Source organism: Campylobacter sp. BCW_6871 (assembly GCF_001762325.1).
GTDB lineage: Bacteria > Campylobacterota > Campylobacteria > Campylobacterales > Campylobacteraceae > Campylobacter_D > Campylobacter_D jejuni.
Genome location: NZ_MJWQ01000066.1, coordinates 75,236 through 132,906 on the forward strand (window position 1 = coordinate 75,236; position 57,671 = coordinate 132,906).

A 57,671-nucleotide genomic window follows, 5' to 3' on the forward strand; every position below is an offset into this window, starting at 1 on the left:
AAGACTAAGAAATATTGAATATGAGAAGCACGATAAGTTAGCTTTTAGACAAAGCTTAGGTTACAAATCTCAATTAGCACAGCAAAAGCAAAAATATGAGAATGAGATTAAAGCTTTAAAGTATGATTTAGAACAAAGTAAAAACAATTTTAAAGATAAATTAAATTGTATATTGGCTAAAAATGGCTTATATGCCTTTGATTTTAAAACTTTTAAAAATTATGCCTTAAAGCTAGAAAAAATGTTAAAAGATTTAAAAGATGATGAAAACAAAGAGAATAAACTACTTTTAAGAATGCAAAATGATTTCTTAGAATGTTTAGAACTTTATAAAAGTATAAATATTTGAAGTCTTCACCCTGCTTTTTTTGAAGACTTTTTAGTGTTTTAAGGACAAACTAAGCAGGGTTTCTTTAAAATATCATTAACTATATTAAAAGATTAGTTCTTATCTAGCTCTTTATCGCTACGATAAGGACTACTAAAAGCATTAAGATTATAATAACTTCGTTCATCTTAACCTCCTTTCAAACTTTTTACAAAGTCTTCAAAGAGATATCCTTAAAACCATAAAATTATACATAAAAAATACTTAAAAATTTAATTTCATTTCAAAACACACTATATTTGAAATAGTCATTTTTGGAAAAATCCTTAAAACTAAACTAAGGAGAATTCAAAAATGGCTTTACCTTCAATGGGACATACCCCACCCGCAACAGAAAATGTTAAGTTAAAACAATCAATATATGAAACGATTATTAAAATTGGAGCTACTGAAACACCAATTCTAAATAAAATAGGCACTTCAAAGGTTACAAATCCTTTAACTCATAGTTGGATTACTGATACTTTTGAAGAACCAAAAAAGAATGCAAATTTAGAGTTAAGTAAATTTGTAGGTGAGACAAAAAACACAGCTCAAAAAACTACAAATGCTACTCAAATATTCATTACCGAAGCCATGGTATCAAAAGCTTTATTAAAAGCAAATCAATATGGTGGCAATGAAATGGAGTATCAAATCGGCAAAAAAACCAAAGAACATAAAATGGATATGGAATATGCTTTATTTGGTCTAGACAGAGATAGTGATGTAAAAAAATCAGTTTTCAAAGATTATGTTCAAGCGCAAGAAGCAACAAGTGGAGAAATGGCTGGACTTTTTCATTATATCGCTAAAGGAAAAGATAGCTTTGCTGATGGAAAGCGTGGAAATGTATTAGCTTTTGATGAAACAGGAGATTGGAGTGGAACTGCAACAGAACTAACAGAAGATAAACTCAATCAAATTTTGCAAACCATTTGGAATAGCGGAGTTACGCCTAAAGATGTCTTTTTAGGAGCTGACTTAAAAGGAGCTATTAACAAATTTGCTACAAGAATTTTAGGCAATGAAACAAAACTAGTAGGACAAGTAGTGAGCCTTGAAACAGATTTTGGAACGGTAAATTTCCATATGCATAGATTATTAAGCCCTAAATATGGTTTGGGTGATGTTTTAATTGCTGGGGATTTTCAATATATGAAACATGGGCTTTATATTCCTACTATGATTGAAGATGTTCCAACTGATATTACTGCAAAAGCAAAAAGATTTTATACGCAAAGCACTTTAGAAGTAAGAAATGCTGATGCTTTTGCTATAGGAGTGGGATTAACTAGCGGAAATAATGCAAAGGCTAAAGCGGTTTTAAAAGCAGCAAAAGGTGTGTAATGCTTTGTATTATGGCTAAAAAACTCGTTATCGCTAAAGTTAAAAATTCTTACAAAATGATAGAAGATGATGAAGTTTTAAAAGCCTATTTTATGGAAGCATTTTATTATATTTTATCAAAATGTGTTCCTAGCGTTCTTTTAAAAAATGTAGAACAAGGCGAAAAAGTTTTTAGGCAAGTTAGAAATAATCATTTTTTGATTATTCCTGATGAGCCTGATTTTGATAATGAAAAAGAACATTTAATGATAGATGAAACACTTAGTTTTGCTGTGATTAATTATGTTTGTTATTTGATTACAAGATGCGAAGAAAAAGACTTTCTGGCATTATGCGACAAGATAATTTATGAGTATATAGCTAATGATGGCAAGGAGCTTGATGATGAAAGAACATGGTTGTAATTGTAATTTCACAAAAAAATTTAATAGAGCTTTGAGTTATAAAGACTATGTGCAAAGTATAAATAGTGCTGATTTTATAGCTTATTTAGATGATAAAAAATGGCTTTTAGCCATGGATGATCTGCTTTTCTTTTGTGAAAAGAGAATTAAAGACAGTGATTATTACGAAGGTTAAAAATGGGAACAAGTTTAAACGAATTAAAAACAGGTAGAGAAAAACTTGAAATCATAAATCAAGTTTTAGCTAGAATAAACAGCATTTCAGAAGCAATAGACAATACAAGACTTGATGAAGTTGTAGGCTTAAAACAAGCTTGCGAATCTTTAAAAAATGAATGTTTAAAATTTAAAAATGATATTGTAGATAAAAATGATGATATTTTAAGCAAATATGATGATATTAATAAAAAATATTCAAATATAAGTGAAAAATACAACAATGTAAATGCAAAATTTGATTATATTAAAGAAGCGTATGAAGATTTTTCTTTAAATAAACAAGAAATACAAAACATTAAAGATTTTTTAGAAAATAATACAGAAGAGTTTGAGAATTTAAAAAAAGATATACAGAAATATGAAGAAATAAAATTTAATTTAGATAATTATATTAATGAAATTAAACAAAATAAAGATTTTGTAAAAGAATATTTTGATTTGAACACAAAAATTAAAGATGAAATTTTAAGTGAACTTAATCATGCTTTAGAAATTGTAGATAGCTTACATTTAAATGTTGATGAATTAAAAGAAATAAAACCTGAATTAATAAGTATTAAAAAAGAAGTAAAAGATTTAGCAAATGAAGCAAAATTAGTAGTAAGTGAAGCAAGCGAAATTATAAAAAATAAAATTAACACTATATTCTTTGAAAACCAAAGATTAAATCAAGAAATGATAGATAGTGTTAAAAAGCTAGAAGAAATTAAATTTGATATTGGAGTTAAATATAAAGAAATAGCTAGTGCATATGAACTACTTTTAGAAAGCAAGCAAAATATAGAAGATTTAAGAGAAGTTATAGCTTTATATAAAGAATTTGAAAATGATATAACATCTTATTCCCAAATTATAAAAGATTTTAAAAGTAAAATAGAAAATTTAGAACGAGATTTAAAATCACAGTCTGAAAGTATCTACTCTTCTTTAAATGATAAACAAAATGAAATATTAAAAAATTTAAATGAAGTAAAAAATGAAGCTTTAGTTAAATTTGATGAACTTACAGCAAAATGTGAAGGGTATAAAATACATTTTGAGCAAAGTTATGATAGGTTTAATCAAAGAGCTTTGATAGCTAATGAAGATTTAGGTAGGTTAGCTGAAGTTGCTAAAAAAGAACTAGGTAATGATAAGTTAATTTATGAAACAGAATTAAAAGTTTTAGCTGAAGAAACAATAAAACAAATGGAAGAAATGCTCAAAGGTTTAAGTGATGAAAGAAATGAAGTCACAGAGGTTTTTGAAACTCAAAAGAAAGAATTTACTACTCTTGTAGATACTTCTAAAGTTATGATTGACAACTTAAATCATATTTTTAATGCGAATTATCAAGCAAAGAAAAATGAGTTTAGTATTATTTTTAATGAAAAATTGCATAGTTTAAACGAGAATAAGCAAGATTTTTTAAATGAGCTTGTGAGCGCAAAAGAAAACGGACTCAATAAAATAAATGAAACAAAAGATCAAAGCCTTAATGAAATAATCCAAACAAAAGAACAAGGACTTAATGAGCTTGAAACTAAAAAAGGTGAGTGCATAGATGAGATTGACAATCAAGCAAGAATCTATGATATAAGTGGTGTTAAGGCTAATGTTGAATATCTTCTTTCTTTGCTTAATGAGAAAGATGATGGTAAAGATGATGGAATTAAAGATGAAATTGCAAATATAGAGCAAGGTATAAAAGATAAAGAACAAGAGCTTGAAGAGATAAAAAAGCAAATTGAAGAAGCTTTAAACAATAATGATGAATTAAAGCAAAAAAATGAGGAATTAAAGGAAATTAAAAATCAAATCGATGAGGCTTTAAGTCAAGAACCACCTGCTGATACAAGCGAACTTGAAGAGAGAAAAGAAGAACTTGAAAATCAAATTGCTGAGCTTGAAAAAGAGATTGCTGGTGAATTAATTAACAAAAAAGAGGAAATTGAAAAAGAACTTGAAGAAGCTAATCAAAACTTAGAGGACAAAAACAATGAGTTAGAGCAAAATGAAAAAGATAAAAAGCTAATTACACAAAAAGTATTAGATATAACTATTAAAACTTTAGAAGCGCTTATAGATACAAAAGTAAGTTTAAATGGTGATGAAGAGATAAATGGAAATAAAACTTTTGCTAATCCTATTTTAGTAAAAGTAGATCCAACTAATGATAACCATTTAACAAATAAAATCTATGTAGATACCGCTTTAAATACAAAAGCAAATTTAAATGGAGATAATATATTTAATGGCACAAATACTTTTAATCAGGCATTAACTTCTCCAACCAATCCAACAAATGATAATCACTTAACTAGAAAATGGTATGTAGATTATGGTGGTGGAATTAAAAATCTTGGCACAACTGGCAGTATAAATCTAGATTTAAGACAAGCTCAACATTTTATTTTAACAGCAAATGCAGGAACAAGCATAGGAATAGCTAATTTTGGAGGAGTAGGAAAAAGCGGAACAATAACCATAAATAATTGTCAAAATGTAGTAGCTTTTAATGCCCCTTTTAAATTTAGAATAGCTCAAAGTGGATTTAGTGGCACTGAAACTTTTGCTTATTTTTGCATAGCTTCGAATAATGTAAGATTAGTAAGGACTTAAAATGAATTGTCTCCTTCTTTCTAATAATGGTATAGCACTAAATTTACCTCCATCTTTAGGAGGCTCGGTTGCAAATTATAATTATATGTTAAAGCTAGACATGATTTATAAACAAGCAGTGGTATTGCCATCAAATATTAATAATAAAGAAGTGGTTATGTTAGGCGAAGTTTGGACGACTGGAAATATGTCTAATAAAACTTCTGCAAATACTTTGCATATCACATGGAACAATTTTAACTCTAGTGTAGAATTGCATGCTTTAAGTAAATATTACACTGCCAATGCAAAAATCAAAGTAGAGAAAAAATTCAATTTTGGAAATATAAACAACTTACAAATAATGCTAAGTTCTTGGCAAAGCGGTAGTTCAAATGCAAGTGCTGGTTGGAACTTAAATGATGGGAATAGATTAAACCCAAGAGCAAATTTAACATTATACTGGAATTAAGAAAGGGTAAATATGTTTTATGATTTAAAAAATAAAAGTTTAAAATATGATGATATTTTTTTAAAAGATGTAAAAATACAAAACGAAGAAGGTGAAATTGATGCACAAGATACTTATTTTTTAAGTGCTTGCGATGATAAGCTTTTAAAAGAGCTTGGTTTTGCTAAAGTTAAAGAAGAAGAAATCCCAAGTTTTAATGAAAAAATTGAAGAACTTCGCCAAATTCAAACTTATGATGAAGAAAATAATCTTTATATTATTTCTTATGAGATTAAATAAAAAGCATTAGAAGAGTTAAAAGAATTAAAATTAGAAGAACTAAAAGCTATAAAAGAAGAAAAGCTTTTGTTTATGCCTTTTAAAAATACTATATTTCAAATTGATACGGAAGCAAAAATTAATATTAGCGGAAAAGTTAGCGAGATAATGTTAGCAAATCTCAATAATACTCCTTTGGAAAATATTGCTTGGATTGATAAAGATAATAAAATCATTACATTTAACAAAGAAGAATTTTTAGAATTTGGGGTTGGTATCGCTAAATATACTGAAAGTATTATTTTTAAAAATGATGAACTAAGAAATAAAGTGAAAAATGCTACATCTTTAGAAGAATTAAATTTAATTGCATGGGAGAGTAAAGAATGAATAACTTAGAAAACAACACTAATGTTATTTTATTTGCAGGCAGTGCTATATTAGCTTTTTTTTATCAATTTTTAGCGTATTTTAAAATAGAAACAGCTCAAGTTATTGTTTTGCTCATTGTTTTTAGCTTTTCAGGTATAGCCTCTATGATTAAAACTTTAGCTCTAAGAAAAAATTTTAGAAATTTTTTAATCACAGATATTTTAAGTAAAACTTTAATGTTTTTTGTGCCTTTTATCTTAGCTATTATGGCTAAGCAAATCAGTGTTTTTTACTATCTTGTGGATTATTCTTTTAGCTTTTTAACCATAGGTGAGTTTTTAGCATTTTTAATCAGTGTCCAAAGCATTAGGAAAAAAGAAGATATTAAAGAAATGGACTTTTATAATCTTTTTATAGAAAAATTTAAAAATATAGCAAACAAATATTTAAAATTAGAAGGCGATAAAAATGAAAAATGAATTAAAAAGGGTTTGTGTAAAACCTTATGATAAAGATAGATTTGAAGTGATACAAGATTATGAGTTTATTTTGCCAAATTACAAAGGCATTGTACCACAAGGTTTTAAAACTGATGGAGCGAGTATTCCACGCCTTTTTTGGTCTTTGTTTCCACCTTTTAAAAGTGAGTATTTTAGCGCTTGTGTTGTCCATGACTATTTGTGTATAAATGCAAAATCAAGAGATGATTATAGGCTAGCTGATCTTGTTTTAAAAGAAGCAATGCAAGCTTAAGAAATAAATAAATTTAAGATTTTTGTTTTTTATTACTCTTGTAATTTATTTCATCAGATCAAATGTTTAATAAAGGGGATAAGATGAGTTTAGAACAGGTTATAAATACTCAAAATGAAAGTTTAAATCAAATTATAAGTAGTTTACAAGAATTAGTTTTAAGTTATAAAAATGGTAATTTGAGTTTAGAAGATGTTAAAAAATTAATTAACGAAACTATTGAAAATATATTAAATGATTACATAAAAGAAAGCGAGCTAAAAGAAAAACTAGAAGCCTTGCTAGAAGAGCTTGGCATCAATGCAAATATCAATGAAGAGAGTTTAAAAGAAGTTGTATTAAAAGTTGTTTTAGAAAATCAAGAAAGTTTAAAAGGTGATAAGGGTGAAAACGGGTTAAGTGCTTATGAGATTTGGAAAAAGCAAGTTGGAAATGAAAATAAAAGTGAAGATGAGTTTTTAGCCTCATTAAAGGGTGAAAAAGGAGATAAAGGTGACAAGGGAGACAAAGGCAAGGATGTAAACTCTGATTTAAAAGAATTACAAATTATTAATGGTAAAAAACTCAAAGTAGAGTTTAAAACCATTCAAGCAAGTTCTGCCTATCCTTTAAAAACCTTAGCTCTTTCAAGACTTGGAATTAAGTTAGTTGGAGATGATGATTATTTAAAAATTAATAGCTTAGAATTTTTAGATAACTCTAATAATAATCTTTTATTAGCAAATATAGAAAATGAAACTTTAAATAAAGCAGCAAATGAACATGCTAGTACTTTACCTGCTGAGTTTAGTTTAGAGAGTGCTAATACTGAGAGTTTAAGTTCTTTTGCAAAAGTAAAAATTACCTCAAATGGGGCTTATCAATATGGAAATCGCTATACTCCATACTATGCTTTTAGAGAGTATGATGAAAAAAATATTAGTGTGTTTTTAGCTAATGATGGATTAGAGAATCCTTTTTATACTATAGAATGTGAACTTTCAAAACCTATAAAAGAATTTAAATTCACCCCATGGGGAAAAGGAGTGGGTGGATCTTTCTTTAGTGAAAATCTAAATATTAAAATTTATATAGATGATGTGCTAATTAAAGAAATTAACTCTTTAAATCCAAATGGTAAAGAAATAGATACAGATCTTACTATAAGTTTTAACATTCAAGAAAATAAACTTATCTATGATGAGTTTAGAGACAATTTAGAACAAAGATTTAGACAAATAGAAAATAAGCTTATAGCATTAGGAAATTAAACAAAGGATTATAATGAAAATAAAAATTATTAGAAGATACATAGCTAATACTTGTGTTATTGGTAAATTTAAGGTTTTAAATGATGATGATAATATTCTTTTTGAATGCTTTTCTTTAGAGGAAGACAAAGAAGGTTTAGAGAGTGGTAAAGATTTAAGAATACCTGAAGGAAATTATAATTTAAAAAGACATCCGGGAAGTCGGTTTGAAGCGACTTTAAGAAAGATTACAGGGAACGATAAGGACACTATGTTAAATGTTTATAATGATTTAGTGCCTTATGAAAGACACATTTTAATACACTGGGGAAACACTGACAAAGATACTGAAGGTTGTATTTTGCTAGGACTTACCAAAGATAACAATAACGAAAGCATAGGACAAAGCAGACAAGCTTGCAAAGAATTTTATGATTTGGTGTATGGTAAAAATCTTGAAGACATTAAATTAGAAATAACAAATGAGTTAGCATAGAAAGGAGATAAAAGTTTAAGTAGGTTAAAGTTTACACCCCGCTTTTGCGGGGCAAGGCTAATAAGCCTTGACTATAATTACACAAAGTAGTATAATTATAATTATAAACTTCTGGTATGACATTTATATCACCACCTTTCGCGGGTGGAATTTAGCCATAGGGGGTCAGACCTACGGCTAACCCTTAGGGGTATTATACAAAAACCTTACTTAAACTTCTAAAACAAAATATGATAAATCTTTTATTTGGAAATGCAAAGCTTTATATCGCCTTAGCTTTAATGGCAATCTTAGCAGGATATTTTTATCTAAGACTTGATAGCACAAAGGCAAAATTAGAAAAAAGTCAAAATGATTTAGCCTTAGCTTTAGAGATTAATAAAAACAACGAAGCAAGGCTAAAAGAACTTACGCAAATTCATAAAGCAGAATTAAAAGCAATCAATGAAGCAAACAATCAAAAAAACGAAGTTAAAGAAAGGATAGAATATGTTAAAGAATACATTTATAAAAGCAATGAAAATAATATTACCAAGCTTTTTAACGATGTCGTTGATAGGTTGTGGGATGCAAACTCAACAAGTAGTAACCAAAATAGAAATTCAAAAAGTAAGAATTCCGCAAGAGTTATTAACACTAAGCCCCCTTGAAAAGCCAATAGCAAAAAATGAACTAGATATTTTAAATGCTTATTCTATGCTTTTTTACAAATACAAACAGTGTGAAATTCAGATAAGCAAAATAAAGGAGCTAAATAATGAGTAATACAAATGTTGATTACAACAAAAGACTTGAAGCATTTAAAGAAATTTATCCGCAAATTTTAGAAATGAGTTTAGCAGAAAAATCTCCATTTGGAGAATTTAAAAAGCTTTTAGAACAATTTGGAAACGATAATGTTATAAGAAATGACCAACAATTTCAAAGCTTGGCACAAGCGTTGGTAAGTGTTGGACAAACCATAGTGGCTCAAAGTCAAAATACAGCTTTATCCATGATTTTACAAGGCGATGAAAACGAGCTTAACGCTGAAAAAGCTTTACTTTTAAGAGCTCAAACAGAAACAGAAAAAGCAAAACCTGCATTAATAGCTAAACAAACTTCACAGATAGATGATAATTTAAGAATAGAAGCTGCAAAAGTTACACAGAGTGTTCAATTTGGATATTGTACCGGTGGTCTTGATATACCACAAGAAATTATGAAGCTTGTTAAAGAAAAGATAGAAAATATAGAAAAGTCTTCATAATGCTTATAGATGAAAAAAGGCTTATGAGAAATTATACTCTTAAGCCTGCTTATCCATCAAACATAGGAGAATTGGATACACAAGAAGTATATAAACAATGGTTTACCTATGCTATGATAGGGGTAAATAAATATGTTGAGCTTTTACATAAACAACTTGTAAGAAAAGGTAGAAGTCAAATTCAAAATATAAACCATCCGCTATTTAAAAATTCGTATATAGTGAAAAAATATAACATTAAAAGTTCTAGCACTGCACCTTATAATAAGGAAAACTATAATGATTTAGGACTTAACCAATTTTTCGTAGGGCAAGATCCATACAAACCTTATCAAGGAGATCCTAGTAGTGAAAATGGAATATATCATGATATTTGCGAAATAAGAACTAATTATAATTTAGGGGGTATGCAGTATTATTATGGTTTTCCAAATAATTTAGCTCTTTTATTTGAAAAAGAAAAAGCTTGGAAATATAATGGAAAAGGATTTTTTTATATTGATGAAAAAATAAATTTCAAAGATATATTAAATAAGGCATTGGAAAATATAAATTATGACATGCTTATAAATGATATAGAAGTGGTTATTTTTTCTCAAACCATCCAAAAAAATAATGAATGGATATATCCTAGTATTGATGATATTAAAATACCAGAAATTAAAGTAGAAAATGTTGAATTTAAACCAACTTTTGGAAAACCTTATAAAAAATTATGCATTGATGTTGAAAAATTTTATAATGATTTTAAAGAATTAAATAAAAATATATTTAGAATCGAAAAAGTAGAAATAACCTATAATGTATATGAGAAAGCACAAAAAACTAGAGAGAGTGATCCGAGTAAAATATATTATACTTTAACAAGCAAAAAGATATCTTTTTTTGAAGTATTTAACTCAATAAAAGAAAATTATAAATGCAAATATGCAACTCCTTTATGTTTTTATAATAGTTTTAATTTAGTTTGTTATGAAGAACCTTATATAGCTTATTCATATCCAAGTAATAAAAGCTTTGGAAAAAAAGATACAAGTGTTACGTCAAGCGTATATCCACTATATAGAAAAAGTTCAAATTTGCCTTATGGGCGTAGAGATAGATGGTTTGCATTATGGGATAGTTTTTATTATCTTTATGTATACGAAAAATCAAGCAAAGGAATTTTAAGCTTTTTAGTACCTATTGTTACTATTATTTTGGCTGTAGCTACTTGGTGGATTGGCGGACAAGGTGCATGGCTAGGAACATTGATAGGGGTTAGCGAAGGTGTAGCTGCGGGCATCACACTAGGAATTAGCTTAGGTTTAGCCGTGGGTTCACTTACTGGAAATAAATTATTTTCAATTCTTAATGCTGTTTGGGGTTTGGTTAATTTTTTAGGTGCTTGGGGTGCTAATAATTGGAATTTAGCTGCAGATTTTACAAAAAATACAGCACAAGTAGCACAAGAAATGACAACTTTTGAATCAACTTTAAATATTATTGGAAATTTACTAAGTGGAGCTAGTAAGATTTTTGATGTTGTTCAAAGCATTACAGCAGATACTCCTGGTATGATAAATGAGCAAAGCGATGATTCTGATAATGAAGGTGGAAATGGAAGTGAAGTTGAAGAATTAGCAAAAGATGCAATTAATCCAACTTTATGGTATAATTTTGAAACTGCAGATATATTAAATGAAAAAATAGAAAAGAAAGAAAAACCTATTTTTATATTTTAATTTTTGTAGCCATTTTGTAGCCAAATTAAATTTTAAATATTTAAAATTTATATTTTATGGTATTTTATAGTTATTGTTAGGTGTTCGCCGTGGACACTATTTTATGAGGTGTTATTATGATAAAAATTGCTTTTTTTATAACTTTTGTAATTTCTTTTTTGGTAGCACAAAGCCCAGTAAATTTTAAAGAAGATAATAATATAACAAAAGAACAAAATATATTTAAAGAACAACCTCCAAAACGCATTAAAATTCCAACTCATTAAAATATGGTTACGCTAGCGCAATTATCACAAGGATATCGTTACAATAGTGATTCTTTAATTTTAGCCGATTTTATTTTAAAACAAGGAATTAAAGGCGCTGTTTTTGATGTAGGTGCAGGCTGTGGTATCATAGGTATTTTACTTAAAAAAAATATTGCAAATTTAAGTTTATCTTTGATTGATATTCAAAAAGAAAATATAAAATTGATTGAAAAAAATTTAAAATCCAACCAAATACAAGGCGATATTTTTCATGATGATTTCAATCAATTTCAAAGCATAAAAAAATTTGACTCCATAGTTTGCAATCCTCCATTTTATAGACAAGGAGCTTACAAGAGTGAAGATCAGCATAAAGCTATAAGTAAATTTCAAGAATTTTTACCCTTGCATAGCTTTTTAACTAAAGCAAATTCTATGCTTAAGTCAAATGGTGCTTTGTATTTTTGCTATGAAGCTTTAGCTTTAGATGAAATTTGTTTTATTTTAAAAGATATGAAAATGAAAATAACAAAGCTTTGCTTTGTACATACACATCCAAACAAAAAAGCAAGACTTGTTTTGATACAGGTAAAAAAAGGTTCAAAATCTCCTTGTGAGATTTTACCTCCTTTTTTTGTATATGAAAATGAAATTTTAAGCAAACAAATGCAAGAAATTCACTTAAAATTTAGGTTAAAAAGTTATGATATTTGATAAAAATTTTTCTTATGCTTTTGATGAAAATGCTTGTGAGAAATGTGGTGGAAAGTGTTGTACTGGAGAAAGTGGTAATATTTTTGTAAACAAGGAAGAATTAGAAGCATTAAGAAAGCATTTAAATTTAGAAAGCAAAGAATTTGCTGAAAAATACTTGAGAAAAGTGGGTTTTAAAATGAGTTTTAAGGAAGTCGAATTTGAAGATGGCTTTGCTTGCATTTTTTTTGATACCCAAAAAAGAAATTGCAGTATCTATGATTTTCGTCCAAAACAATGCAGAACTTTTCCATTTTGGGAATATTTTAAAACACATCAAAAGGAATTAGAAAAAGAATGTATAGGTATTTGTTATTTGTCTTAGCAGCCTTTTTTTTGGCAGCTTGTGGAAGTTCAAAAATCAATGTTGTTTATCCTGATTATACAAAATATAAAAGCAATGATTTTGATTTAAGGGTTATGAAGGCTTATAATTATGAGTATTATAAACAATACAAAAAAGCCAGAGATGAATTTTTAAGTCTTTATCAAGATTACAATAATACTCATTTTTTAGAAAATGCATTTTTACTTACTTTAGCAAACAGTCTTGACAGGCAAGCAGAGTTAAATAATCTAGCAAAGCCTTATTTAAATCAAAATGACAATCTTAAGCGACTTAGTGCTCTTTATGCTTTAAATTCAAATGATATCAATAATGCTCAAAAACTTATGAAAGAGCTTTTAACAAAAAAAGATAGCGATCCTAGAAATTTAGAGCTTTATGGTGATATTTTGGTTAAAAAAAATGATTTAAAAAATGCCACAAAGTACTATAGATCTGCTTATAATCAAGTGCAAAACGAAGAAATTTTATTTAAACTCATAGGAATTTATGCGATTTTAAATGATACTTTAAATATTAAAAATGTTTTAGAATTTTCAAGAAAAACTAATGGTTGCACTCTCAAAACTTGCGTTTTGCTTGCTAAAATTTATTTTGATGAAAAAAATATCGAAGCTTTAAAAAGTATATATAAAGAGCTTTATCAACTTACCAAAAATAAAAGTTTTGCATTGGCTTTGGTTGAGCTTTTAAATTCTCAAAGCAAAACAGAAGAAGCTTTAAAAATTTCTTTGCAGTATGATTTAGATGATGATATTAAACTCGCTTTGTATCAGAATTTAAAACGCTTTGATGATGCTAAAAAAATGAGTTTAGCTCTTTATCACAAAACAAAAAATAAAGAATATCTTCTACGAGCGGCAGTTTTTGAATTTGAAGCTGCAAATGAAGCTAAAAAAATCACTCCAAAAGTTATTGATTCTGTAAAAGAAAAATTCGAACAGGCTATCGATAAAAATAGCAATGCTTTGTATTTAAACTACTATGGATATTTGCTCATAGATTACGATTTAGATGTTAAAAAAGGCATAGAGCTTGTGAAACTTGCCTTAGAAAAAGATCCACAGAATTTGTATTATTTAGATTCTTTAGCTTGGGGGTATTATAAACTAGGCGATTGTAAGCAAGCATGGGAAATTTTAAAACAAACATTAGATGATAAAGAATTTGCAAATTCTGATGAGAGCAAAGCTCATATAAAAGCGATAAAGGCGTGTATAAAACCATGATATTGGATAAAATTTTTGAAAAAACAAAAGAAGATTTAAAAGAACGCAAACTAAAACTTCCTTATGATATGTTAGGGCGTTCTTTAGCTTCAAATCCTTTCTTTCCAAAAGATGTGATTAAGGCTTTAAAAAGAGTAGAAAAAGAAGTTAAAATCATAGCAGAAGTAAAAAAAGCAAGTCCCAGCAAGGGAGTCATTAGAAAAGACTTTGATCCTTTAAGTATTGCTTTAAATTATGAGAATAACAAAGCTGCGGCGATTTCTGTTTTGACTGAGCCACATTTTTTTAAAGGTTCTTTAGAATACTTAAGTCTTATACGCCGTTATACGCAAATTCCTTTACTTAGAAAAGATTTTATCTTTGATGAGTATCAAATTTTAGAAGCTTTGGTTTACGGGGCGGATTTTGTATTATTAATCGCTAAAATGCTAAGCATGAAAGAGCTTAAAAAACTGCTTGAGTTTGCAAGACATTTAGGTCTTGAGGCTTTGGTTGAAATTCATGATAAAGAGGATTTGAGTAAGGCAATTTTTGCTGGAGCGGATATCATTGGTATCAATCATCGTAATTTAGAGGATTTTACTATGGATATGAGTTTGTGTGAAAAACTTATCCCACAGATCCCAAATTCAAAAATCATCATCGCAGAAAGTGGTTTAGAAAATAAAAAATTTTTAGATCATTTACAAAATTTAGGCGTTGACGCTTTTTTAATCGGCGAATATTTTATGCGTGAGGAAGATGAAGGAAAGGCTTTAAAAGCTTTGCTTTAAGGAGGGAAAATGCAATATTTGTATGCACCATGGCGGAGTGAGTATTTTGAAAAAGAAAAAACTGTTTGTCCATTTTGTGATTGTGCCAATAAGATCAAAAGTGATGAAGAATTAGGTGTGATTTTTAGAGCAAAGCATTGTTTTGGAGTGATGAACCGCTATCCTTATTCTGCGGGGCATTTTATGGTGATTCCTTATGTACATGAAGAGCATATAGAAAATTTAAGCGATGAAATTTGGCAAGAAATGAGCCATTTTGTGCGTTTGGGGGTAAAAATTTTAAAAGAGCAAATCCATGCAAATGGGGTCAATATCGGTATGAATTTAAGCAAAGATGCAGGAGCTGGCATAGCTTTTCATTGTCATTATCATCTAGTGCCACGCTGGGCAGGAGATACAAATTTTATCACAACCATAGGAGAAACTAGGGTTTGTGGCACTAATATCGAGCAAGTTTATCAAAAACTTGTTTTGGCTTTTAAAAATGCTTAGTGAAGTTGAATTTACAGAATTTCAAAAAGAAAATTTCTCTCTTTTAATCGATGCAAGAAGTCCTAGAGAATTTTTGCATTCTCATTTGATAGGAGCTTTAAATTTTTATGCACTCAATGATGAAGAATATCAAGAAATAGGAACGATTTATAAGAAAAATCAAGCTTTAGCCAAGGCTAGAGGTGCGAGTTATATTTGTCAAAATACCGCTAAACATATATTAGAAATCACTCAAAATTTTCGCATAGGAGAAAAGGTGGGGATTTATTGTTCTCGTGGGGGTTTGCGTTCAAAATCTATCGCAGTGATTTTAAGTGAGCTTGGTTTTAGAGTGGTGCGTTTAAAAGGTGGCTTTAAAGCTTATAGAACTTTTGTAACGCGTTATTTTGAAAATGAAATAAATTTTGATTTTTTTGCTCTTTGCGGCAATACAGGCTGTGGAAAAACAGAGCTTTTAGAACAACTCCCACAAGCTATAAATTTAGAAAAAATGGCAAATCATTTAGGCTCATCTTTTGGTGATATTTTAGGAAAACAACCTACGCAAAAAGCTTTTGAAGCAGAACTTTTTCACAATATGCAAAATTTAGAAAATTTTGCTTTCATAGAAAGTGAAAGTCGCAAAATAGGGGATATCATCTTACCTTTGAAATTTTATGAAAAAATGCAAAAGGCTTTTAAAATTTATTGTTTTTGTTCTTTGGAAAATCGCCTTAAAAGAATACAAAAAATTTATCAAGAAAAAATGACTCCTTTAAAATTTCAACAATGTGTGCAAAAAATCAGCCCTTATATCAGCTTAAATTTACGCCAAGAATTGCTTCAAAGTTATGAGAAAAAAGAATGGCAAAAGCTTATTATTATACTTTTGGAATATTATGATAAAACTTATAAAAAACCAGACAAGATTGATTTTGAGTTAAATACCGATGATATTTTAAAAGCTCAAGAAGAGCTTTTAGATCATTTTAAAGCGCAATTACTTTTTTAATATTAGATAATTTTATTAAATAATCAAATTTTTTCTTCATCATCTTACAATAATCCTTTTTTATCTTTGTTGTTTTTTAGCTTGGCCCAAATTTGTATTTTAATGCTAGTAAATTTGAATCATAGAGAAGTAAAATATTTTTTAAATCATTTTAAATATAATTATCTTGTAATTATATTTTGTAAGAAAGGGTAGGTAAGCGAATGCGGTAAATTCAAGTTTTATTGTATTGTGTACTCTGCTAGTTTTGCTTATGACTCCAGCTTTGGCAATGTTTTATTTGGGTATGGTAAGAAGTAAAAATACACTCAATACCATAATGAATTGCTTTATTGTTTTTAGTGTCATTACTTTACAATGGGTAGTGCTTGAGTGGCTCATCCATAAAAACCAACTATTTTAGGTGGACTTAGCGGGCTTGTAGTTGCGGTTATGTAGATTTTATGCTTCTCTTGTTATAGGGGCTTTGTCTTCTGTATTTTGTTATTTTGGTTTGAGTTTTATTAAATACAAACTCAAATAGGATTGATTCTTTAGATACTTTTTCTTTACACGGAATCGGAGGTGTTTGGGGAGGAATTGCTACAGGGCTTTTTGCAAGTGCTAAAGTAAATCCTAATGTGATTGCTTAAAATGCACTTGGCGAGATTTTATATCAGTGGAAGTTTAGAGCTTTTAAAAGAGCAAATTCTTGCTATTATGATTTGTATGTTTTTTCAGCTCTCATAAGCTTTATTATTTTTTAAGATCATTTCTTACTTTGCAGACTTAAGAGTGAAAGAAGAAGTAAAACAAAAAGGCTTAGATGTGAGTTTGCGCGGAGAAAAAGCTTATACTTTGGCTTAGTCAGCTAAATTTTTACCAAAAAGTCCTTGTTAATCTTTAAAAAAATGATAGACAAGGGTCTCAAATTCATTCTTGGTTAAGATCAGATAAATACTTTAAAATAAATTCCATAAATTCATCACTATCATTAGAGCAACTTATCAAATCATAATCACATTTTGCTAAATGTTTATACTCCATACCTAGTTCAAAAATCGTTTCAGAACAATCTATACAAAAAGAAATAGGATAAATCAAAGCTTTATCGTTTAAATTTGCCAAAATATCGCTTGTATTTGGTTCAAGCCATTTTACAGGGCCTAGTTTGGACTGATAAGCTAAAATAAATTCATCAAAATGATCTTTTAATTTTTCTTTTAAAATTTCTACATGATTATTTACATGCTTTTCGTATAAATCGCCCTTATCAATAATGCTTTGTGGTAAAGAATGCGCTGAAAAAATCAAAATTTTGGCATCAAATTTATTTTTTTTAGCCAAAATGTGCGAAATTATCATCTCATTATAAAGTTCATTTTTGTAAAAAATATCTATAGTTTTTACTTTTGCTTGAATTTTTTGCTTTGAAATTTCATTTTGCAGAACTTCTAAAGATGAAGTTACTGTGGTACAAGAATGGTGCGGATAAAGTGGAAAAAGAATGATTTCATCATTTTCATTTAAAGTGTATTTTTGCAAAATTTCTGTGGCAAAAGGAGGCACATAAAGATTTACAAAATCAAATTTAAATTCATCTTGTTTTAAATTAAGCTTGTTACATAGGCTTTGAGTAAGTTCGTTTAAAGGAGATTTTCCGCCCATTTTTTTATAGTTTTCTTGCATAGCTTTAACGCGAGCCTTTGTTATAATCCACGCTACAAATTTTCTTAAAAATCGATTTTTGATTCCTAAAATATAAGGATCATTAAACATATTTTTTAAAAAAACTTCACAATCTTGTAAATTTGTAGCTCCGCCCATATTTAAAAATAAAACTAATTTCACGCAAACCTTTCTAAAATTTCTTGAACTTTGTAAGCATCGCTTGTGCTAGCTAGATGATTGGGTTGATTATCGATAAGTTTTAACAAAGCTTCGTGTTCTGAAAAAAGTGGACTTTGTTGAGTAAGTTCTATAAAATTTCCATCTTTTAATAAGGAAAAATCATTTAAATTGGCTTCATAAAAATGATTTTTAGTAATAAGATGAATTTTTCTTAGTTTTTGTGTGCTATTCCAACTTTGATGTATACTAGCAATACATTTTTCAAGCTCACATAGAATAATGCTTTCACTTTCTCTTGTTTGATCTTGGGTATATTTTTTAAGCAAATTGGTTTTTGTTATTTCTTGCTTACTTAAAAAACAAAGCAAATCAAGATCATGTACAGCCAAATCTTGTAAAATCCCTACATCGCTGATTCTTTGCGGGTAGGGTGAAAATCTTTGTATGTTAATGCTGATAATTTCTTCATTTTCAAGCTCTTTTTTTAGGGCTAAAACCGCAGGATTAAATCTTTCACAAAAACCTACGCCTACTTTTATGCTGTATTCTTTAGCTAAATTTGAAATTTCGTCTATTTCTTTTAAATTTAGAGCTAAAGGCTTTTCGATTAAAACGCATTTGCATTGTTTAAAAACTTTTTTTGCTATTGCTAAATGTGAATTTGTAGGTGTTGCTATGATGATAATATCATTATTTTGATTTAAAAATTTATTCAAATCATTATAAAAAATATCATCAAAAATATTTAGATTTGGATTTTTGCAAAGATCAAAAAGTGCATTAAGCTTAAAATGAGAATTTTTGCTAAGTTCATTTAAGTGGTTTTGCCCCATTTTTCCAAGGCCTATGATACCTATTTTCATGGAATTAATCTTTAAAAATACAAATAACTTGCTCTTGTTCTTCTTCACTTAAAAAAGGTGAAAAAGGCAAAGATAAGATGTGTTTGCTTGCATATTCTGAATTTTTAAGTTCTAAATTTGAAAACTCACTAAAGCAAGGTTGTTTATGCAAAGGGGTTGGATAGTGTATAGCATAAGGTATATTAGCTTTTTCAAATTTTTGCAATACACTAGATCTATCTTCAACTAAAACACTGTATTGTGCATAAGCGCTAAAAGCATTTGGATCAATTTGCGGAATTTGGCAGTTTTTTAAATTTGCATTGTAAATTTGTGCTAATTTTTGTCTTTTGTCTAATTCTTTTTCTAGGTATTTTAACTTAACATTTAAAATCGCCGCTTGCAAGGTGTCAAGGCGTCCATTTATACCTATAAATTCATGTTTATAACGCTGAGTTTGTCCGTGATTGAGTAAAATTCTTATTTTTTTAGCAATTTCATCATCATGGCAAAAAATAGCCCCACCATCGCCATAAGCTCCCAAAGGTTTCGAAGGAAAAAAGCTCGTACATGAAATTTTAGCTATAGAGCAGGATTTTTCTCCTTTGAAACTTGCGCCAAAACTTTGTGCACCATCTTCGATCAAAGTGATATTTTTATCTTTTAAAATTTCTTCCAAAGCCCTTAAATCACTCATTTGTCCAAACATACTTACTGCTATAACAGCTTTAGTTTTTGGAGTTATTGCTTTTTGTACTGCTTCAAAATCAAGATTGTAATTTGATAAATTTATATCTACAAAAACAGGTTTTGCGCCTACTAAGACCACAACTTCAGCTGTTGCTATAAAAGTAAAACTAGGTACTATAACTTCATCATCTTTGCCAATATCTAAGGCTCTTAAGGCAAGATATAAAGCGCTGGTTCCGCTTGAACAACCTATAGCGTGTTTAACACCTAAAAAATGAGCTAAATTTTGCTCAAATTCGTTAAGTTTTGCACCGCCTATGAAAGAAGATCTCGATAAAACACTTTCAATTTCAGCATTGATTTCATCTTTGTATGTGAGATATTGGGCTTGAAGATTGATAAAATTCATAAAAAACCTTAGAGAAATAAAATTAAATAAAAATGTTTATTGTATTTTAGTTTTACTTAATTTAAAGTAATTTTGGTATGATATGTTTTTATAAAAATTTCTTTAGGAAAATTCATGGATATTAGAAAAGCTTATTTGGATTTTTTTGCATCAAAAGGACATGAGATAACCCCATCAAGTCCTTTAGTTCCTGATGATGCAACTTTACTTTTTACCAATGCGGGTATGGTGCCTTTTAAAAGTATATTTACAGGAGAAATTCCACGCCCAAACCCTCCACGCAAAACAAGCTGTCAAACTTGTATAAGAGCGGGTGGAAAGCACAATGATTTAGATAATGTAGGATATACCGCACGCCATCATACTTTTTTTGAAATGCTTGGGAATTTTAGCTTTGGAGATTATTTTAAAGAACAAGCCATAGCTTATGCTTGGGAATTTGTAACTGAAGTTTTAAAACTACCTAAAGATAGACTTTATGTAACTGTGCATGAAAACGATGATGAAGCTTTTAATCTATGGCAAAAACACATTCAAAAAGAAAGAATTTACAAATTTGGTAATAAAGATAACTTCTGGCAAATGGGCGATACTGGTCCTTGTGGTCCTTGCAGCGAGATTTTTTACGATCAAGGAGAAGAGCATTTTAACTCAAGCGAAGATTATATGGGTGGAGATGGAGATAGATTTTTAGAAATCTGGAATCTTGTTTTTATGCAATATGAAAGAAGCGCTGATGGAGTGCTTAGCCCACTGCCAAAGCCAAGCATTGATACAGGAATGGGGCTTGAAAGAGTAACAGCAATTAAAGAAGGTAAATTTAGCAATTTTGATAGCTCGCTTTTTATGCCAATCATCAATGAAATTTCAAAACTTTGTAATAAAACTTATGTTTATGAAAGTGGAGCAAGTTTTAGAGTAATAGCTGATCATATAAGATCAAGTGTATTTTTACTTGCGCAAGGGGTAAGTTTTGATAAAGAAGGCAGAGGCTATGTTTTGCGTCGTATTTTGCGTCGTGCTTTAAGACATGGATATTTGCTAGGTTTTAAACAAGCTTTTATGTATAAACTAGTTGATGTTGTATGCGATTTAATGGGCGGACATTATACCTATCTTAATGAGAAAAAAGACTTTATAAAAGAACAAATTCGCCTTGAAGAAGAAAGATTTTTAAGCACTATAGAAAATGGAATTGAAATTTTTAATGAAGAGCTTAAAAACACTAAAGAAATTTTTAGCGGAGAAGTAGCCTTTAAACTTTATGATACTTATGGTTTTCCGCTTGATTTAACAGCTGATATGTTAAGGGAAAAAAATCTTAAAGTTGATGAAGAAAAATTTGAACTTTTAATGAATGAGCAAAAAGCACGCGCTAAAGCTTCTTGGAAAGGAAGTGGAGATAAAACTGCAAGCGGAGATTTTAAAAACTTGCTTGAAAAATTTGGAGAAAATCATTTCGTAGGTTATGAAAAAGCAGAATGCGAAAGTAAAATTTTAGCCCTTTTAGATGAAGATTTTAAAAAAGTTTCCACCCTTAAAGATGCGGGTTGGGTGATGCTTGAAAACACACCTTTTTATGCAACAAGTGGGGGGCAAAGTGCTGATAGTGGATTTATAGCTAAGCGTGAAGTTTTAGATACGCAAAAGTTTTTTAATCTCAATCTTAGCTTTGTAAAAGCAGGCGAAGAACTAAAAGTTGGCGATATAGTTCATGCAAGAATCGATACAGAAAAAAGAGAGCAAATCGCACGCCACCACTCAGCTACTCATCTTTTACATCATGCTTTAAGAGAAATTTTAGGTTCTCATGTAAGCCAAGCAGGATCTTTAGTTGAAAGCAATAAACTAAGATTTGATTTTACTCATCATAAAGCTTTAAGCAAAGAAGAGCTAGAAAGCATTGAAAAAAGAGTCAATGAAATGATTATAAACTCAAGCGAAGCTATCTTAGAAAATATGCCTTTAGAAGAAGCTAAAAAAAGCGGTGCTATAGCATTGTTTAATGAAAAATACCAAGGCAATGTGCGTGTTTTAACTCTAGGTGAAAGCAAGGAACTTTGCGGAGGAACCCATGTTAAAAATACTGCTCAAATAGGAAGTTTTTACATAGTTAAAGAAAGCGGTGTGAGTGCTGGAGTTAGACGCATTGAAGCTGTGGTTTCTAAAGCGGCTTTAGAATTTGTAAAAAATCAATTTGAAGAACTTTCTAAAGCAAAAGATGAACTTAAAAATAATGATATTTTAAGCGGGGTTAAAAAGCTTAAAAATGAAATTTTAAGTTTAAAAAATGAGCTTAAAAATTCAAGTAAAACCGAGCTTGATTCTAAAAATATCCAAGGTGTTGAAATTTGCGTAAAACGCGTAGATAATGGCGATATTAAAGCTATGATTGATGATTTTAAAAATAAATTTGCTAAAGCGGTGATTTTACTTATTCAAGTAAAAGATGAAAAAATCACTTTAGCAGCTGGTGTTAAAGATGCACCTTTAAAAGCAGGAGCTTTGGTTAAGGAAGCGGCGCAAATTTTAGGTGGAAATGGTGGCGGAAGAGATGATTTTGCTACTGCAGGTGGAAAAGATTTAAGCAAAATCAATGAAGCTTTAAAACAAAGCTTAGAAACGATAGAAAAAGCACTTTAATGTTAATTCTTGCTTCAAGTTCCATTTCAAGAGCTAACTTGCTTAAAACCGCAAAGATTGATTTTAGGCAAGTTAGTTTTGATTATGATGAAAATTTAAATAAAAATATTTCACCTTTTTTATATGTTCAAAAAATAGTTCTTGAAAAAGAAAGACAATTTTTAAGTGCTTTAGGCAAAGATTTTCAAAACCAAAATTTGCTTTTTGCAGATAGTATAGTTTGTATAGATGAAAAAATTCTTACCAAAGCAAAGGATAAAAAAGAAGCTTATGAAATGCTTGCCTTGCAAAATGGAAAGTATGCAAGTATTTTATCGGCTTTTTTGCTTGTAAAACCTGAAAAAAGAGTTTTTTCTCTTTCAAAAACTACGCTTTATTTTAAAAATTTTGATGAAAATGCTTTAAGAGATTATGTAGAAAATGATCTTTATAAAGGCAAGGCGGGTTGTATTATGTGTGAGGGTTTTCATCAAAATTTCATCACCCAACAAGTAGGAAATCTAAGCACTGCTTTAGGGCTTGATATCCAAACTTTAAAGGCTTATTTATGAAAATATTAAAATATATTTTTTCATTTTTTACTCTTTTGTTTATAGCTGGATTTATTTATGTGGCTTATCTTTTCACAAGTGCTGATACTGAGGGTTATACTTTTAAAGAATACAAACCTCCTCTTACAACACAAATTTACGATAGAAATGGCAAGCTTGTGGCTAATATTTTTGAACAGCATCGTTTTTACGCTCCTTATGAAGAGCTTCCTCCACGCCTTATAGAAGCTTTGGTTGCTATAGAAGATACAAGCTTTTTTGAACATAATGGAGTTAATATTGATGCCATTTTTAGAGCTGCTGTAAAAATCATAAAAAGCGGTGGAAAAACCATGGAAGGAGCTTCCACTCTTACCCAGCAATTTATTAAAAACACAGAATTAACCCCAGAAAGAACTATTACGCGTAAAATTCGCGAAGCTTTGCTTGCTTATAAAATGGAAACCATTTTAACTAAAGAGCAAATTTTAGAAAGGTATTTAAATTTTATCTTTTTTGGACATGGGTATTATGGAGTAAAAACCGCATCTTTGGGGTATTTTCATAAAAATTTAAATGAATTAAGCCTTAAAGAGATTGCTATGTTAGTAGGTATGCCAAAAGCACCTAGCAGTTATGATCCTACAAAGCATTTAGATCTTTCCATCTCAAGAGCAAATAATGTTATTTCAAGAATGTATAATCTAGGTTGGATTTCAAAAGCAGATTATGATACAGCTATTAAAGAAATTCCGCAAGTTTATGATGACACGCTTACTCAAAATGCTGCTCCTTATGTCGTAGATGAAGTGATTAAACAATTAAGCCCTAATATCAAAGACTTAAAAACAGGTGGATATAAAATCATTTTAAATATAGACTTAGATGTTCAAAATATGGCGCAGAATGCTTTGAAATTTGGTTATGATGAGATAGTAAAACGCGATAAAGATGCAAATTTAAGCACTTTAAACGGAGCTATGGTCGTGGTAAATCATCAAAGTGGCGATGTTTTAGCTTTGGTAGGTGGGGTTGATTATGAAAAAAGTAATTATAACCGTGCTACTCAAAGTATGCGTCAACCTGGAAGCTCTTTTAAACCTTTTGTGTATCAAGTGGCGATTAATTTAGGATATTCGCCTATGAGTGAAATTGCTGATATTTCTAGAATTTTTGAAGGTGGAGCGGGTAATAATGAGGATTGGAAACCTAAAAATGAAGGGGGTAAATTTTTAGGTTTAATTACCTTAAAAGAAGCTTTAACAAGATCAAGAAATTTAGCTACCATTAATCTCGCACTTGATATGGGGCTTGATGTTCTTTACTCTAAACTAATGGAATTTGGATTTAAAGATATACCGCCTAATTTATCAATCGTATTGGGAAGTTTTGGTATTTCTCCTTTGGAGTATTCGAAATTTTATACCATGTTTGGGAACTATGGAACGATTAAAGATCCTCAAATTATCAGACAAGTTCAGGATAAAACCGGTAAAACCATCATGGAATTTAACTCAAATGAGCGTAAAGTCAGCGATGAAGCGCAAAGTTTTCTGGTTTTAGATATGATGAGAAATGTTGTTGAAAAAGGCACAGGGCGTAATGCAAGAGTAAAAGATATAGAAATAGCAGGAAAAACAGGAACAACGAATAAAAGTGTTGATGCTTGGTTTTGTGGACTTACGCCTGAAATAGAAGCAATCATTTGGTATGGAAATGATAACAACAAGCCTATGCGTTATACAGAAGGTGGCGCTAGAACGGCTGCTCCTGTGTTTAGAGAATTTTTAACTCAATATATAGAAAAATTCCCTGATACAACTAGAAAATTTAGCATTCCTAATGGAGTTTATCGTGGAAATTATAAAGGAGAAAGTGCTTATTATACCACCAAATCACCATTACCAAAAGTAAATATGAAATTTAATGAAAGTGAGATTATATTTTGAAAGTAGTTCCTTTCTACTTTCAAAATGATTAAGCTTTTTTGATGATTATTTCATCATCTTTTGCATCAATGATAATGCTATCATTTTCATGAAGTTCATCAGCAAGTATCATATCGCTTAATTTATCTTCTATAAGATCATAAATAGCTCTTCTTAAAGGTCTAGCACCAAAATCAGGATCAAAACCATCTTTAGCGATTAAAAGGGCTGCATTTTCGCTTAAACTTGCTTTTATCCCTTTGTTTTCTAAGCTCATTTGTAAATCTTTAAATAAAAGCTTGACTATTTCATAAGCTTCATCTTTTCCAAGTGGATTAAAGGTGATAATATCATCTAAGCGGTTTAAAAACTCAGGTTTAAAGAAATTTTTTAACTCATTTTTTACCGCATCTTCTTGTTCTTTTCCACTTAAATTCATAATAGCACTTGAGGCGATATTAGAAGTTAAAATGATAATGGTATTTTTAAAATCCACTGTTACACCTTTGCTATCGGTTGCTCTACCATCATCTAAAATCCCTAAAAGCACATTAAATACATCTTTATGTGCTTTTTCAACTTCATCAAACAAAAGCACGCTATAAGGTTTTCTTCGTACAGCTTCAGTAAGCTCTCCACCTTCTTCATGCCCTATGTATCCTGGAGGCGCACCTAAGAGTCTTGAAACACTATGTTTTTCCATAAATTCACTCATATCAAAGCGAATCATTGCTTTTTCATCATCAAATAAAAATTTCGCCAAAGCTTTAGCTGATTGTGTTTTTCCTACCCCTGTTGGCCCTAAAAATAAAAAGCTTCCTATAGGTTTATTGTCCGCATTAAGTCCTGCTTTGTTGCGTTTAATGGCTCTAGCTAAAGCACTTAAGGCCTTATCTTGTCCTATGACACTTTCTTTTAAATGTTTTTCCACTTCTAAGAATTTTTGTTTTTCAGGGGTTAGCATTTTTTGCACGCTAATACCTGTCCATTTGCTTAAAATTCCAGCAACCAAATCCTCATCTACTTGATTTTTAAGTAAAACTCCATTTTCGCTCATTTTTTTCCATTTATCTTCTAAAATTTCTACTTCTTTTTCAAGACTTGGAATTTTTCCATACTCTAGCTCGGCTGCTTTTTGAAATTCACCTCTAGCTTTAGCTAAAGAAGCTTCATTTTTAAGTAGATCAATTTCTTTTTTCTTAGTGCTTATATCATCAAAAACACTTTTTTCATTTTCAAACTGTGAATTTAGGGCATTTTGTTTTTCTTTTAAATTAGCTAGTTCTTTTGCGATTTCATTAAGTCTTTTTTGATTTTTCTCGTCATTTTCCATTTTTAAAGCTTCATTTTCAACTTCTAAAGTTTCTATATCTTTGCGTACTTTTCTTAAAGAACTTGGTTCGCTTTCAATTTGCATTTTCAGTTCAGCTGCAGCTTCATCGATTAAATCAATAGCCTTATCAGGTAAAAAACGATCCGCTATATAACGCTTTGAAAGTTTAGCTGCGGCTACTAAAGCGCTATCATTTATAGTTACATTATGATGAATTTCAAGCTTTTCTTTTATACCCCTTAACATAGCCAAAGCCTCATTAACACTTGGCTCACCTACATTTACAGGCTGAAAACGGCGCTGCAAGGCTGCATCTTTTTCAAAATATTTACGATATTCTTTTAAAGTAGTTGCGCCTATGGTATGGAGTTCACCTCTTGCAAGAGCGGGTTTTAAAATATTTGCCGCATCCATACTACCTTCACTCGCTCCAGCACCTACTATAGTGTGAATTTCATCGATAAAAAGAATGATATTTTCACTTTTTATCACTTCATTAACCACAGTTTTTAATCTATCTTCAAATTCTCCTCTGTATTTTGCACCTGCAATTAAAGCACTCATATCAAGAGCGATGACTTTTTTATTTTGTAAAGATTTTGGAACATCTTTTTTGATAATTCTTTGCGCTAAAGCTTCTACTATAGCTGTTTTTCCTACACCTGGTTCACCTAAAAGTATAGGGTTATTTTTGGTTTTACGTATTAAAATTTGCATCAAGCGTTCGATTTCTTCTTCTCTACCTATAACAGGATCGAGTTTACCCTCACTTGCTTTTAAGGTTAAATCTATACCAAATTTATTTAAGCTATCTAAGGTTTCATCGCTTGTTTTGCTATCTATTTTGCGTCCTGCTCTTAGACTTTCAAGCTCTTTTTGAAATTCTCTTAAATCTAAAAATTGCGCTAAAATTTCTTTAATAGGACTTTTTTGACTTTCACTTATAAGCCAAGTATCCACACTTAAATAACTATCTCCATTAGCACTCATCAATCCTTTAGCATTTTCTAATGAATTTATAAGTTCATTGGAAAAGCGTATATTTTCACGGCTTACATTTGAACTCGTTGCAAGTTTTGAAATTCTGCTTTTAATTTCAAGCTCTAAGGCTTCTTTAGAAATATTTAATTTATTTAAAATTTGATTTAAAATACTTGTACTATCTACGCTTAAAGCCCATAAAAGGTGCAAAGATACGACTTCGGTATTTTTAGAATGTATAGCTAAAGATGCTGCACTTTCAAGGTTTGAAAGCATATTATCAGTTAAAAAATCTTGTATATTTGCCATGTTTTATCCTTTATTTAGTTTATATACTTGACATTATATAACTTTAGTCATATAATGTCAAGTTAATTGAGTAAAATTTTTTAAATAATAGGACAAATGACTAATTTTAGATTATTTCATAAACATATCTATAGCCTTGTTTAATTCTTCTATGCTTTGAATATCATTTTCTTCTATAGCATGTACCATACAATGAGCTAAATGTTCTTTTAAAACTACTTTTGCGGTATTGTTAACTTCGGCTTTTACGGCAGCAAGCTGGATTAAAATTTCACTACAGTCTTTGTCATTTTCAACCATTCTTTTAATAGCACTTAAATGCCCTATGGTTCTACTTAGACGATTGCAAACTGCTTTAAGATGTTTTTGAGAATGTGTATGAGTATGTTTTTCTTGGCACATTGTATTAACTTTCTTTTTGGAATTTTTAGTCTATTTTAACATATTTTTAAGAATTTAAATTTATTTACGAAGTTTTAAGTAATTTTTATTAAAATTTACTCTTTAAACTAAAACTCAATAATGGAGCTTATTTTGAAAACAAAACGATTTTTTGCAGGTCTTGCAGGCTTTGCCACTACTTTTATTTTATGTCTATTTTTAACGAGTCATTTACAAGCTAAAGTTGATCAAAAAGAAGAGCAGGTTCAAAAACGCCTAGAAGCTTTAGATAAGCTTACAAAAACTCTTGCCATAGTAGAGCAATATTATGTGGATGATCAAAATATCAGCGATTTGGTGGATAAATCTTTATCAGGGCTTTTAAGCAATCTTGATGCGCATTCTTCTTTTTTAAATGAAAAAGATTTTAATGATATGAAAATTCAAACCAATGGTGAATTTGGTGGCCTTGGTATAACCGTAGGTATGAAAGATGGTGCTTTAACAGTTGTTTCTCCTATAGAAGGAACACCAGCAGATAAAGCAGGGATAAAATCAGGAGATATTATTTTAAAAATTAATGATGAGGCCACTTTAGGAATTAATCTCAATGATGCGGTAGATAAAATGCGTGGTAAGCCAAAAACTCAAATCACTTTAACCATTTTTAGAAAAGGTGCAACAAAACCTTTTGATGTTGCACTTACAAGAGAAATTATTAAGATAGAAAGTGTTTATGCAAAAATGATAGAAAATGAAAACATTCTTTATCTTAGGGTTACAAATTTTGATAAAAATGTTGTAGATGTGGCAAGTAAAGAACTTAAAAAATATCCTAATGTTAAAGGAGTTATTTTAGATCTTAGAAATAATCCTGGTGGACTTTTAAATCAAGCCATAGGACTTGTAAATTTATTTGTAGATAAAGGTGTTATTGTTTCTCAAAAAGGACGCATCGCAAGTGAAAATCAAGAATATAAAGCCGATCCTAAAAACAAAATTTCTAATGCTTCTTTGGTTGTGCTTGTAAATGGTGGAAGTGCTAGTGCAAGTGAAATTGTAAGTGGAGCTTTACAAGATCTTAAACGCGGTGTTATTGTGGGTGAAAATACTTTTGGAAAAGGTAGTGTTCAGCAAATCATACCTATTAATAAAACTGAAGCTTTAAGGCTTACTATTGCAAGATATTATCTTCCAAGCGGGCGTACTATTCAAGCAGTGGGTGTAAAACCTGATATTGAAGTTTTTCCAGGTAAAGTAAATACTCAAGAAGATGGTTTTTCTATAAAAGAAAGCGACTTAAAACAACATTTAGAAAGTGAGCTTGAAAAAATAGATAAAAATAAAAAAGAAGATAAACAAGAAAATAAAGACAATAAAAATCTAATCAGTCAAAAACAAATCAATGATGACGCACAGTTAAAATCAGCTATTGATACTATTAAAATTTTAAATATCAAACAAGGACAATAAAATGACAAAAAAAGAAATGCTCTACGAAGGAAAAGGTAAAAAACTTTTCAAAACTGATGATGAAAATTTACTAATTAGTGAGTTTAAAGATGATTTAACTGCTTTTAATGCAGAAAAAAGAGGCAATGAAAGTGGAAAAGGTGCATTAAACTGTAAAATCAGTACTGAAATTTTTCATTTGCTCGAAAAAAATGGGATTAAAACCCATTTGGTAGAAACTATAAGCGATACAGAACAAGTGGTTAAAAAATGTAAAATTGTTCCTATTGAAGTTATAGTACGCAATGTTGCAACAGGTTCTCTTACAAAAAGACTGGGTATTAAAGATGGTACTGTGCTACCTTTTGCTTTGGTGGAATTTTGTCTTAAAGATGATGCCTTAGGCGATCCTTTTATCAATGATGAGCATTGTTTGATTTTAAATTTAGTGCAAAATGAAGCTCAAATTAGTGAAATTAAAAATATGGCTAGAAAGATTAACTCTATTTTAACTCCATTTTTTGATAATAAAAATTTAAGGCTGATTGACTTTAAAATCGAACTAGGTTTAACTAAAGATAATGAACTTGTTTTAGCTGATGAAATAAGCCCTGATAGTTGTAGATTTTGGGATAAATTTAGTAATGAAAAATTAGATAAAGATAGATTTCGTCAAGATCTAGGTAATGTAAAAATGGCTTATGAAGAAGTTTTAAAAAGAATATTAAATTAAGGAAAAATATGGAAGTTATTGTAAATATTTCTTTAAAAAATGGGGTTTTAGATCCACAAGGCAAAGCGGTGGAAAAAGCTTTGCATTCTTTAAATTTTAATAGTGTTAAAGAAGTAAAAATAGCAAAACAAATCAAAATTTCTCTTGATGAGAAAGATGAAAAATTAGCCAAAGAACAAGTAAAAAAAATGTGTGAAGAGTTGTTGGTAAATAGCGTCATTGAAGATTATGAGCTTGTAATTGAGAAAGAGTAAAATGAAAGTTGCTATTATTAGATTTCCAGGGACAAATTGTGAATTTGATACAGCTTATGCCTTTGAAAAACTTGGAGTAAAAACGCAGATTGTTTGGCATGAAGAAAAAGAATTTGATGCAGATTTAGTTGTTTTGCCAGGCGGATTTTCTTATGGAGATTATCTAAGATGTGCAGCTATTGCAAAACTTGCTCCTGCTATGCAAGGTGTTTTTAATCATGCAAAAAAGGGAGGATATATCTTAGGCATTTGCAATGGTTTTCAAATTTTACTTGAAAGTGGTCTTTTAAAAGGTGCAATGAAGCATAACAACAATCTTAGTTTTATCTCAAAAAACCAAAATTTAAGAGTAGTTTCTAATGATAATGCCTTTTTGAAAAATTTCAAAAAAGATGAAATTATTAATTTACCAATTGCTCATGGAGAGGGAAATTATTACGCTGATGAGGCTACTTTAAAAGAATTGCAAGATAAAGATCTTATTACTCTAAAATACGAGCCAAATCCAAATGGTTCTGTATTTGATATCGCAGGAATTTGTGATGAAAACAAAAAAATCTTTGGACTCATGCCACATCCTGAGCGTGCTTGTGAAAAAGTTCTGGGTAATGATCTAGGTTTGAAAATGCTTAAAGGCTTTTTATTTTGAAAATTTTATTAACTTTAATTTTTAGTGTTGTTGTATTGTTTGGCAGGGGTGAAATTTCTGTATTTAGTGGCCAAGATGAAAATATGCAAAAAGAATTACAAAAATTACCCCAAGAAGAACAAAAAATTTATCAAAATATTCCGCCAAGTGATGAAAACAATGACTTTGAAAGCAATGTAGATGATCCTTTTGTAGCTAAAGGGAGTTTGGTTCTTACAAATGATGAATATCCAAGTAGGGTATATGTTGGAGAAGTTTTTCCTATTACGATCTATGCTCGCACTACGGAAAATACAAAATTTGATTTTAACATAAGCGTAGAAAAAACTAACTTATCTTTTTTAAATCCAGATGCAAAATGGGAATTTATCAATAACGAATATAAAACAACTTTATGGTTTGAAGCCAAAAATTCAAATGCTAGTTTGAGTAAAATTTCTATCAAACTTCTTAGAAATAATGAAGCTTTTCAAGAGGCCGATATCAATCTTAATCCTATCAAATTTGAAAATACTTTATCCAATAAAGATTTTTCACACCTTGTGGCAAGTTCTTTGGAAATTAAAAAAGTTAAAGCGAGTTATTTTGATGATGCTAATATCATTATGATGGTAGAACTAAACGCAACCAATACAAATCTTAAAAGCTTTTTTATAGAAGGAATTCAAAAGCAAGGCATTGAAAATTTAAAAGGGGATTTTAATGCTTCTAGTGCTTTTTATTATGCTATTTTGCCATTAAGTAAAACAAATTTTGAATTTTCGTATTTCAATAAGGACAGTAAAAAGCTTGAAAATATAAATTTAAAACTAAAAATTAGTGACGATGAGATCAGCACTCAGAGTGATTTAAATCCTGTAAATAAAGACTTAAATATTTATAAACAATATACCTTATGGTTTTTAGCGGTTTTATTTGGAGCTTTATTTGTATGGAGAAAAAATTACATTATTCTGGCTTTGGCAGTTGTTTGTTTTGCGCTTAGTTTTCTTGTAGATACCAATACTCAAAATGCGATTATCAAGGCTGGTTCTAGGGCTAAAATTTTACCTACAGAGCCTTCAACTTATTTTTATACGGCAAATGCAGATGAAAAAGTAGAAGTTTTAGGCAAAAGACAAAATTATATTAAAGTACTGTTTTCTGATGGAAAAATAGGTTGGGTTAATAAAGATGATTTACAAAAAAATTAAAGCTCTTTATTTTTGGATTTTTTTTGTTTTAAGCGTTGCTTTGGTGGTTTTTTGTTTTTACTTTACAAAATCTCAAAACACACTTTGGAAAATCCGCAAAATTTGGGCTAAATTTCAAAGATATACCATCTCTTATAAACAAGAAATCATTGGTACTTTTAATCCACAAGCTCAGATGATTTTAATGAATCATCAAAGTGCTTTAGATATCATTGCTTTAGAAGAATTATATCCTAAAAATTTATGCTGGATTGCCAAAAAAGAATTAGGAGAAATTCCTATTTTCAAAGTCGCTATGAAAAAACCAAAACTTCTTTGTATAGATAGAAAAAATCCGCGTGATTTGGTACGAGTTTTAAAAGAAGCAAAAGAAAGAATTAGCGAAGATAGGGTTTTGGCTATTTTTCCAGAAGGAACTAGATCTAAGAATGAAAAAATGCTTAAATTTCAAAGTGGAGCAAAAATTTTAAGTGAAAAATTAAATCTTAAAGTTCAGCCTATTTTAATTGTGGATTCTGCAAAAATTTTAGACACAAAAAGTTTTAGTGCAAGCAGTGGAGTACTTAAAATCATTTGTATGGATTTAGTCGATACAAATGATGACAAATGGCTTGAAAACACTAGAAAAAAAATGCAAGAATTGCTCGAGCAAGAAAGAGCTAAGCTTTGCTAAATACCCTTTTAGTTGTTGGTTTTGGGGGATTTATAGGAGCAATATTAAGAATGCTTTCTATAAATTTAGTGAATAAATTTTTTCCTTATTCTATCAACCTTGGAACTCTTTTTGTTAATGTTTTGGGTTCTTTTATCATAGGACTTTTGTTTTCTTATGTACAAAATAAAGGTTTATCTCCTTTACTTAAAAGCTTTATAAGTACAGGTTTTTTAGGAGCTTTTACAACTTTTTCTACTTTTTCTTATCAAAATTTACTTCTTTTGCAAAGTGGAAATTATCTTCATTTTGCGTTAAATATTATCTTAAATGTCTTTCTTTGCTTATTTGCCGCATGGCTTGGTTTTATAATTTTCAAATAAATCTTTAAATTTACTTTAGAATTTGTATTTTTTGCTAAAATACCACTTTAAAAAATTACAAAGGAGATTAAAATGCAATTTCAAACCGAAGTAAATCAGCTTTTACAGCTTATGATACACTCTTTATATTCTAATAAAGAAATTTTTTTAAGAGAACTTATTTCAAACGCAAGCGACGCTTTAGATAAGCTTAATTTTTTGAGCGTAAGTGATGATAAATATAAAAGCTTAAAATTCGAACCTAAAATTGAAATCAAAATTGACAAAGATAAAAAAACTTTAAGCATTAGTGATAATGGTATAGGTATGGATAAAGATGATCTTATCAACAACCTTGGAACCATAGCAAAAAGCGGTACTAAAAGCTTTTTAGAAAATTTGAGCGGTGATGCTAAAAAAGATTCTCAACTCATAGGACAATTTGGAGTAGGTTTTTATTCTGCTTTTATGGTGGCTAGTAAAATCGAAGTTTTAAGTAAAAAAGCTTTAGATGATAAAGCTTATCTTTGGAGTTCTGATGCAAATGGTTATGAGATTGATGACGCAAGCAAAGAAGAACAAGGTACAAGCATTACTTTATACTTAAAAGATGATGAGTTTGCTAATACTTATAAAATCGAAAGCATTATAGAAAAATATTCTAATCATATTCAATTTCCAATTTTCATGGAAAAAGAAGAATTTACTCCTGCTAAAGAAGGCGAAGAAGAAGGGAAAACTGAACTTAAAATTTCTCAAATCAATAAAGCCAATGCTTTATGGAGAATGCAAAAATCAAGCCTTAAAGCAGAAGATTATGAAAGATTTTATGAGCAAAATTTTCATGATTCAAACAAACCTTTACTTTATCTTCACACTAAAAGTGAAGGAAAATTAGAATACAATTCTTTATTTTTTATACCACAAAATGCACCTTTTGATTTATTCCGTGTGGATTATCAAAGTGGCTTAAAACTTTATGTAAAACGCGTATTTATCAGCGATGACGATAAAGAACTTTTACCAACTTATTTGCGTTTTGTGCGTGGGATTATCGATGTAGAAGATTTACCACTTAATGTAAGCCGTGAAATTTTGCAAGAAAATCAAATTTTAAAAGGTGTTAAAGAAGCTAGCGTTAAAAAGATTTTAGGTGAACTTGAAAAACTAAAAAACAATGATAAAGAAAAATACTTATCTTTCTTTAAAACCTTTGGTAAAGTATTAAAAGAAGGACTTTATGGTTTTGGCGGAGAAAAAGATAGTCTTTTAAAACTCATGCTTTATAAAAGCACTAAAGGTGAAAATTTACGCTCTTTAGAGGAGTATAAAAATGACCTTCAAGGCGAACAAAAGGAAATTTTTTATATAGCAGGAAATAATGAAAGTTTATTAAGAACTTCTCCTTTACTTGAAGAGTATAAACAAAAAAATATAGAAGTTTTACTCATGGACGATGAGATTGATTCTTTAGTAACTCCTATGCTAGAATTTGAAGGTTTGAAATTTGTAGCCATCAATCAAGTAGAAGATAAAAATGAACTAAGCGATGAGGAAAAAAATACTTTTGCTCCACTTGTAGCTAAATTTAAAGAACTTCTAAAAGATCAAGTTGAAGATGTAAGACTAACCAGTCGTTTAAAAGATAGCCCAAGTTGTATAGTTTATGATAAAAATAAACCTGATTTTGCTATGCAGCAACTCTTAAAACAAATGGGTCAAGAGCAAAATTTCAAACCTATTTTAGAAATCAATCCAAAACACGCTATTTTTACAGGTCTTAAAAACAACGAAACCTTTAGCGCAGATATAGCAACCCTAGTTTTAAATATGGCAAAACTAAGCGAAGGTATGGGCGTGGATAATCCTGCTGAATTTAATGCAAGCCTTACAAAAATCATCAACAAGGCTTTTTCATGATAGAAAATATCCCTGCAAGTCTTTGGACAAAGCAAGATTTAAACGCATATCAAATTTTTGATGTGCGCACTCCTTTAGAATGGGAAGAAGGTATTTTACCTAATGCGCAATGTGTGGCTTTATATGATAATAAAGGGCTTTTAAATGCTAAATTTTTAGATGAATTTCAAAGTAAAAGAGATGAAAATAAAAAACTTGCTTTTATTTGTCGTAGTGGTCATAGAAGCATGGTTGCAGCTGAATTTATAGCTGAAAAATTGGGACTTGAAAGCATTAATTTAGATGGCGGAATGCTAGCCCTTAAGGGTTATTAATGCTAGGAATTTATTTACTCATAGCAGCTTTGTCTTTTTTGGCTCTTTATTTTGCTGTTAAAAAGCTTACTTTAAATATAGATGAGCGAACTCTTTTAGAGCCTATTAAAATGGATATTTATCCGAAATTTTGTGATTTAATCGATGAAAAAATCAGAGAATTTAAAGAAAATGTCCAAAATGCTAATTTAGCATTAAAAATTTCTGATCAAAAAGATGAATTTTTAGAAAAACTTGGGGATTTAAGCAGGGAATTAACTTTCATACAAACCATGAATTTAAGTAATAAAAACGATAGTATCTGGCAAAATGAACTTTTTTCTTTTTTAAAGGAATTAGAAAATTTATTGCTTGAGTATCTAGAAAAAGGCGAAGAAGAAGCTGAAAATTTAAGAGAATTTCTGATGAATGAATTTGAAAAACTAAAAGGTTAGGCATTGCAAGAGGAAAGAAATTCTTTAAAATATTTTAAATTTATTTCATGGAGTATTTTTACTTTAGTTCTGATTTTTATTTTAATTCGTTATGACGAGCTTGCCAATCTTTTAGCAGGAGTGGCAATACTTCTTATTGGAATGACTAATTTAGGTATAGGTTTTAAAGCTTTTAGTGGCGGTTTGCTTGAAAAAATTTTAGCAAAGTCAACCAATACAAAGATGAAAAGTATACTTTTTGGTACTTTAAGTACTTTAATTATGCAATCTTCAACTTTAGTTTCTATTATTACGATTTCTTTTTTGAGTGCAGGGCTTATTTCTTTGGGTGCGGGCATAGGGATTATTTTTGGAGCAAATTTAGGAAATACGGCAAGTTCTTGGCTGATTGTTGGTTTGACAAATATTAAAATTTCAATGTTAGCTATCCCACTTTTGATTATTGGAGTATTATTTTTCTTTCAAAAAGATAGTGTTTTAAAAGGTTTGGGTAATATTTTTATTGGTATAGGATTTTTCTTTTTGGGTGTGGATTATATTAAAAGTGGTTTTGAAAATTTTAAACATATAATTGATCTTTCTCGCTTTGATTTTGCTGGTTTTAAAGGAGTTTTTGTTTTTTTAGGATTGGGTGCTTTGCTTACAGGAGTTATACAATCAAGCACAGCTACAATGGCTATTATTGTTGCTGCTTTACTTGCTGGACAAATCAGTTTGGAAAATTCCTTAGCAGCAACTTTAGGTACTAGTGTTGGAGGGGTTGTAACGGCTGCTTTAGCTTCTTTAAGTACCAATATTGAAGGAAAGAAATTAGCGTTTGCAAATTGTATTTTTAATTTTGGTATAGCTTTTTTAATAGTGCTTATTTTTCCTTATTTTATACATTTTCTTAATTTTTTATCCATTGTATTAAACATAGAAGATATAGCTTTGAAAGTAGCATTATTTCACACTTTGTTTAATTTAATTGGTGTTGTGCTTTTTTCATTCTTTACTCCTCAAATTGTTCTTTTTTTAAATAAGATAGTAAAAGCTCCTAAAGATAAGAATAAAGACAAGCCTTTATATCTTGATAGTAGTTTGGTTAAGTTTAGTGACACAGCCATCGAAGCTTTAAGGAAAGAAAGCGAGCATCTTTATAACAATACCTATGCAATTGTTGCTCATGTTATAGGTTTTAGTCGTAAAGATATACAAAGTGATAAAAGTTTTAAAGAAATTTTAGAAAATAAAAAGTGGTTTAGTAAAAATGTGGATTTGGACTATTTGTATCAAACTAGGATAAAGGTTCTTTTTGAAGCTATTATCGATTTTTCAACTAAAGCACAAGTTTATATTAACGATGAAACAAAGAATCATAAAATTTTTACCTTTAAGATGGCAGCTAAAAATTTAGCCGAAACAACTAAAAATTTAAAAATTATCCAAGCAAATATTAAGAAATATTCTAGTTCTTCTAATGAATTTTTGGCTTTAGAGTACAATAAAATTAGATCGAATTTAGGAGAGCTTTTAAGAAGTATAGAAGAGCTTAGAGTGGTTGAAGATCGTGAAAAGCTTTATTTGATTATTAAAAATCTTCAAAAAGGAAAAGAAATTTTAAAAGAAATCGATACTTTAACCTTAAGCAATGTTGAACATCTTATTTCAGTAAGAAAAATCACAACAGCTGAAGGAATTTCAATACTTAATGATACAACTTTTGCTGCTAAGATTGCCGAAGAACTTATAGGTGCTGTTGAGGTGATATTTTCTAAAGATATATCAAACTAGTTGTTTGTGCTAGTTTGGTTATTGTCTTGTATAGGCGTTAGAAATTCTTCATTGATTAAAATATCAACAACATCTTTAAACATAGGCAAAGCACTTTGTGCAGCATAATAACTATAAGGTTTAGTAGGATGTCTTACGAGAACTCCTATGGTATAGGCGTGATTTAAATCATTTGCAAAACCAAAAAAGGAAGCATTGTAGCGATTTGAGGTGTAACCTTGTCTTTCGGCTATTCTTGCCGTTCCTGTTTTACCTCCTGCAATAATACCTTGTGTAATTGCCTTTTTTCCTGTTCCTTTTTCTATAACATTTATAAGAACATTTTGCATCGTTTTAGCGGCTTCGCTAGAAAGAATTTTTTCTTTTTTTACATCATCATCAAGATTTGTAAAGCGTCCATTTTGATAGAATTTTTCAGCTAAACGTGGTGTGATATAAAACCCATCATTGTTGAAAACATTATAAGCTGCAAGGAGTTGTATAAAGGTTGTTTTAAGTCCATAACCATAACTTAAAACAGATTTTTCTATATCTCTTAAGCGCTTAGGATTTGGAATTTCTCCTTTTTGTTCATAGGGTAGATCAATACCACTTTTTTCGCCAAATTTAAATATTTTAAGCCCTGATACGATTTCTATATTGTTAAGTCTTTTAGCAATTTGTATCATGCCTATATTTGAAGAATATCTTATAACTTCCTCCATAGTCATTTTGTCCATTTTGTGATCGTCTTTGATGGTAAAACGTCCTAGCTTGTAAGAACCGCCATAAGTATTAATCACTTCATCCATTTTTATTTTACCAAGTCTTAAGGCTGTTGTAAAGATAAAAGGTTTGATAACAGAACCTGCTTCATAACCGTATTCTATAGCGCTTGCATTAAGAACTGATAGATCTTTTCCACGATTTTGCGGATCATAGCGCCTTGAGCTTGCTAGAGCTAAAATTCTTCCTGTTTTGCTTTCCATTACCCCAACGATGATTTCATTGGCTTTTAAATCCTCATTTCTTTGATCTATAGCTTTCTCTATGCTTTTTTGCAGTTTTAAAGAAAGATTTAAATATAAATCACAACCATTGATCTTTTTTTGCTGTAGTGAATTTAGATTTAAAATAATATTTCCACCTATATCTTTAAGTCCTTGAATTTTTTCATTTTGAACAGGACTTAGACATTCATCGTAGTATTTTTCTAAACCTTTAACTCCTATATTTTTTAAAATTCCACTTTCTGGATCTAATATCATTTTGGTATAACCGATAATAGGAGTAAAAGAATCTTTTGACATGTAAATTCTATCTTCTTCATGTTCGATGATATTTAATCCTCTTGTTTCAACTCTTCCAGAGTTATTTGTAAAAGCTTTGAAAAAACCTTGTATATAAAGTTTTTTAGCAAGATCTTTAAGGTAGCTTGCTTGCTTGGAATCTAAGTTTTGCAAAAGAACAAAATTATAAGAGCGTTTTTTTTGATTTTGCATTCTTTTTTTAATATCTGCTACTTGATCGTTACTTATTCCACTATAAATTTGAAAAAGCTTTAAAAATAGATCAAATTTATCTTTGTTGATACTTCTAAGATCAATTTCAGCGCGATAAATTTGTTTAGAACTTGTGATAGTAAAATTATCTTTGGTTATAATCGATCCTCTTAGAGCAAGAGCGTATTGATCTTTTTCAGTGTTAGGTATATGACGTTTTGATGTAAGAAAAAAAGTAGAGCTGATAAAAATAATCATAAACAAAAGTGCCATGCAGTAGGCAAAGGCAACTTTTGAAACCCTATTTTTTTTATATTCTTGCATTAGGGTTTAAATTTGAGTTCTTGTGATTTCTTTATAAGCACTGATCGCTTTATTTCTTACTTCTAGCATAAATTTCATGCTGCTTTCAGCTTTAGTGATAGCTATAGCTGCTTGATGTAAATCTTTTACTTGTCCTGTGGCAATGTCTGTCATTGCAGCTTCTCCACTTTCTTGTGCTTTATTTAAATCATCGATTTCATTTTTAAGCATCTTGGCAAATTCATCACCAATTCCTGTGGAATTTTGACTTTTGTTGGTATTTGAAATATTATTATTTAATCTTAAATCATTAATATTGTTCATTTTTTATTATCCTCTTAATAAATCAATCGCACTTTGAGCTATAGTTTTTGCACTTGTAAAAGCGCTTACATTGGCTTGATAAGCTCTTGTAGCTTCAATCAAATCTGCCATTTCAATGACAGGGTTTACATTTGGATACGCTACATAACCTTCAGCATTTGCATCAGGATGGCTTGGATCATACTTCATACGAAAATCTTTGTCATCTCTGACCACTTTATCCACTACAACACTTTGAATAGCAGGTTTAGCTTCTTCTGGCGAACTTGGATCATTTAAAGGATTTTCATATTTTAAAAAATTATTATCTTTGTTAATTTGCTCATTTAAAAGCTTATCAAAATCTGTTGCTTTAAAGATCACTTCGCGTCTTCTATAAGGCCCACCTTCAGCTGTTCTTGTAGTATTTGCATTAGCTATATTAGAGCTAATAACATTCATTCTAAAACGTTGAGCACTTAAACCATAACCACTAATATCAAAATCACTTAAGTATGCCATAATTTACCTTTAACTTAATTTAGAGCTTGCATCAAGTATAGAACTAAAGATATTGCTTTGTCTTCTTAAAACTCCATCAAGAGCTGTTATCATAACTGTATTTTTGCTCATTTCTGTGGTTTCTACATCTAGATCAACAGTATTTGCATCATTTCTTGCTAAATGTCCGTCTCTTAAGTAAATAGTAGATTTACTAGGATCTGGAAATTTCCAAGGTTTTTGATGTCCTTCTTCGGTTATGGCTAATTGCAATTCTTTATTATCATTTTTTTTAAAAATTTCATTTGCACGATTTACCAAAGCTGTTTCAAATTCAATATCTCTTGCTTTATAAAAAGGAGTATCAACATTTGCAAGATTGGCATTGATGAGCTGATTTCTTAGATTTCTACCCGCTAAAGCACCAGTGACTAGTTCTTTTGACTTAAATGGGTTAATCATTTTTTATCCTTTTTATAATTTTTAATATTAACAAGCAAATACTGTTCCAATTTAACTATTTTGCATAAAAATATCAAATTATTTTCCTTTTTGTAAATTTATGGCTTTATTGTGATCATCTATATTTGTGTTAAAAATATGAACTCCAGTATTTTTATCACGCACAAAATATAAATAATCTGTTTTTAAAGGAAAAATAGCTGCACGAATAGCAGCTAAAGAAACATTGCAAACCGCTTCTTTAGGCAATCCCGTAAATTTATAGGTATTATAAGAGCTATTATCTTGTCTTATTCTTTGTGGGGTAACTTTTACATGGGAGTAAATTCCATAATTTAAAGTTCCATCCATTTGAAGCTTCATACCTTTTTTAAGTCGATTGTAAATTACGCTTGCAACTATAGGCATTTCATTTTCATTGGCAGCTTCTTTTTGTATTACAGAAGCGATGATGATATATTGGTGCCATTTTTTTGGATTATAATCCCCAAAAATTTTCTCAGAAGTTTTTTTATTGGAAATTTCAGCATGGTTTAAAAGCATTTGAATGAGTAGATTTTCTGTAATGCCTTTTGGGATTTTATAAGTTTCTGGTAAAAAAACTCCTTCATCATAAGGAGCTTGAGCTTGAAATTCTTTTAAAAGTATATCTTTATCAAGTCCAAGTTGTTTGGCTGCTTGTTCTAAAAAGATTACACTTGTTTCCCCTGGGATAAGAGTAATGGTTTGAAGTGCTGCTTTAGCAATAGTGAGTTTATGTAGAAATTCAGCTCTATTTAAATCTTTTGTACCTATGTTGATCCAGCCTGATTGAGGGTGTCCTAAAAAAAATAAAATATATTTATCAATACTACTCATCTGATATTTATTTTGCTTTAAATATGTTATAATTTGAGAAATTGAACCTTGGGGAATAAATACCACAGAATTGCTTTTTAAAGGCTGAGTTAGATAATAAAAAATCCCCAAAATAAATATCAAAAAGAAGTTGCGTATGAAAAAGAAAATTTTATATATTGTTGTATTTTTTGTTGTGCTTATATTAGCTTTGTTTATAGTGCTTAAAAATGGGATTGTCATCTCTAGTATCCAATTTGATTTTTTAAAATTAGAACAATTATATATTAAATTAGATAAAAAATTAATTGTACGAGCAAAAAATATCACTATAAATGAGACTCAAAATTCCGAAATTTCATCACAAACTCACTCTTCTGATAATGCTTCAACAGAGATTTTAAAAATAACAAAAAATTTAAAATATCTATATACTTTTGTTGAAGAGATTGATATACAAAATTTAAATATAAAAGATAATCATGTGCGTATTTTATTTAAAGATAATGAATTTTTTATAGATAATGATTTGTTATTTTTAAAATTAACATTACAGCGTCAAAATAAAGAACTTATAGCTGATATTAAAAAACTTTTATTAAAAGATTATGATTTAAATATTGATGGAAATTTAAGTATCAATACTAAGAGCGAGTTTTATTATTTTCAAGGTAGAGCAAGTGGAGAATTATTTGACTTTAACGCAAGTATTTCTTACAAAGATAAAAATTTAGCTTATAAAATAGAAGATTTAAACATTAGGAATATTACGGAAATTTTTAAAAGAGTTAATAAAAGAATAGAACTTCCACAGAGTTTAAATCTTTGGATGGCATATAGGGCTAAGGGAGAATTTTATCATTTAGATTATTTGCAGGGCTTTATAGATTTTACTAAAAATAATTATTATTTAGACAATATTAGCGCATCAGGTTATGTTAATAATGTCAAAGTTCGCTTGGATGATAAAATGAATGCTATTGAAATTCCAAAACTCGATTTAAATTTAAATAAACAAAAGCTTGATTTTGTCTTTAATAAAGCTTTCTATAATGGTGCTGATTTAAGTTCTAGTAAGGTTTATCTATATGATTTGTTTGATGAAAAAAAAGTTGGGATTTATTTGCGCATTAAGTCTGATAATCTAAAATTTGACGAAAAACTTGCTAAAGCTTTGGAAGATTATCATTTTTCATTACCTTTTTATCAAAAAAGCGGAAAAATTAAAAGTGATTTAGAGCTTAAAATTGATTTTCATGATAAGGGTGAAATTTTTTATAGTGGTATTTTAGCTTTAGAGAATGCTAGTATTTCTTTGGCTGATTTTAATATTGCAAAAGCATTTGTCAAATTAAATCAAAATAATTTAAATATAGAAAATGCTAGTGTTGAAAATGGCTTTTTAAAAGCTGATTTTAATGCTAAATTTGACTTGCAAAAACAGCAAGGAAATTTCAATACTCAGATTTCAAGGCTTTATTTTGACAATGGGGAGCTTTTAGATTTAAAAAATCAAAATGTAGAAGTAAAATTAGATTATTCGCAAAATGTTAACATTAGCATTCCTCAGTGGAATTTGATTTTAAATTTTAAAGATGGACTTGAGGCTAATCTTAGTAATCCTAAGATTTTATTTTCATTTTCTCCATTGCTTAAAAAGTTTGGGTTTATCGATGCTAAAAATGTTTATTATAAAACTTTAAATTTCGAAGATTTTAATGCAAGCGTTAATGATGCTTATTTTAAAAATAATTTACTTATCAACGGTCAAACTCCTTATGAAAATGATAGCTTTGATATTGTAAAAAATAAAGGCGTTATGGAAATTCATACTCAAAGTGATACAGCAAGTGCTAAAATAAGTTCTGATAATAAAGAAATTCATTTGAAAAATTTAAGTTATATTTATAGAAAAGATTCCAACTCTTCAAATTCAACATTTGATATTTCTACTAATACCCAAAATATTAGTTTTGGTGGAGCAAATGTAGCTTTAATTTTGCCAGATTCTAATAAAACTTTGGCTTTTGATAGGGTAGAGGCTGATTTAAAAGGCAATGCTTTGGATCTTAAAGGTTCTAGAGGAAATGCAAAATTTGATCTTTATTATTCTTCTAATGATTTAAATTTAAACGTTAGCAATATTGATGATAATTATTTAAATGAGTTTTTACAAAAACAAGCTGTTCAAGATGGAGTGTTTAACTTAAGTATAAAAGGAAGTGGATTGGAGTATTTTGACGGACAGATCGATTTTAAAAACACTTATGTGAAGGATTTAAAAGGTGTAAATCAGCTTATTTCCTTTATTGATACTGTACCAAGTTTATTGATGTTTAAATCTCCAACTTTTAATCAAAAAGGTTTAAGCTTGCATGATGGAAAGATTATTTTTAATAGGAAAAAAGATCTTTTAAGTGTTTTGGCTATTAATTTAAATGGCGATAGTGTAGATATATATGGTTTAGGATCAGCAAATTTAAGATTAAATACAGTGGATTTTAGTTTAGAGCTTAAAACTTTAAAATCAGCTTCAGAAGCTATATCCAAGGTTCCAATTTTAAATTATGTAATTTTAGGTAAAAATCAAGAAATTAGCACAAACTTAAAAATAGATGGAAGTATAGATGACCCTAAATTTCATACCGAAATTTTAACAGATACCCTAAAAACCCCTTTTAATCTTATTAAAAATATCATACAACTTCCTGCTAATTTACTTAATTAAAAATATTTAAAGTTTGTTTGAAAACTAAAACAAACTTTAAACTTACTCTTGCATTTTTTTTTATTTGTAATATACTTAAAAATGAAAATAAAAATAAGTTTTTAAAGGACTAAAAATGCAAATTACTTATACCTTAACAGATGAGTCCCCAGCTCTTGCGACTTATTCGTTTTTGCCTATAGTGAAAGCTTTTTTAAGTAGGGCGTATATAGGAGTAAAAACCTCGGATATTTCTTTATCTGGAAGGATTTTAGCTACTTTTAGTGAGTATTTAAAAGAGGAACAAAGATGTGAAGATGCTTTAGAGCTTTTAGGCGAGCTTGTCAAAAGATCGGATGCAAATCTTATTAAAACCCCAAATATTTCAGCTTCTATTCCTCAGCTTAAGGCGGCGATTAAAGAATTGCAAGATAAGGGTTACATGTTACCAAATTACCCAGATGAGCCAAAAAATGATGAAGAATTGCAAATTAAAACAAAATATCAAAAAGTTTTAGGTTCAGCGGTTAATCCTGTATTAAGACAAGGAAATTCAGATCGTCGTTCAACAAAAGCGGTAAAAGACTATGCAAAAAACAATCCTTATCGTGTGGTTGAGTTTAATCCAAACTCAAAAACTCGTGTTTCTTACATGAAAGAAGGGGATTTTTTCTCTAATGAAAAAGCGGTTTTAATCGATCAAGATTGTGTGGCTAATATAGAATTTACAAGCATTGATGGTAAAAATGAAATTTTAAAAGAGGGTTTAAAACTTGAAAAAAATGAAATTTTAGACGCTACTTTTATGGATGTAGAGAAGCTTCAGGAATTTTATGCAAAAGAAATTAAAGCAAGCAAAGATGATGATGTGCTTTTTTCTTTGCATTTAAAAGCTACAATGATGAAAGTAAGTGATCCTATACTTTTTGGTTATGCGGTAAAAGTATTTTTTAAAGAATTATTTATCGAATTTCAAGATGAATTTGAAAAATTAGGTATTAATCCAAATAATGGTTTAAGTGAGCTTTTAAGTAAGATCGAAAATTCAAGCAAAAAAGATGAAATTTTAAAAAAATACAATGAAATTTTAGCTAAATCTGCAGATATTTCTATGGTAAATTCAGATAAAGGCATCACAAATCTTCATGTTCCAAGCGATGTTATCGTTGATGCTTCTATGCCTGCAATGCTTAAAAATGGCGCAAGATTGTGGGATAAGGAAGGTAAGGAAAAGGACACAAATGCCGTAATTCCTGATCAAACTTACGCAGCTATTTATGAGGCGGTTATTGAAGATTTGCATAAAAATGGTACTTTAAATCCTTCAAAACTTGGCAGTGTATCTAATGTAGGTTTAATGGCTAAAAAGGCTCAAGAATATGGCTCGCACGATAAAACCTTTGTGGCTAAAGAAGAAGGAACTTTTAAAATAGTTTCTAACGGTAAAGTTTTATTAGAACATAAGGTTAGAAAAGGTGATATTTATAGAGCTAATCAGGCTAAATTTGATGCGGTGTTAAATTGGATTGATTTAGGTATAGAAAGATCAGAACTTAGTGGAGCCGAAGCTATTTTTTGGTTAGATAGCAAAAGAGCTAGTAATAAAATCATGATAACTTTGGTACAAAATCGTTTAAAAGAAAAGGGTAAAAATATAGCCATTTTAACTCCAAAAGAAGCTTGTTTAAGAAGTTTAGAGTTAATCCGAGAAGGTAAAGATGTTATTTCTATCACGGGTAATGTTTTAAGGGATTATTTAACCGATCTTTTTCCTATTTTAGAGCTTGGAACAAGTGCAAAAATGCTTTCTGTTGTGCCTATGTTAAAGGGTGGAGCTATGTTTGAAACAGGAGCAGGGGGTTCAGCACCTAAACAAGTAGAACAATTAGTCGAAGAAAATCATCTGCGTTGGGATAGTTTGGGTGAATTTTTGGCTTTGCAAGCAAGTTTGGAATTTTATGCAAATAAGTGCAGTAATCATAAAGCTAAGGTTTTAGCAGAATGTCTTGATGAGGCTATAGGCGAATGGCTTGAAAATAATAAAGCTCCATCAAGAAAAGTTAAAGAAGATGACAATAGAACAAGTCATTTTTACTTAGCAATGTATTTTGCAAATCATTTAGCAAGACAGGCAAGTGATATGGAGCTTCAAAGCTTTTTTAAAGATATTGCCCTAGAGCTTTCTTCTAATGAAGAAAAAATCAGAGCCGAATTTAACAATGCACAAGGTGTGAAAGTGGATTTGGGTGGGTATTATAAATTTGATGATGAAAAAGCAAATAAAATCATGCGTCCAAGTGCAACTTTTAACGCTATTTTAGAAAAAATAGGACAAAGATGAAAATCACTGTTATAGGGGCTGGCAATGTGGGCTCAAGCGTAGCTTATGCTTTGATTTTAAGAGAAATAGCAAATGAAATTGTTTTAGTAGATATCAATGAGGATTTGCTTTATGCAAAAGAACTAGAACTTACTCAAAGCATAGCTGCTTTAAATTTAAATATAGATTTACTTTGCGCTAAAGATTATACTCATACCAAAAATTCAGATATAGTGCTTTTTAGTGCAGGTTTTGCTAGAAAAGATGGGCAAAGTAGAGAAGAATTGCTTCAGTTGAATACAAGCATTATGCTTGATTGTGCTAAAAAAATTAAAGATTTTACAGAAGATCCGCTTTTTATTATTTTAACTAATCCTGTGGATTTTCTACTTAATACTCTTTATGAAAGCGGGATTTTTTCATCAAAGAAAATTATAGCCATGGCGGGAGTTTTAGACAATGCAAGATTTAAGTATGAGCTTGCCAAAAAACTTAATGTCAAAATGTCAAGTGTGGATACAAGACTTATTGGTTTTCATAATGATGATATGGTTTTGGTAAAATCTTACGCAAGTGTTAAAAATAAAAATATAAGCGAATTTTTAAATGAAGAAGAATTTGATGATTTAGAAAATGAAGTAAAAACAGGTGGAGCTAAAGTAATCAAACATCTTAAAACTTCAGCTTATTTAGCCCCTGCTAGTGCTTGTATAAGAATGCTTGAGTCCATAAGAAGTGGCGAGTTTTTACCTATGAGTGTGATTTTACATGGAGAATTTGGAGTGCAAAACAAAGCCTTAGGAGTTATGGCAAGATTAGGACTTGAAGGTGTGATTGAAATCATGAGATTAGATCTTAGTTCACAAGAAAAAGACAAATTAGAAAAATCTTTAATCAAATATCAATATAAAGGAGAATAAATGAACATACATGAGTATCAAGCAAAAGCAATTTTTGCGGATAATGGTATCCCTACCTTAAAGGGAAAAGTTGCATTTAGCGTAGATGAAGCTGTGGCTAATGCTAAAGAATTAGGCGGTAGTGTTTGGGCGGTTAAAGCTCAAATTCATGCAGGAGGCCGTGGTCTTGGTGGTGGTGTTAAAATCGCTAAAAATTTAGATGAGGTAAAAGATTATGCAAGTAAAATTTTAGGAATGAATTTAGTAACTCATCAAACAGGACCTGAAGGTAAGCTCGTGCAAAAACTTTATATAGAAAGTGGCGCTAATATAGTAAAAGAGTATTATTTGGCTATTTTATTTAATAGAATGGCAGAGCAAATTACCATTATCGCTTCAAGTGAAGGAGGGATGGATATAGAAAAAGTAGCCAAAGAAAGTCCTGAAAAAATTGCAAAAGTAGGCATTGATCCACAAATTGGTTTTAAAATGTTTCATGGACTTGAAGTAGCGAGAGTTTTAGGACTTGATAAAGATGAAGGCAAAAAACTTATTTCTATGATAGCTAAACTTTATAAGCTTTACATGGATAAAGATATGAATATGCTTGAAATCAATCCTTTAATTAAAACTGCAGAAGGGGATTTTTATGCCCTTGATGCAAAATGCAGTTTTGATGATAGTGCGCTTTATCGTCATCCTGAAATTGCTGAACTTAGAGATATTACTGAAGAAAATCCTGCTGAAAGAGAAGCGGCTGAATTTGGCTTAAGCTATGTGAAATTAGATGGAGATGTAGCTTGTATGGTAAATGGTGCGGGTCTAGCAATGGCAACTATGGATATTATTAATTATAGTGGTGCAAAACCTGCAAATTTCTTAGATGTAGGCGGGGGAGCTTCTCCTGAAACTGTTGCAAAGGCTTTTGAAATCATTTTAAGAGATAAGAATGTAAAAGTTATATTTATCAATATCTTTGGTGGTATTGTTCGTTGTGATAGGATAGCAAATGGAATTTTAGAAGCTACTAAGAATGTTGAGGTAAATATTCCAATTGTAGTGCGTCTTGATGGCACTAACGCAGCAGAAGCAAAGACAATTTTAGATAATTCAAATCTTAAAAATATCAAAGCAGCAACCAATCTTAAAAACGGTGCAGAGCTTGTAAAAAGTTTAGTAGGATAAGGATAGAAAATGAGTATATTGGTTAATAAAAATACAAAAGTAATAGTTCAAGGTTTTACAGGTAAAGAAGCAACTTTTCACGCTGAGCAATGCATGGCTTATGGTACAAATATAGTTGGAGGTGTCACCCCTCATAAAGGCGGACAAACTCATTTAGGTAAACCAGTTTTTGATACCGTTGTAGATGCGGTTAAAGCAACAAAGGCTGATGTGAGCTTGATCTTTGTACCTGCTTTTGCTGTGGGTGATAGCGTGATTGAAGCAGCTGATGCGGGTATTAAGCTTGCAGTTGTAATCACCGAGCATACGCCTGTAAAAGATATGATGTTTGCTAAGCAATATGCCAATAAAAAGGGTATGAAAATCATTGGACCAAATTGTCCAGGTATTATCACTTCTGAAGAATGCAAATTAGGTATTATGCCAGGTTTTATTTTTAAAAAAGGTTGCGTGGGGCTTATTTCAAAAAGTGGAACTTTAACTTATGAAGCTGCTAATCAGGTAGTTCAAGGTGGTTATGGAATTTCTACTGCAGTAGGAATTGGTGGTGATCCTATCATAGGTCTTGCTTATAAAGAACTTTTAAGTGAATTCCAAAAAGATGATGAAACTAAAGCTATTGTAATGATAGGTGAAATTGGTGGTAGTTTGGAAGTGGAAGCGGCTAAATTTATTAAAGAAAATATTAGCAAACCTGTGGTAGCATTCATTGCAGGTGCAACTGCTCCAAAAGGTAAAAGAATGGGGCATGCAGGTGCCATAGTAGGAAGTGCTGATGAAAGTGCTGCAGCTAAAAAAGAAGCTTTGAAAAGTTACGGAATTCATGTGGTGGATTCTCCGGCTTTAATTGGTGAAGAAATTCAAAAAATATTAGGTTGATAAAGGAAAAACATGAGTATGACAGCTCCAAAAGATACCCCTGTTTGGGTAGATGAGCATAGATGCAAAGCATGCAATATTTGTGTTAGCTATTGCCCCGCTGGGGTTTTAGCTATGCGCGATGATGTGCATGCGGTTTTAGGACAAATGATAGAGGTGGTACACCCTGAATCCTGTATAGGCTGTACTGAGTGTGAGACACATTGCCCTGATTTTGCTATTATGGTGGCAAAAAGAGATGAATTTAAATTTGCCAAACTTACTGCTGAGTCTAAAGATAGAGCTGTAGCCGTAAAAAATAACAAATACAAAAAATTAGCATAGGAAAAATAATGAGAGAAGTTATAGCAACAGGTAATGTTTTAATCGCCAAAGCTGCGATTGATTGTGGATGTAAATTTTTTGGAGGCTATCCTATTACCCCTAGTAGTGAGATAGCTCACGAGCTAAGTCATATGCTTCCTGCAAATGATGGAACTTTTATACAAATGGAAGATGAAATTTCAGGTATTAGTGTGGTTATTGGTGCGGCAATGAGTGGAGTAAAATCCATGACTGCAAGTAGCGGTCCTGGAATTTCTTTAAAAGCGGAGCAAATAGGACTTGCATTTATTGCTGAAATTCCACTTGTGATTGTAAATGTTATGAGAGGTGGTCCTTCGACAGGTCTTCCAACTCGTGTAGCACAAGGAGATTTGTTTCAAGCTAAAGCACCAACTCATGGGGATTTTGCAAGCATTGCTATTGCTCCTGCAAGTCTTGAAGAAGCTTATACAGAAACCATTAGAGCGTTTAATTTAGCTGAAAAATATATGACTCCAGTATTTTTACTTATGGATGAAACTGTAGGGCACATGAATGGTAAAGCGGTTTTACCTGATTTAAAAGATATTAAAGTGTATAACCGTAAAAAATTTGAAGGAGACAAAAAGGATTATAAACCTTATGCAGCAGGAGAAAATGAGCCTGCAACTTTAAATCCTTTCTTTACAGGTTATCGTTATCATGTTACAGGACTTCATCATGGAGATATAGGTTTTCCAACTGAAGATGGAGTTATAGTGAAAAAAAATATGGAAAGACTCATAGGTAAAATAAAAAACAATCAAGAAGATATTTGTGCTTATGAAGAGTATATGCTTAATGATGCTGAATTTTTAATCATTGCTTATGGAAGCGTAAGTCGTTCAGCAAAAGAAGCTATACAAAGATTAAGAGAGCAAGGGATTAAAGTGGGACTTTTCCGTCCAATTACTCTTTATCCAGTGGCTGAGAAAAAAATCGCTGAAGTTGTAAGCAAATTTAAAAAAGTAATGGTAAGCGAGCTTAATATGGGACAATATCTTGAAGAGATTGAAAGAGTAACTTCGCGTCGCGATTTTATTAGCTTGCACCGTGCAAATGGTCGTCCTATCACTCCAAGTGAAATTATTGCTAAGGTAAAGGAGAATATATAAATGGCTTTTAATTATGATGAATATCTAAGAGTAGATAAAATGCCTACTCAGTGGTGCTGGGGATGTGGTGATGGCGTTGTTTTAAAATGTATTATCCGTGCAATAGAAAAACTTGGTTGGAATATGGATGATGTTTGTCTTGTTTCGGGTATAGGTTGTAGTGGTAGAATGAGTTCTTATGTAAATTGCAATACAGTTCATACAACTCATGGTAGGGCAATAGCCTATGCAACAGGTATTAAATTAGCCAATCCTAGTAAACATGTTATTGTAGTAAGTGGAGATGGGGATACTTTGGCAATTGGTGGAAATCATACCATACATGGTTGTCGTAGAAATATTGATTTAACCCACATTGTGATCAATAATTTTATCTATGGACTTACGAATTCACAAACAAGCCCAACCACTCCAAAAGGTTTTTATACAGTAACAGCTCAATTTGGAAATATTGACCCTAATTTTGATGCGTGTGAATTAACTAAAGCTGCAGGAGCTTCTTTTGTGGCAAGGGGTAATGTGATCGAAGCTAATAAGCTTGAAAATTTAATTTATAAGGCTCTAGCGCATAAGGGTTATAGTTTTGTAGATGTTTTTTCAAATTGTCATATCAATCTAGGTAGAAAAAACAAAATGGGCGAAGCTGTAGCTATGCTTGATTGGATTAAAAATCGCGTTGTGGATAAAGCTAAATTTGAAAGCATGGATTTTGAAGAAAGAAAAGATAAATTTCCAACAGGAATTTTACATGAAGATAATTCTCAGCCAGAATACTGCCACGCTTATGAAGAAGTACGTCGTGCAGCCAAAGAAAAAAGAATGGTGGATTTAGGAGCTTTAAAATGAAATATCAATTAAGATTTGGCGGTGAAGGCGGACAAGGTGTTATCACCGCAGGAGAAATTTTAGCAGAAGCAGCCATTAAAGAAGGTCGCCAAGCTTTTAAGGCTTCAACTTATACTTCACAAGTGCGTGGTGGCCCTACTAAGGTGGATATTATCATTGATGATAAAGAAATTTTATTTCCTTATGCTGTAGAAGGGGAGATAGACTTTATGCTTTCGACTGCAGATAAGGGCTATAAAGGTTTTCGTGGCGGTGTAAAAGAAGGAGGCATCATAGTTGTAGAGCCAAATTTGGTACATCCTGAAAGTGAAGATTATAAAAAATGGCAAATTTTTGAAATTCCTATTATTACCATAGCTAAAGATGAGGTAGGAAATGTGGCTACTCAATCAGTTGTAGCACTTGCAATTGCTGCTTATATGAGCAAATGTATAGATTTAGATGTTTTAAAGGAAACTATGCTTCATATGGTTCCTGCAAAAACTCGTGACGCAAATGCTAAAGCTTTTGATTTGGGTGTAAAATACGCCACTCAAGCAAAACCACATTCATAATAAATTCCGCACCATGCGGAATTTAACTTCTAAAATTTTACATATTGCAAATAAAATTTAAATTTTAATTATTTTAATTTAGCTACTTTTAACGATTAAAATTTTATAATCAAAAACTTATATTTTCAAGGAAAATTAATGGATTTTTTTGATGAAATGTTTAATAAAACTCCAAAAGAAAAATTTATAGAAATTATACAAAATGGAAATTTAGGAGCCTTAGAAAAAGTTTTTGAGGAATTTTTTGCTGATCATATTGCCATGGTAGAACTTTTAGAAAAACAAGGTTTAACAGAAATGGATGTAAAAAATTTCATATTAGAAAATGGTGATTTTATAGAAGAAAGGCAAAATGATATTTATATAGAATTAGGCGCAAAAATTTTAGGACACGAAGGCTAAAATTGTTTAAAATAAGCCCTTGTTTAATTTGTATTTTTTTTATTTTTAGCAATGTTTTAGCATCTGAACCAACTTTTGCTTATACTTATAAATTTATACTTAAAAAAGATGAGAGAGCTAGTGTGCAGATTAAAGAAATAGGCTATGAAGATAAGGTGCAAAATTTTGATTTTTATTGGACTTTGTTTGATAATACTAATATCATCGTACATTCGAAATTTCGCAAATATCCGCGTCAATTTGTGATGAGTTTAAGAAGAAATTTAGATTGGGTAACTCAAACTTTAATACCTGATTATACCAATCCACATATTGATAGAGCAAGACTGATTTTAGAATTTAGTGCTTATAATAAAGGTTTGGCAACTTTTACAGTTTATATAGAAGATAAGGAATCTCGTTTAATGGTAGAATTTTTAGATCCGAGAAAAAAAGCTTTACAAAATCCACCGCAAAACAATCAGGTTGTTCCTATGATTAATTTTAACGAACCTCAGGTAAAACCATTAACAAACAAAGAAAATAATAATAGCAATTAACAAGGAAAAGATAGTGCAAAAAATAGATGAATTAATAAAACAGTTTTTACAAGAACTTGGCTATGAACCTATTTTAAATATGCTTTCAAATGTAAAATCAGGAAAGAAATTACGCTCTAAATTATTATTAGCTATCGCAGATGAGAGTGAGATTGCTTTTAAAATTTGCGCAGCTATAGAATTGATACATCTTGCTAGTTTGTTGCATGATGATATTATCGATGAGAGTGAATTAAGGCGTGGAGCAAGATCTGTTAATGCTGAATTTGGCACAAAAAATGCTCTTATGTTGGGCGATATTTTGTATTCAAAAGCCTTTTATGAATTAAGCAAAATGGATACTAGATTTGCAAGTATTATTTCAGATGCTGTTGTAAAGCTTGCTATAGGCGAACTTATGGATGTTGATTTGGGAGAGAAATTTAATATCAATAAAGAAGCTTATTTGAAAATGATCTATAATAAAACAGCTGTTTTGATCGAAGCAAGTGCGAGATGCGGAGCTATTTTGGCTGGATTATATGAAAAAGATTTTGCAGAATATGGAAAAAATTTAGGACTCGCTTTTCAGATGATTGATGATATTTTAGATATTAAGAGTGATGAAAAAATTCTTGGAAAACCTGCTATGAATGATTTTAAAGAGGGTAAGACTACCTTACCTTATATTTATCTTTATGAAAATTTACAAGAACAAGATAGGATATATTTGCAGACTTTATTTAAAAAAGATTTAAATGAAAATGAAAAAGAGTGGCTAAAAACTAAATTTGAAGAACAAAAAGCTTTGGAAAAAGCTATTTTAGAAGCTAAAACTTATGCAAAAAAGGCTAGTAAAGCGATTGAAAAATATGATAATAACAAGCTTAATGATATTATTAAAGCTATGATAGATAGGGAATTTTAATGTATTATTATATATCTTTTACTCATAAAAATACAGATATTGCCTTAAGGGAAAAGTTAAGCTTTTCCAATGAAGCTAAAAAAAGTGAGTTTTTAAAAATCATTAGCACTCATGAAAATATTGAAGAATGTTTGGTTATAAGTACTTGCAATCGTGTTGAAATTGTTGCTTTTGTAAAAATGGCCTGTGCGGAGTTTATTGTTAAATCTTTGGCTTTGCTTTGTGATGTGGATAAAGATATTTTACTTGAAAAAGCTGATATTTTTGAAGATAGTGGAGCAATCCATCATCTTTTTTCCGTAGCAAGTTCTTTGGATAGTTTGGTGGTTGGAGAAACTCAGATAGCGGGGCAGTTAAAAGATGCCTTTGCTTTTGCCGTAAAAAATAATTTTTGCGGAGTGCACCTTTCACGAGCAGTACATAGTGCTTTTAAATGTGCTGCTAAGGTACGCAATGAAACTCAAATTTCTAAAAATCCTATTTCTGTGTCCAGTGTTGCTGTGGCAAAAGCAAAAGAACTTGCAGATTTAACACAGAAAAAAGCTGTTGTTATTGGAGCTGGAGAGATGGGGGAACTTGCAGCAAAACATTTAATTGCTGCGGGTGCTAAAGTGATTATTTTAAATCGTGATTTACAAAAAGCCAAAGATTTGTGCGAGAGACTTGGTGTTTTAAGCGAATATGATAGTTTAGAAAATTTAAAAAAATATTTAAATCAATACGAGTTTTTTTTCTCAGCTACCAATGCACCAAATGCTATTATTACAAATGCTTTAATAGAAGAACTTCCTTATAAAAGGTATTTTTTTGATATTGCAGTTCCAAGGGATATTGATATCAATGAAAATGAAAATATATCTGTTTTTGCCGTAGATGATCTTGAGATTGTGGTTCAAAAAAATTTAGCGTTAAGAGAACAAGAAGCTCGTATGGCTTATGGGATAATAGGTCGTGAAACAAGTGAATTTTTTAGATATTTAAACGATTTGGCTTTGATGCCTATTATCAAAGCTATACGCTTGCAAGCTAAAGAATATGCAGATAAACAACTTGAAATTGCGTTAAAAAAAGGATACTTGAAAAAATCCGACAAAGAAGAGGCTAGAAAGTTGATTCATCAAGTTTTTAAGGCTTTTTTACACACACCTACTGTAAATTTGAAGCATTTACAAGGTAAAATGCAAAGCGATACAGTGATTAATGCTATGCGTTATGTTTTTGATTTGCAAAATAATCTTGAAGGTTTAAATCAATATAAATGTGAATTTGATATGGAGAATAATGATGAGATTTACTAAATTTTATGCACCAAGCTTAAAAGAAGCGCCAAAAGATGCGAGTTTACCTAGTCATATTTTTTTAACGCGTGCAGGTTTTGTAGAACAAATTGGTAGTGGACTTTATAATTTCTTGCCTTTGGGAAAAAGAGTTTTAGACAAGATTAAAAATATAGTTAAAGAAGAAATGGATAAGGCTGGAGCACAAGAAGTAAATCTTAGTTTTATCACTCCTGCAAGTTTGTGGCAAGAAAGTGGGCGTTATAATGTTTTTGGAAAAGAACTTCTGCGTTTTAAAGACAGAAAAGAAAATGAATTTGTTTTAGGTCCAACACATGAAGAAGCTATGCTTTCTTTGGTAAAAAACAAAATCACAAGCTATAAACAACTTCCTTTGCATTTATATCAAATTGGACTTAAATTTCGTGATGAAGCAAGACCTAGATTTGGGCTTTTAAGATGTCGTGAATTTTTAATGAAAGATGGATACAGTTTTCATGCTAATGAAGAAGATTTAGGGCGTGAGTTTGAGCTTATGTATAAAACTTATTCTCAAATTTTACAAAGAATGGGACTTGATTTTAGAGCAGTTGAAGCTGATAGTGGGGCTATTGGTGGAAGTGGTTCTAAGGAATTTATGGTTTTAGCAAAAAATGGGGAAGATGATATTTTAATTTGTGAAAATTGTGATTATGCAGCTAATGTTGAAGCTGCAAAAAGAGCTAAAAAAACTTGTCAAGATGAGCGTCCTGAAGCAAATTATGCAAGTAAATTTCACACTCCAAATATTAAAACTATAGATTCTTTAGCACAATTTTTTAAAATCAATGCTTTTTATACGATTAAAGCAGTGGTAAAAAAAGCTATTTACGAAAATGAAAGCAAATTAGTTGTGTTTTTTATAAGAGGAAGTGATGATTTGCAAGAAATCAAGGCTCAAAATGCTTGCAATGCCCTTGAACTAGTCGATGCAAGCGAAGAAGAATTAGAAAAAGCTGGTTTAGTAGCTGGTTTTATAGGTTTTGTGGGGTTAAAAGATATAGATTTTTATATAGATTTTGAGCTTGAAAACGAAAAACAAATGATTATGGGTGCGAATGAAAAAGATTATCATTTAATCGGCATTGATGTTGTAAATTTAAACAAAGATCGTTTTAAAGATTTGATTGAAGTTAAAGAAGGGGATTGCTGTGCTAAATGTGGAGCAAAATTAAAACAAAGCAAAGGTATAGAAGTAGGGCATATTTTTAAACTAGGACAAAAATATTCCAAAGCGATGAATGCAAATTTCTTAGATGAAAATGGCAAAAGTCAGCCTTTTTACATGGGATGTTATGGCATAGGTGTTTCACGCTTGTTGGCTGTAGCTATTGAAGCAAGTCATGATGAAAAAGGATGTATTTGGAATAAAACTTTAGCTCCTTTTGTGCTTGAAATTATTGTTTCAAATCTCAAAGATGAAAAGGCTTTAGAATTTGCTAATAAGCTTTATGAGGATTTAACCAATCTTGGATTAGAAGTATTGCTTGATGATAGAAATGAGCGTTTTGGGGTCAAAATGAATGATTTTGAACTTATGGGTTTTCCTTATGCGTTAGTTATTGGTAAAGGATTAGAAAATAATGAAATAGAGTTTATCCAAAGAGAAGGTTTAGTAAAGGAACTTATAAAAACTGATGAACTTATGGAAATTCTTAAAAAGAAAGTGTTATGAATTATAAATTAAGTTTAAGCCCTTTATTTGTACTTGAAATTATTGCAAGTATATTTTTTATAGTGTTTTTTGGTTTTGGTAATTTTTTATTTTTCATACTTTTGAGTATGATTTTTGGTGCGGTTTTATTGGGAATTTTTTGGAAAAACATGCTTGAATTTCAAATGGGTGGCTTAAAGGA

At 30.2% G+C, this 57,671-nt stretch carries 57 protein-coding genes and 5 pseudogenes (1 of these 62 cut by a window edge); 52 read left to right on the forward strand and 10 right to left on the reverse strand.

Annotated elements, in window-relative coordinates:
• The 23 genes and pseudogenes from AJ930_RS10585 to AJ930_RS10070 all read left to right on the forward strand — a co-directional run.
• Nucleotides 1-349: pseudogene (locus AJ930_RS10585) on the forward strand (Rha family transcriptional regulator); the annotation flags it as partial.
• Between the two features lie 333 nt (nt 350-682).
• Nucleotides 683-1,717, forward strand: a complete 1,035-nt coding sequence (locus AJ930_RS07790) for an SU10 major capsid protein (RefSeq protein WP_070275125.1) — start codon at nt 683-685, stop codon at nt 1,715-1,717.
• Nucleotides 1,717-2,121 carry a hypothetical protein gene (locus AJ930_RS07795; protein WP_070252223.1) on the forward strand — a complete coding sequence of 135 codons (405 nt, stop codon included), beginning with the start codon at nt 1,717-1,719 and terminating at the stop codon, nt 2,119-2,121. Before AJ930_RS07790 ends, AJ930_RS07795 begins: the two co-directional genes overlap by 1 nt.
• Nucleotides 2,102-2,296 (forward strand): hypothetical protein, encoded by a 195-nt coding sequence (locus AJ930_RS07800; RefSeq protein ID WP_002799287.1) that lies wholly within the window; start codon nt 2,102-2,104, stop codon nt 2,294-2,296. Before AJ930_RS07795 ends, AJ930_RS07800 begins: the two co-directional genes overlap by 20 nt.
• Before the next feature lie 2 nt (nt 2,297-2,298).
• A complete protein-coding gene (locus tag AJ930_RS10590; protein WP_070275126.1) occupies nt 2,299-4,941 on the forward strand; it encodes a hypothetical protein in 2,643 nt (880 codons plus the stop codon).
• A 1-nt stretch (nt 4,942) separates the two neighbouring features.
• Nucleotides 4,943-5,392, forward strand: a complete 450-nt coding sequence (locus AJ930_RS07810; protein WP_070275127.1) for a hypothetical protein — start codon at nt 4,943-4,945, stop codon at nt 5,390-5,392.
• A 12-nt stretch (nt 5,393-5,404) separates the two neighbouring features.
• A pseudogene (locus AJ930_RS07815) lies at nt 5,405-6,040 on the forward strand (DUF4376 domain-containing protein).
• Nucleotides 6,037-6,501 (forward strand): hypothetical protein, encoded by a 465-nt coding sequence (locus AJ930_RS07820; RefSeq protein WP_002801917.1) that lies wholly within the window; start codon nt 6,037-6,039, stop codon nt 6,499-6,501. The pseudogene AJ930_RS07815 and the gene AJ930_RS07820 overlap by 4 nt, the downstream one beginning before the upstream one ends.
• Nucleotides 6,491-6,862 (forward strand): annotated as a pseudogene (locus AJ930_RS07825) (DUF1353 domain-containing protein). Before AJ930_RS07820 ends, AJ930_RS07825 begins: the two are co-directional and overlap by 11 nt.
• Nucleotides 6,859-8,025 (forward strand): hypothetical protein, encoded by a 1,167-nt coding sequence (locus AJ930_RS10595; protein ID WP_070275128.1) that lies wholly within the window; start codon nt 6,859-6,861, stop codon nt 8,023-8,025. The pseudogene AJ930_RS07825 and the gene AJ930_RS10595 overlap by 4 nt, the downstream one beginning before the upstream one ends.
• 13 nt (nt 8,026-8,038) lie before the next feature.
• A complete protein-coding gene (locus tag AJ930_RS07835) occupies nt 8,039-8,500 on the forward strand; it encodes a DUF5675 family protein (protein ID WP_070275129.1) in 462 nt (153 codons plus the stop codon).
• 230 nt (nt 8,501-8,730) lie between these two features.
• Complete coding sequence (locus AJ930_RS07840; protein WP_044778778.1) at nt 8,731-9,150, forward strand: hypothetical protein; 420 nt, start codon at nt 8,731-8,733, stop codon at nt 9,148-9,150.
• Nucleotides 9,068-9,265 (forward strand): hypothetical protein, encoded by a 198-nt coding sequence (locus tag AJ930_RS10065; RefSeq protein WP_002781772.1) that lies wholly within the window; start codon nt 9,068-9,070, stop codon nt 9,263-9,265. The genes AJ930_RS07840 and AJ930_RS10065 overlap by 83 nt, the downstream gene beginning before the upstream one ends.
• Nucleotides 9,258-9,749, forward strand: a complete 492-nt coding sequence (locus tag AJ930_RS07845) for a hypothetical protein (protein ID WP_070275130.1) — start codon at nt 9,258-9,260, stop codon at nt 9,747-9,749. The genes AJ930_RS10065 and AJ930_RS07845 overlap by 8 nt, the downstream gene beginning before the upstream one ends.
• Entirely contained in the window at nt 9,749-11,473 is a 1,725-nt protein-coding gene (locus tag AJ930_RS07850; protein WP_070275131.1) for a hypothetical protein, read from the forward strand. Before AJ930_RS07845 ends, AJ930_RS07850 begins: the two co-directional genes overlap by 1 nt.
• Before the next feature lie 116 nt (nt 11,474-11,589).
• Nucleotides 11,590-11,739 (forward strand): hypothetical protein, encoded by a 150-nt coding sequence (locus AJ930_RS07855; protein WP_004306029.1) that lies wholly within the window; start codon nt 11,590-11,592, stop codon nt 11,737-11,739.
• A 3-nt stretch (nt 11,740-11,742) separates the two neighbouring features.
• The gene (locus AJ930_RS07860) at nt 11,743-12,435 is read left to right on the forward strand and encodes a tRNA1(Val) (adenine(37)-N6)-methyltransferase (protein WP_070275132.1); all 693 of its coding nucleotides are present in this window, start codon (nt 11,743-11,745) and stop codon (nt 12,433-12,435) included.
• Entirely contained in the window at nt 12,425-12,799 is a 375-nt protein-coding gene (locus tag AJ930_RS07865) for a YkgJ family cysteine cluster protein (RefSeq protein WP_002870978.1), read from the forward strand. Before AJ930_RS07860 ends, AJ930_RS07865 begins: the two co-directional genes overlap by 11 nt.
• A complete protein-coding gene (locus tag AJ930_RS07870; RefSeq protein ID WP_070240577.1) occupies nt 12,772-14,049 on the forward strand; it encodes a tetratricopeptide repeat protein in 1,278 nt (425 codons plus the stop codon). The genes AJ930_RS07865 and AJ930_RS07870 overlap by 28 nt, the downstream gene beginning before the upstream one ends.
• Nucleotides 14,046-14,822 (forward strand): indole-3-glycerol phosphate synthase TrpC, encoded by a 777-nt coding sequence (gene trpC / locus AJ930_RS07875; RefSeq protein WP_070240576.1) that lies wholly within the window; start codon nt 14,046-14,048, stop codon nt 14,820-14,822. Before AJ930_RS07870 ends, trpC begins: the two co-directional genes overlap by 4 nt.
• 9 nt (nt 14,823-14,831) lie before the next feature.
• Nucleotides 14,832-15,314 (forward strand): HIT family protein, encoded by a 483-nt coding sequence (locus AJ930_RS07880; RefSeq protein ID WP_070240575.1) that lies wholly within the window; start codon nt 14,832-14,834, stop codon nt 15,312-15,314.
• The gene (gene mnmH / locus AJ930_RS07885; protein ID WP_070240617.1) at nt 15,307-16,305 is read left to right on the forward strand and encodes a tRNA 2-selenouridine(34) synthase MnmH; all 999 of its coding nucleotides are present in this window, start codon (nt 15,307-15,309) and stop codon (nt 16,303-16,305) included. Before AJ930_RS07880 ends, mnmH begins: the two co-directional genes overlap by 8 nt.
• Before the next feature lie 253 nt (nt 16,306-16,558).
• Nucleotides 16,559-17,151, forward strand: a pseudogene (locus tag AJ930_RS10070) (hypothetical protein).
• A gap of 66 nt (nt 17,152-17,217) precedes the next feature.
• Here the strand turns inward: AJ930_RS10070 and hemH are convergent.
• The 3 genes from hemH to AJ930_RS07900 are packed head-to-tail and all read right to left on the reverse strand — an operon-like array spanning nt 17,218 to nt 20,076.
• Nucleotides 17,218-18,135, reverse strand: coding sequence for a ferrochelatase (hemH, locus tag AJ930_RS07890; RefSeq protein ID WP_070275133.1), 918 nt, complete (start codon nt 18,133-18,135; stop codon nt 17,218-17,220).
• Nucleotides 18,132-18,998 carry a Gfo/Idh/MocA family protein gene (locus AJ930_RS07895; protein ID WP_052949756.1) on the reverse strand — a complete coding sequence of 289 codons (867 nt, stop codon included), beginning with the start codon at nt 18,996-18,998 and terminating at the stop codon, nt 18,132-18,134. The genes hemH and AJ930_RS07895 overlap by 4 nt, the downstream gene beginning before the upstream one ends.
• Nucleotides 18,999-19,002: 4 nt before the next feature.
• Nucleotides 19,003-20,076: a DegT/DnrJ/EryC1/StrS family aminotransferase gene (locus AJ930_RS07900; RefSeq protein WP_070275134.1), complete on the reverse strand. Its 1,074-nt coding sequence runs from the start codon at nt 20,074-20,076 to the stop codon at nt 19,003-19,005.
• Between the two features lie 114 nt (nt 20,077-20,190).
• On the opposite strand from AJ930_RS07900, the gene alaS reads away from it, so the two are divergent.
• The 3 genes from alaS to AJ930_RS07915 are packed head-to-tail and all read left to right on the forward strand — an operon-like array spanning nt 20,191 to nt 25,198.
• Entirely contained in the window at nt 20,191-22,719 is a 2,529-nt protein-coding gene (alaS, locus tag AJ930_RS07905; RefSeq protein ID WP_070275135.1) for an alanine--tRNA ligase, read from the forward strand.
• A complete protein-coding gene (gene maf, locus AJ930_RS07910; RefSeq protein ID WP_002938074.1) occupies nt 22,719-23,270 on the forward strand; it encodes a septum formation inhibitor Maf in 552 nt (183 codons plus the stop codon). The genes alaS and maf overlap by 1 nt, the downstream gene beginning before the upstream one ends.
• Nucleotides 23,267-25,198 carry a penicillin-binding protein 1A gene (locus AJ930_RS07915; RefSeq protein WP_070275136.1) on the forward strand — a complete coding sequence of 644 codons (1,932 nt, stop codon included), beginning with the start codon at nt 23,267-23,269 and terminating at the stop codon, nt 25,196-25,198. The genes maf and AJ930_RS07915 overlap by 4 nt, the downstream gene beginning before the upstream one ends.
• Nucleotides 25,199-25,226: 28 nt before the next feature.
• Here AJ930_RS07915 and AJ930_RS07920 read toward each other — a convergent pair whose 3' ends face one another.
• Together AJ930_RS07920 and AJ930_RS07925 are read right to left on the reverse strand one after the other, a co-directional pair.
• Nucleotides 25,227-27,800 (reverse strand): ATP-dependent Clp protease ATP-binding subunit, encoded by a 2,574-nt coding sequence (locus tag AJ930_RS07920; protein ID WP_070275137.1) that lies wholly within the window; start codon nt 27,798-27,800, stop codon nt 25,227-25,229.
• Between the two features lie 111 nt (nt 27,801-27,911).
• Nucleotides 27,912-28,202 (reverse strand): metal-sensing transcriptional repressor, encoded by a 291-nt coding sequence (locus tag AJ930_RS07925; RefSeq protein WP_002859054.1) that lies wholly within the window; start codon nt 28,200-28,202, stop codon nt 27,912-27,914.
• Nucleotides 28,203-28,319: 117 nt separating this feature from the next.
• Between AJ930_RS07925 and AJ930_RS07930 the strand changes: the two genes are divergently transcribed.
• From AJ930_RS07930 to AJ930_RS07980, 11 genes and pseudogenes are all read left to right on the forward strand, one after another.
• Entirely contained in the window at nt 28,320-29,654 is a 1,335-nt protein-coding gene (locus AJ930_RS07930; protein ID WP_079860897.1) for a S41 family peptidase, read from the forward strand.
• Nucleotide 29,655: 1 nt separating this feature from the next.
• On the forward strand, nt 29,656-30,366 hold the full coding sequence (gene purC / locus AJ930_RS07935; RefSeq protein ID WP_002854922.1) for a phosphoribosylaminoimidazolesuccinocarboxamide synthase: 711 nt from the start codon (nt 29,656-29,658) through the stop codon (nt 30,364-30,366).
• Between the two features lie 8 nt (nt 30,367-30,374).
• Complete coding sequence (gene purS / locus AJ930_RS07940) at nt 30,375-30,620, forward strand: phosphoribosylformylglycinamidine synthase subunit PurS (protein ID WP_002857003.1); 246 nt, start codon at nt 30,375-30,377, stop codon at nt 30,618-30,620.
• A gap of 1 nt (nt 30,621) precedes the next feature.
• Nucleotides 30,622-31,294, forward strand: a pseudogene (gene purQ, locus AJ930_RS07945) (phosphoribosylformylglycinamidine synthase I).
• Nucleotides 31,266-32,462, forward strand: coding sequence for an SH3 domain-containing protein (locus AJ930_RS07950; protein WP_002893747.1), 1,197 nt, complete (start codon nt 31,266-31,268; stop codon nt 32,460-32,462). Before purQ ends, AJ930_RS07950 begins: the two are co-directional and overlap by 29 nt.
• Nucleotides 32,443-33,135 (forward strand): lysophospholipid acyltransferase family protein, encoded by a 693-nt coding sequence (locus tag AJ930_RS07955; protein ID WP_070233413.1) that lies wholly within the window; start codon nt 32,443-32,445, stop codon nt 33,133-33,135. The genes AJ930_RS07950 and AJ930_RS07955 overlap by 20 nt, the downstream gene beginning before the upstream one ends.
• Nucleotides 33,129-33,497, forward strand: a complete 369-nt coding sequence (gene crcB / locus AJ930_RS07960; RefSeq protein ID WP_070209767.1) for a fluoride efflux transporter CrcB — start codon at nt 33,129-33,131, stop codon at nt 33,495-33,497. Before AJ930_RS07955 ends, crcB begins: the two co-directional genes overlap by 7 nt.
• Before the next feature lie 72 nt (nt 33,498-33,569).
• Nucleotides 33,570-35,396 (forward strand): molecular chaperone HtpG, encoded by a 1,827-nt coding sequence (gene htpG / locus AJ930_RS07965; protein WP_070209768.1) that lies wholly within the window; start codon nt 33,570-33,572, stop codon nt 35,394-35,396.
• Nucleotides 35,393-35,710 carry a rhodanese-like domain-containing protein gene (locus AJ930_RS07970; RefSeq protein ID WP_002861250.1) on the forward strand — a complete coding sequence of 106 codons (318 nt, stop codon included), beginning with the start codon at nt 35,393-35,395 and terminating at the stop codon, nt 35,708-35,710. The genes htpG and AJ930_RS07970 overlap by 4 nt, the downstream gene beginning before the upstream one ends.
• Complete coding sequence (locus AJ930_RS07975) at nt 35,710-36,144, forward strand: hypothetical protein (protein ID WP_044779932.1); 435 nt, start codon at nt 35,710-35,712, stop codon at nt 36,142-36,144. Before AJ930_RS07970 ends, AJ930_RS07975 begins: the two co-directional genes overlap by 1 nt.
• Nucleotides 36,145-36,147: 3 nt before the next feature.
• Entirely contained in the window at nt 36,148-37,917 is a 1,770-nt protein-coding gene (locus tag AJ930_RS07980) for a Na/Pi cotransporter family protein (RefSeq protein WP_070240567.1), read from the forward strand.
• Here AJ930_RS07980 and AJ930_RS07985 read toward each other — a convergent pair.
• From AJ930_RS07985 to mltG, 5 genes are all read right to left on the reverse strand, one after another.
• Nucleotides 37,914-39,722: a peptidoglycan D,D-transpeptidase FtsI family protein gene (locus AJ930_RS07985; protein WP_002880961.1), complete on the reverse strand. Its 1,809-nt coding sequence runs from the start codon at nt 39,720-39,722 to the stop codon at nt 37,914-37,916. The two genes, AJ930_RS07980 and AJ930_RS07985, sit on opposite strands and share 4 nt — an antisense overlap.
• A gap of 6 nt (nt 39,723-39,728) precedes the next feature.
• Nucleotides 39,729-40,025 carry a flagellar hook-basal body complex protein FliE gene (gene fliE / locus AJ930_RS07990; RefSeq protein WP_002856884.1) on the reverse strand — a complete coding sequence of 99 codons (297 nt, stop codon included), beginning with the start codon at nt 40,023-40,025 and terminating at the stop codon, nt 39,729-39,731.
• 6 nt (nt 40,026-40,031) lie between these two features.
• Nucleotides 40,032-40,526 carry a flagellar basal body rod protein FlgC gene (flgC, locus tag AJ930_RS07995; protein ID WP_002855235.1) on the reverse strand — a complete coding sequence of 165 codons (495 nt, stop codon included), beginning with the start codon at nt 40,524-40,526 and terminating at the stop codon, nt 40,032-40,034.
• 9 nt (nt 40,527-40,535) lie between these two features.
• Entirely contained in the window at nt 40,536-40,967 is a 432-nt protein-coding gene (flgB, locus tag AJ930_RS08000; protein WP_002861254.1) for a flagellar basal body rod protein FlgB, read from the reverse strand.
• A 78-nt stretch (nt 40,968-41,045) separates the two neighbouring features.
• Nucleotides 41,046-42,047: an endolytic transglycosylase MltG gene (mltG, locus tag AJ930_RS08005; protein ID WP_044778761.1), complete on the reverse strand. Its 1,002-nt coding sequence runs from the start codon at nt 42,045-42,047 to the stop codon at nt 41,046-41,048.
• Between mltG and AJ930_RS08010 the strand changes: the two genes are divergently transcribed.
• The 15 genes from AJ930_RS08010 to fxsA form a co-directional block, all read left to right on the forward strand.
• Nucleotides 41,962-44,532: a DUF3971 domain-containing protein gene (locus AJ930_RS08010; RefSeq protein ID WP_070240566.1), complete on the forward strand. Its 2,571-nt coding sequence runs from the start codon at nt 41,962-41,964 to the stop codon at nt 44,530-44,532. The two genes, mltG and AJ930_RS08010, sit on opposite strands and share 86 nt — an antisense overlap.
• A 115-nt stretch (nt 44,533-44,647) precedes the next feature.
• Complete coding sequence (locus AJ930_RS08015) at nt 44,648-46,852, forward strand: NADP-dependent isocitrate dehydrogenase (protein WP_070275138.1); 2,205 nt, start codon at nt 44,648-44,650, stop codon at nt 46,850-46,852.
• Nucleotides 46,849-47,751: a malate dehydrogenase gene (locus tag AJ930_RS08020; RefSeq protein ID WP_070240564.1), complete on the forward strand. Its 903-nt coding sequence runs from the start codon at nt 46,849-46,851 to the stop codon at nt 47,749-47,751. The genes AJ930_RS08015 and AJ930_RS08020 overlap by 4 nt, the downstream gene beginning before the upstream one ends.
• The gene (gene sucC, locus AJ930_RS08025; RefSeq protein ID WP_002855069.1) at nt 47,752-48,915 is read left to right on the forward strand and encodes an ADP-forming succinate--CoA ligase subunit beta; all 1,164 of its coding nucleotides are present in this window, start codon (nt 47,752-47,754) and stop codon (nt 48,913-48,915) included.
• A gap of 9 nt (nt 48,916-48,924) precedes the next feature.
• Nucleotides 48,925-49,794 carry a succinate--CoA ligase subunit alpha gene (gene sucD / locus AJ930_RS08030; RefSeq protein ID WP_044779927.1) on the forward strand — a complete coding sequence of 290 codons (870 nt, stop codon included), beginning with the start codon at nt 48,925-48,927 and terminating at the stop codon, nt 49,792-49,794.
• A 12-nt stretch (nt 49,795-49,806) separates the two neighbouring features.
• Complete coding sequence (locus AJ930_RS08035) at nt 49,807-50,118, forward strand: 4Fe-4S binding protein (protein ID WP_032599199.1); 312 nt, start codon at nt 49,807-49,809, stop codon at nt 50,116-50,118.
• Nucleotides 50,119-50,126: 8 nt separating this feature from the next.
• A complete protein-coding gene (locus tag AJ930_RS08040) occupies nt 50,127-51,251 on the forward strand; it encodes a 2-oxoglutarate synthase subunit alpha (protein WP_070275139.1) in 1,125 nt (374 codons plus the stop codon).
• A complete protein-coding gene (locus AJ930_RS08045) occupies nt 51,252-52,097 on the forward strand; it encodes a 2-oxoglutarate ferredoxin oxidoreductase subunit beta (RefSeq protein WP_002854895.1) in 846 nt (281 codons plus the stop codon).
• Nucleotides 52,094-52,651, forward strand: coding sequence for a 2-oxoacid:acceptor oxidoreductase family protein (locus AJ930_RS08050; RefSeq protein WP_002870949.1), 558 nt, complete (start codon nt 52,094-52,096; stop codon nt 52,649-52,651). The genes AJ930_RS08045 and AJ930_RS08050 overlap by 4 nt, the downstream gene beginning before the upstream one ends.
• Before the next feature lie 138 nt (nt 52,652-52,789).
• Complete coding sequence (locus tag AJ930_RS08055; protein ID WP_002854834.1) at nt 52,790-53,053, forward strand: DUF2018 family protein; 264 nt, start codon at nt 52,790-52,792, stop codon at nt 53,051-53,053.
• 2 nt (nt 53,054-53,055) lie between these two features.
• Nucleotides 53,056-53,592 carry an exporting protein gene (locus AJ930_RS08060; RefSeq protein ID WP_070275140.1) on the forward strand — a complete coding sequence of 179 codons (537 nt, stop codon included), beginning with the start codon at nt 53,056-53,058 and terminating at the stop codon, nt 53,590-53,592.
• 13 nt (nt 53,593-53,605) lie between these two features.
• Nucleotides 53,606-54,499: a hexaprenyl-diphosphate synthase gene (locus tag AJ930_RS08065; RefSeq protein ID WP_044779925.1), complete on the forward strand. Its 894-nt coding sequence runs from the start codon at nt 53,606-53,608 to the stop codon at nt 54,497-54,499.
• A complete protein-coding gene (hemA, locus tag AJ930_RS08070) occupies nt 54,499-55,797 on the forward strand; it encodes a glutamyl-tRNA reductase (RefSeq protein WP_070275141.1) in 1,299 nt (432 codons plus the stop codon). The genes AJ930_RS08065 and hemA overlap by 1 nt, the downstream gene beginning before the upstream one ends.
• Nucleotides 55,781-57,490 (forward strand): proline--tRNA ligase, encoded by a 1,710-nt coding sequence (locus tag AJ930_RS08075; RefSeq protein ID WP_083263166.1) that lies wholly within the window; start codon nt 55,781-55,783, stop codon nt 57,488-57,490. The genes hemA and AJ930_RS08075 overlap by 17 nt, the downstream gene beginning before the upstream one ends.
• Nucleotides 57,487-57,671, forward strand: the 5' end (the start) of a protein-coding gene (gene fxsA, locus AJ930_RS08080) for an FxsA family membrane protein (protein WP_002861266.1). 205 nt of this gene lie beyond the right edge of the window; the window shows 185 of its 390 coding nt (coding positions 1-185); its start codon is at nt 57,487-57,489; its stop codon lies beyond the right edge, outside the window. The genes AJ930_RS08075 and fxsA overlap by 4 nt, the downstream gene beginning before the upstream one ends.

What these genes read in the sequence shown, in the direction of transcription:
- AJ930_RS07795 (WP_070252223.1), top strand. Translation starts at nt 1,717, where the DNA reads ATGCTTTGTATTATGGCTAAAAAACTCGTTATCGCTAAAGTTAAAAAT.
- AJ930_RS07855 (WP_004306029.1), top strand. Translation starts at nt 11,590, where the DNA reads ATGATAAAAATTGCTTTTTTTATAACTTTTGTAATTTCTTTTTTGGTA.
- AJ930_RS07860 (WP_070275132.1), top strand. Translation starts at nt 11,743, where the DNA reads ATGGTTACGCTAGCGCAATTATCACAAGGATATCGTTACAATAGTGAT.
- AJ930_RS07985 (WP_002880961.1), bottom strand. Translation starts at nt 39,722, where the DNA reads ATGCAAGAATATAAAAAAAATAGGGTTTCAAAAGTTGCCTTTGCCTAC.
- AJ930_RS10595 (WP_070275128.1), top strand. Translation starts at nt 6,859, where the DNA reads ATGAGTTTAGAACAGGTTATAAATACTCAAAATGAAAGTTTAAATCAA.
- AJ930_RS07900 (WP_070275134.1), bottom strand. Translation starts at nt 20,076, where the DNA reads ATGAATTTTATCAATCTTCAAGCCCAATATCTCACATACAAAGATGAA.
- AJ930_RS08035 (WP_032599199.1), top strand. Translation starts at nt 49,807, where the DNA reads ATGAGTATGACAGCTCCAAAAGATACCCCTGTTTGGGTAGATGAGCAT.
- AJ930_RS08045 (WP_002854895.1), top strand. Translation starts at nt 51,252, where the DNA reads ATGGCTTTTAATTATGATGAATATCTAAGAGTAGATAAAATGCCTACT.
- AJ930_RS07865 (WP_002870978.1), top strand. Translation starts at nt 12,425, where the DNA reads ATGATATTTGATAAAAATTTTTCTTATGCTTTTGATGAAAATGCTTGT.
- AJ930_RS07895 (WP_052949756.1), bottom strand. Translation starts at nt 18,998, where the DNA reads ATGAAAATAGGTATCATAGGCCTTGGAAAAATGGGGCAAAACCACTTA.
- AJ930_RS08015 (WP_070275138.1), top strand. Translation starts at nt 44,648, where the DNA reads ATGCAAATTACTTATACCTTAACAGATGAGTCCCCAGCTCTTGCGACT.
- AJ930_RS07800 (WP_002799287.1), top strand. Translation starts at nt 2,102, where the DNA reads ATGAAAGAACATGGTTGTAATTGTAATTTCACAAAAAAATTTAATAGA.
- AJ930_RS07925 (WP_002859054.1), bottom strand. Translation starts at nt 28,202, where the DNA reads ATGTGCCAAGAAAAACATACTCATACACATTCTCAAAAACATCTTAAA.
- AJ930_RS08050 (WP_002870949.1), top strand. Translation starts at nt 52,094, where the DNA reads ATGAAATATCAATTAAGATTTGGCGGTGAAGGCGGACAAGGTGTTATC.
- AJ930_RS10065 (WP_002781772.1), top strand. Translation starts at nt 9,068, where the DNA reads ATGCAAACTCAACAAGTAGTAACCAAAATAGAAATTCAAAAAGTAAGA.
- fliE (WP_002856884.1), bottom strand. Translation starts at nt 40,025, where the DNA reads ATGAACAATATTAATGATTTAAGATTAAATAATAATATTTCAAATACC.
- htpG (WP_070209768.1), top strand. Translation starts at nt 33,570, where the DNA reads ATGCAATTTCAAACCGAAGTAAATCAGCTTTTACAGCTTATGATACAC.
- sucD (WP_044779927.1), top strand. Translation starts at nt 48,925, where the DNA reads ATGAGTATATTGGTTAATAAAAATACAAAAGTAATAGTTCAAGGTTTT.
- AJ930_RS10590 (WP_070275126.1), top strand. Translation starts at nt 2,299, where the DNA reads ATGGGAACAAGTTTAAACGAATTAAAAACAGGTAGAGAAAAACTTGAA.
- AJ930_RS07920 (WP_070275137.1), bottom strand. Translation starts at nt 27,800, where the DNA reads ATGGCAAATATACAAGATTTTTTAACTGATAATATGCTTTCAAACCTT.
- trpC (WP_070240576.1), top strand. Translation starts at nt 14,046, where the DNA reads ATGATATTGGATAAAATTTTTGAAAAAACAAAAGAAGATTTAAAAGAA.
- mnmH (WP_070240617.1), top strand. Translation starts at nt 15,307, where the DNA reads ATGCTTAGTGAAGTTGAATTTACAGAATTTCAAAAAGAAAATTTCTCT.
- AJ930_RS08075 (WP_083263166.1), top strand. Translation starts at nt 55,781, where the DNA reads ATGATGAGATTTACTAAATTTTATGCACCAAGCTTAAAAGAAGCGCCA.
- AJ930_RS07975 (WP_044779932.1), top strand. Translation starts at nt 35,710, where the DNA reads ATGCTAGGAATTTATTTACTCATAGCAGCTTTGTCTTTTTTGGCTCTT.
- AJ930_RS08040 (WP_070275139.1), top strand. Translation starts at nt 50,127, where the DNA reads ATGAGAGAAGTTATAGCAACAGGTAATGTTTTAATCGCCAAAGCTGCG.
- sucC (WP_002855069.1), top strand. Translation starts at nt 47,752, where the DNA reads ATGAACATACATGAGTATCAAGCAAAAGCAATTTTTGCGGATAATGGT.
- AJ930_RS07820 (WP_002801917.1), top strand. Translation starts at nt 6,037, where the DNA reads ATGAATAACTTAGAAAACAACACTAATGTTATTTTATTTGCAGGCAGT.
- flgC (WP_002855235.1), bottom strand. Translation starts at nt 40,526, where the DNA reads ATGGCATACTTAAGTGATTTTGATATTAGTGGTTATGGTTTAAGTGCT.
- AJ930_RS07870 (WP_070240577.1), top strand. Translation starts at nt 12,772, where the DNA reads ATGTATAGGTATTTGTTATTTGTCTTAGCAGCCTTTTTTTTGGCAGCT.
- mltG (WP_044778761.1), bottom strand. Translation starts at nt 42,047, where the DNA reads ATGACAATCCCATTTTTAAGCACTATAAACAAAGCTAATATAAGCACA.
- AJ930_RS07845 (WP_070275130.1), top strand. Translation starts at nt 9,258, where the DNA reads ATGAGTAATACAAATGTTGATTACAACAAAAGACTTGAAGCATTTAAA.
- AJ930_RS07970 (WP_002861250.1), top strand. Translation starts at nt 35,393, where the DNA reads ATGATAGAAAATATCCCTGCAAGTCTTTGGACAAAGCAAGATTTAAAC.
- AJ930_RS07835 (WP_070275129.1), top strand. Translation starts at nt 8,039, where the DNA reads ATGAAAATAAAAATTATTAGAAGATACATAGCTAATACTTGTGTTATT.
- AJ930_RS08010 (WP_070240566.1), top strand. Translation starts at nt 41,962, where the DNA reads ATGAAAAAGAAAATTTTATATATTGTTGTATTTTTTGTTGTGCTTATA.
- AJ930_RS07915 (WP_070275136.1), top strand. Translation starts at nt 23,267, where the DNA reads ATGAAAATATTAAAATATATTTTTTCATTTTTTACTCTTTTGTTTATA.
- purS (WP_002857003.1), top strand. Translation starts at nt 30,375, where the DNA reads ATGGAAGTTATTGTAAATATTTCTTTAAAAAATGGGGTTTTAGATCCA.
- AJ930_RS07955 (WP_070233413.1), top strand. Translation starts at nt 32,443, where the DNA reads ATGATTTACAAAAAAATTAAAGCTCTTTATTTTTGGATTTTTTTTGTT.
- flgB (WP_002861254.1), bottom strand. Translation starts at nt 40,967, where the DNA reads ATGATTAACCCATTTAAGTCAAAAGAACTAGTCACTGGTGCTTTAGCG.
- AJ930_RS07850 (WP_070275131.1), top strand. Translation starts at nt 9,749, where the DNA reads ATGCTTATAGATGAAAAAAGGCTTATGAGAAATTATACTCTTAAGCCT.
- AJ930_RS07810 (WP_070275127.1), top strand. Translation starts at nt 4,943, where the DNA reads ATGAATTGTCTCCTTCTTTCTAATAATGGTATAGCACTAAATTTACCT.
- AJ930_RS07880 (WP_070240575.1), top strand. Translation starts at nt 14,832, where the DNA reads ATGCAATATTTGTATGCACCATGGCGGAGTGAGTATTTTGAAAAAGAA.
- AJ930_RS08055 (WP_002854834.1), top strand. Translation starts at nt 52,790, where the DNA reads ATGGATTTTTTTGATGAAATGTTTAATAAAACTCCAAAAGAAAAATTT.
- maf (WP_002938074.1), top strand. Translation starts at nt 22,719, where the DNA reads ATGTTAATTCTTGCTTCAAGTTCCATTTCAAGAGCTAACTTGCTTAAA.
- purC (WP_002854922.1), top strand. Translation starts at nt 29,656, where the DNA reads ATGACAAAAAAAGAAATGCTCTACGAAGGAAAAGGTAAAAAACTTTTC.
- AJ930_RS07840 (WP_044778778.1), top strand. Translation starts at nt 8,731, where the DNA reads ATGATAAATCTTTTATTTGGAAATGCAAAGCTTTATATCGCCTTAGCT.
- alaS (WP_070275135.1), top strand. Translation starts at nt 20,191, where the DNA reads ATGGATATTAGAAAAGCTTATTTGGATTTTTTTGCATCAAAAGGACAT.
- AJ930_RS07790 (WP_070275125.1), top strand. Translation starts at nt 683, where the DNA reads ATGGCTTTACCTTCAATGGGACATACCCCACCCGCAACAGAAAATGTT.
- AJ930_RS08020 (WP_070240564.1), top strand. Translation starts at nt 46,849, where the DNA reads ATGAAAATCACTGTTATAGGGGCTGGCAATGTGGGCTCAAGCGTAGCT.
- hemA (WP_070275141.1), top strand. Translation starts at nt 54,499, where the DNA reads ATGTATTATTATATATCTTTTACTCATAAAAATACAGATATTGCCTTA.